46 protein-coding genes and 3 tRNA genes (1 of these 49 running past the window's edge) are annotated in these 57,671 nt (G+C 63.0%); 21 read left to right on the forward strand and 28 right to left on the reverse strand.

Annotated elements, in window-relative coordinates; all coding sequences use genetic code 11:
* Positions 1-166: 166 nt before the first annotated feature.
* Complete coding sequence (locus tag IGS60_RS20190; RefSeq protein ID WP_230505969.1) at positions 167-1,213, reverse strand: NAD(P)-dependent alcohol dehydrogenase; 1,047 nt, start codon at positions 1,211-1,213, stop codon at positions 167-169.
* Positions 1,214-1,391: 178 nt separating this feature from the next.
* On the opposite strand from IGS60_RS20190, the gene IGS60_RS20195 reads away from it, so the two are divergent.
* Positions 1,392-2,351 (forward strand): AraC family transcriptional regulator, encoded by a 960-nt coding sequence (locus IGS60_RS20195; protein WP_230505970.1) that lies wholly within the window; start codon positions 1,392-1,394, stop codon positions 2,349-2,351.
* Here IGS60_RS20195 and IGS60_RS20200 read toward each other — a convergent pair.
* Entirely contained in the window at positions 2,333-5,905 is a 3,573-nt protein-coding gene (locus IGS60_RS20200; protein ID WP_230505971.1) for a hydantoinase B/oxoprolinase family protein, read from the reverse strand. The two genes, IGS60_RS20195 and IGS60_RS20200, sit on opposite strands and share 19 nt — an antisense overlap.
* Before the next feature lie 132 nt (positions 5,906-6,037).
* Between IGS60_RS20200 and IGS60_RS20205 the strand changes: the two genes are divergently transcribed.
* Entirely contained in the window at positions 6,038-7,579 is a 1,542-nt protein-coding gene (locus IGS60_RS20205) for an NAD(P)H-hydrate dehydratase (protein WP_230505972.1), read from the forward strand.
* A gap of 110 nt (positions 7,580-7,689) precedes the next feature.
* Here the strand turns inward: IGS60_RS20205 and IGS60_RS20210 are convergent, their stop codons facing one another.
* Positions 7,690-8,337 carry an ABC transporter ATP-binding protein gene (locus IGS60_RS20210; RefSeq protein WP_070218863.1) on the reverse strand — a complete coding sequence of 216 codons (648 nt, stop codon included), beginning with the start codon at positions 8,335-8,337 and terminating at the stop codon, positions 7,690-7,692.
* A 112-nt stretch (positions 8,338-8,449) separates the two neighbouring features.
* Here IGS60_RS20210 and IGS60_RS20215 point away from each other — a divergent pair, with 112 nt between their 5' ends.
* Positions 8,450-9,139 carry an arylesterase gene (locus tag IGS60_RS20215; RefSeq protein WP_306798505.1) on the forward strand — a complete coding sequence of 230 codons (690 nt, stop codon included), beginning with the start codon at positions 8,450-8,452 and terminating at the stop codon, positions 9,137-9,139.
* A gap of 167 nt (positions 9,140-9,306) precedes the next feature.
* Here IGS60_RS20215 and IGS60_RS20220 read toward each other — a convergent pair whose 3' ends face one another.
* From IGS60_RS20220 to tig, 8 genes are all read right to left on the reverse strand, one after another.
* Positions 9,307-11,229 carry a SurA N-terminal domain-containing protein gene (locus tag IGS60_RS20220; RefSeq protein ID WP_268994145.1) on the reverse strand — a complete coding sequence of 641 codons (1,923 nt, stop codon included), beginning with the start codon at positions 11,227-11,229 and terminating at the stop codon, positions 9,307-9,309.
* A 410-nt stretch (positions 11,230-11,639) separates the two neighbouring features.
* A tRNA-Asp gene (locus IGS60_RS20225) sits at positions 11,640-11,716 on the reverse strand.
* A 17-nt stretch (positions 11,717-11,733) separates the two neighbouring features.
* A tRNA-Asp gene (locus IGS60_RS20230) sits at positions 11,734-11,810 on the reverse strand.
* Positions 11,811-11,935: 125 nt separating this feature from the next.
* Positions 11,936-12,208, reverse strand: coding sequence for an HU family DNA-binding protein (locus IGS60_RS20235; RefSeq protein WP_010398442.1), 273 nt, complete (start codon positions 12,206-12,208; stop codon positions 11,936-11,938).
* A 204-nt stretch (positions 12,209-12,412) separates the two neighbouring features.
* Positions 12,413-14,824 (reverse strand): endopeptidase La, encoded by a 2,412-nt coding sequence (gene lon, locus IGS60_RS20240; protein WP_034751007.1) that lies wholly within the window; start codon positions 14,822-14,824, stop codon positions 12,413-12,415.
* Between the two features lie 276 nt (positions 14,825-15,100).
* Positions 15,101-16,369 carry an ATP-dependent Clp protease ATP-binding subunit ClpX gene (gene clpX, locus IGS60_RS20245; RefSeq protein ID WP_010398446.1) on the reverse strand — a complete coding sequence of 423 codons (1,269 nt, stop codon included), beginning with the start codon at positions 16,367-16,369 and terminating at the stop codon, positions 15,101-15,103.
* A 199-nt stretch (positions 16,370-16,568) separates the two neighbouring features.
* Positions 16,569-17,195 carry an ATP-dependent Clp endopeptidase proteolytic subunit ClpP gene (gene clpP / locus IGS60_RS20250; protein ID WP_034787300.1) on the reverse strand — a complete coding sequence of 209 codons (627 nt, stop codon included), beginning with the start codon at positions 17,193-17,195 and terminating at the stop codon, positions 16,569-16,571.
* 76 nt (positions 17,196-17,271) lie between these two features.
* On the reverse strand, positions 17,272-18,612 hold the full coding sequence (tig, locus tag IGS60_RS20255; protein WP_046685568.1) for a trigger factor: 1,341 nt from the start codon (positions 18,610-18,612) through the stop codon (positions 17,272-17,274).
* 599 nt (positions 18,613-19,211) lie between these two features.
* Here tig and IGS60_RS20260 point away from each other — a divergent pair.
* Positions 19,212-19,394, forward strand: coding sequence for a hypothetical protein (locus tag IGS60_RS20260; RefSeq protein WP_070218671.1), 183 nt, complete (start codon positions 19,212-19,214; stop codon positions 19,392-19,394).
* Entirely contained in the window at positions 19,357-20,928 is a 1,572-nt protein-coding gene (locus IGS60_RS20265; RefSeq protein WP_230505974.1) for a hypothetical protein, read from the forward strand. Before IGS60_RS20260 ends, IGS60_RS20265 begins: the two co-directional genes overlap by 38 nt.
* A gap of 60 nt (positions 20,929-20,988) precedes the next feature.
* Here IGS60_RS20265 and IGS60_RS20270 read toward each other — a convergent pair.
* From IGS60_RS20270 to IGS60_RS20280, 3 genes are all read right to left on the reverse strand, one after another.
* Positions 20,989-21,071: transfer RNA gene (locus IGS60_RS20270), tRNA-Leu, on the reverse strand.
* 175 nt (positions 21,072-21,246) lie between these two features.
* Positions 21,247-24,345 carry an efflux RND transporter permease subunit gene (locus tag IGS60_RS20275; protein ID WP_230505975.1) on the reverse strand — a complete coding sequence of 1,033 codons (3,099 nt, stop codon included), beginning with the start codon at positions 24,343-24,345 and terminating at the stop codon, positions 21,247-21,249.
* On the reverse strand, positions 24,342-25,505 hold the full coding sequence (locus IGS60_RS20280; protein ID WP_230505976.1) for an efflux RND transporter periplasmic adaptor subunit: 1,164 nt from the start codon (positions 25,503-25,505) through the stop codon (positions 24,342-24,344). Before IGS60_RS20280 ends, IGS60_RS20275 begins: the two co-directional genes overlap by 4 nt.
* Before the next feature lie 291 nt (positions 25,506-25,796).
* Here IGS60_RS20280 and hpnC point away from each other — a divergent pair, with 291 nt between their 5' ends.
* The 6 genes from hpnC (at position 25,797) to IGS60_RS20310 (ending at position 30,847) form a co-directional block, all read left to right on the forward strand.
* On the forward strand, positions 25,797-26,678 hold the full coding sequence (hpnC, locus tag IGS60_RS20285; protein ID WP_070218668.1) for a squalene synthase HpnC: 882 nt from the start codon (positions 25,797-25,799) through the stop codon (positions 26,676-26,678).
* 46 nt (positions 26,679-26,724) lie between these two features.
* Positions 26,725-27,558 (forward strand): presqualene diphosphate synthase HpnD, encoded by an 834-nt coding sequence (gene hpnD / locus IGS60_RS20290; RefSeq protein ID WP_070218667.1) that lies wholly within the window; start codon positions 26,725-26,727, stop codon positions 27,556-27,558.
* Positions 27,551-28,936 (forward strand): hydroxysqualene dehydroxylase HpnE, encoded by a 1,386-nt coding sequence (gene hpnE, locus IGS60_RS20295; RefSeq protein WP_230505977.1) that lies wholly within the window; start codon positions 27,551-27,553, stop codon positions 28,934-28,936. The genes hpnD and hpnE overlap by 8 nt, the downstream gene beginning before the upstream one ends.
* Before the next feature lie 124 nt (positions 28,937-29,060).
* A complete protein-coding gene (locus IGS60_RS20300) occupies positions 29,061-29,216 on the forward strand; it encodes a hypothetical protein (RefSeq protein WP_230505978.1) in 156 nt (51 codons plus the stop codon).
* Positions 29,217-29,244: 28 nt separating this feature from the next.
* Positions 29,245-30,030, forward strand: a complete 786-nt coding sequence (locus IGS60_RS20305) for a DUF1700 domain-containing protein (RefSeq protein ID WP_230505979.1) — start codon at positions 29,245-29,247, stop codon at positions 30,028-30,030.
* Positions 30,031-30,040: 10 nt separating this feature from the next.
* Complete coding sequence (locus IGS60_RS20310; protein ID WP_070218664.1) at positions 30,041-30,847, forward strand: head GIN domain-containing protein; 807 nt, start codon at positions 30,041-30,043, stop codon at positions 30,845-30,847.
* Positions 30,848-31,007: 160 nt separating this feature from the next.
* Here IGS60_RS20310 and IGS60_RS20315 read toward each other — a convergent pair whose 3' ends face one another.
* Entirely contained in the window at positions 31,008-32,249 is a 1,242-nt protein-coding gene (locus tag IGS60_RS20315) for a TIGR03862 family flavoprotein (protein ID WP_230505980.1), read from the reverse strand.
* Positions 32,250-32,403: 154 nt separating this feature from the next.
* On the opposite strand from IGS60_RS20315, the gene IGS60_RS20320 reads away from it, so the two are divergent.
* Positions 32,404-32,637 (forward strand): hypothetical protein, encoded by a 234-nt coding sequence (locus tag IGS60_RS20320; RefSeq protein WP_070218662.1) that lies wholly within the window; start codon positions 32,404-32,406, stop codon positions 32,635-32,637.
* A 47-nt stretch (positions 32,638-32,684) separates the two neighbouring features.
* Here the strand turns inward: IGS60_RS20320 and IGS60_RS20325 are convergent, their stop codons facing one another.
* From IGS60_RS20325 to thrC, 3 genes are read right to left on the reverse strand one after another with little or no spacing between them, the layout of a single operon-like run.
* On the reverse strand, positions 32,685-32,939 hold the full coding sequence (locus IGS60_RS20325; RefSeq protein WP_230505981.1) for a MoaD/ThiS family protein: 255 nt from the start codon (positions 32,937-32,939) through the stop codon (positions 32,685-32,687).
* A 10-nt stretch (positions 32,940-32,949) separates the two neighbouring features.
* The gene (glp, locus tag IGS60_RS20330; protein WP_230505982.1) at positions 32,950-34,176 is read right to left on the reverse strand and encodes a gephyrin-like molybdotransferase Glp; all 1,227 of its coding nucleotides are present in this window, start codon (positions 34,174-34,176) and stop codon (positions 32,950-32,952) included.
* A complete protein-coding gene (gene thrC / locus IGS60_RS20335; protein ID WP_070218659.1) occupies positions 34,176-35,657 on the reverse strand; it encodes a threonine synthase in 1,482 nt (493 codons plus the stop codon). Before thrC ends, glp begins: the two co-directional genes overlap by 1 nt.
* A gap of 269 nt (positions 35,658-35,926) precedes the next feature.
* Between thrC and IGS60_RS20340 the strand changes: the two genes are divergently transcribed.
* Positions 35,927-36,667, forward strand: a complete 741-nt coding sequence (locus IGS60_RS20340) for an AAA family ATPase (RefSeq protein WP_070311981.1) — start codon at positions 35,927-35,929, stop codon at positions 36,665-36,667.
* 235 nt (positions 36,668-36,902) lie between these two features.
* Here IGS60_RS20340 and IGS60_RS20345 read toward each other — a convergent pair whose 3' ends face one another.
* The 3 genes from IGS60_RS20345 to kbl are packed head-to-tail and all read right to left on the reverse strand — an operon-like array spanning position 36,903 to position 40,564.
* Positions 36,903-38,303, reverse strand: coding sequence for an L-serine ammonia-lyase (locus tag IGS60_RS20345; protein ID WP_230505983.1), 1,401 nt, complete (start codon positions 38,301-38,303; stop codon positions 36,903-36,905).
* Between the two features lie 48 nt (positions 38,304-38,351).
* Positions 38,352-39,317: an NAD-dependent epimerase/dehydratase family protein gene (locus IGS60_RS20350; protein WP_230505984.1), complete on the reverse strand. Its 966-nt coding sequence runs from the start codon at positions 39,315-39,317 to the stop codon at positions 38,352-38,354.
* 20 nt (positions 39,318-39,337) lie between these two features.
* Complete coding sequence (gene kbl / locus IGS60_RS20355) at positions 39,338-40,564, reverse strand: glycine C-acetyltransferase (RefSeq protein WP_230505985.1); 1,227 nt, start codon at positions 40,562-40,564, stop codon at positions 39,338-39,340.
* A 213-nt stretch (positions 40,565-40,777) separates the two neighbouring features.
* Here kbl and IGS60_RS20360 point away from each other — a divergent pair, with 213 nt between their 5' ends.
* From IGS60_RS20360 to IGS60_RS20385, 6 genes are all read left to right on the forward strand, one after another.
* On the forward strand, positions 40,778-41,353 hold the full coding sequence (locus tag IGS60_RS20360) for a helix-turn-helix domain-containing protein (protein WP_034751403.1): 576 nt from the start codon (positions 40,778-40,780) through the stop codon (positions 41,351-41,353).
* A 169-nt stretch (positions 41,354-41,522) separates the two neighbouring features.
* A complete protein-coding gene (locus IGS60_RS20365; protein ID WP_230505986.1) occupies positions 41,523-42,449 on the forward strand; it encodes an STM4015 family protein in 927 nt (308 codons plus the stop codon).
* Between the two features lie 21 nt (positions 42,450-42,470).
* A complete protein-coding gene (locus IGS60_RS20370; protein ID WP_230506140.1) occupies positions 42,471-43,553 on the forward strand; it encodes an STM4014 family protein in 1,083 nt (360 codons plus the stop codon).
* Entirely contained in the window at positions 43,546-44,394 is an 849-nt protein-coding gene (locus tag IGS60_RS20375) for an STM4013/SEN3800 family hydrolase (protein ID WP_230505987.1), read from the forward strand. Before IGS60_RS20370 ends, IGS60_RS20375 begins: the two co-directional genes overlap by 8 nt.
* Positions 44,391-45,770 (forward strand): STM4012 family radical SAM protein, encoded by a 1,380-nt coding sequence (locus tag IGS60_RS20380; protein ID WP_230505988.1) that lies wholly within the window; start codon positions 44,391-44,393, stop codon positions 45,768-45,770. The genes IGS60_RS20375 and IGS60_RS20380 overlap by 4 nt, the downstream gene beginning before the upstream one ends.
* Positions 45,764-46,666, forward strand: a complete 903-nt coding sequence (locus IGS60_RS20385; RefSeq protein WP_230505989.1) for an STM4011 family radical SAM protein — start codon at positions 45,764-45,766, stop codon at positions 46,664-46,666. The genes IGS60_RS20380 and IGS60_RS20385 overlap by 7 nt, the downstream gene beginning before the upstream one ends.
* An 85-nt stretch (positions 46,667-46,751) precedes the next feature.
* On the opposite strand, the gene IGS60_RS20390 is transcribed toward IGS60_RS20385, so the two are convergent.
* Positions 46,752-48,947, reverse strand: a complete 2,196-nt coding sequence (locus IGS60_RS20390) for a prolyl oligopeptidase family protein (RefSeq protein WP_230505990.1) — start codon at positions 48,945-48,947, stop codon at positions 46,752-46,754.
* 410 nt (positions 48,948-49,357) lie between these two features.
* On the opposite strand from IGS60_RS20390, the gene IGS60_RS20395 reads away from it, so the two are divergent.
* A complete protein-coding gene (locus IGS60_RS20395) occupies positions 49,358-51,145 on the forward strand; it encodes a GGDEF domain-containing protein (RefSeq protein WP_230506141.1) in 1,788 nt (595 codons plus the stop codon).
* Between the two features lie 18 nt (positions 51,146-51,163).
* Here IGS60_RS20395 and IGS60_RS20400 read toward each other — a convergent pair whose 3' ends face one another.
* The 5 genes from IGS60_RS20400 to IGS60_RS20425 all read right to left on the reverse strand — a co-directional run bounded on the left by IGS60_RS20400 (position 51,164) and on the right by IGS60_RS20425 (position 55,746).
* Positions 51,164-51,607, reverse strand: coding sequence for a DUF6386 family protein (locus IGS60_RS20400; RefSeq protein ID WP_230505991.1), 444 nt, complete (start codon positions 51,605-51,607; stop codon positions 51,164-51,166).
* Complete coding sequence (locus IGS60_RS20405; protein WP_230505992.1) at positions 51,604-52,080, reverse strand: DUF4262 domain-containing protein; 477 nt, start codon at positions 52,078-52,080, stop codon at positions 51,604-51,606. The genes IGS60_RS20400 and IGS60_RS20405 overlap by 4 nt, the downstream gene beginning before the upstream one ends.
* A 101-nt stretch (positions 52,081-52,181) precedes the next feature.
* Positions 52,182-53,570 carry an SEL1-like repeat protein gene (locus tag IGS60_RS20415; protein ID WP_306798507.1) on the reverse strand — a complete coding sequence of 463 codons (1,389 nt, stop codon included), beginning with the start codon at positions 53,568-53,570 and terminating at the stop codon, positions 52,182-52,184.
* Positions 53,571-53,746: 176 nt separating this feature from the next.
* Positions 53,747-54,376, reverse strand: coding sequence for a PolC-type DNA polymerase III (locus IGS60_RS20420; protein WP_230505993.1), 630 nt, complete (start codon positions 54,374-54,376; stop codon positions 53,747-53,749).
* Positions 54,377-54,495: 119 nt separating this feature from the next.
* Entirely contained in the window at positions 54,496-55,746 is a 1,251-nt protein-coding gene (locus IGS60_RS20425; RefSeq protein ID WP_070218648.1) for an Hsp70 family protein, read from the reverse strand.
* 445 nt (positions 55,747-56,191) lie between these two features.
* Here IGS60_RS20425 and IGS60_RS20430 point away from each other — a divergent pair, with 445 nt between their 5' ends.
* Positions 56,192-57,217: a LacI family DNA-binding transcriptional regulator gene (locus tag IGS60_RS20430; RefSeq protein ID WP_230505994.1), complete on the forward strand. Its 1,026-nt coding sequence runs from the start codon at positions 56,192-56,194 to the stop codon at positions 57,215-57,217.
* 53 nt (positions 57,218-57,270) lie between these two features.
* On the opposite strand, the gene IGS60_RS20435 is transcribed toward IGS60_RS20430, so the two are convergent.
* A protein-coding gene (locus IGS60_RS20435; protein WP_306798511.1) for a YidB family protein crosses the window boundary here: on the reverse strand, positions 57,271-57,671 show its 3' portion. The gene runs 64 nt beyond the window's last position; the window shows 401 of its 465 coding nt (coding positions 65-465); its start codon lies beyond the right edge, outside the window; its stop codon occupies positions 57,271-57,273.

Raw genomic sequence — 57,671 nt, forward strand, 5'->3', positions numbered from 1 at the left:
GGCATTCGGCGTGCTCAGGTCGGGAAAAATATTTGATCCGGCCTTGCACGCCGCTTGACGGGGATAACAGTATCTACCGCACTAATCAGACGAACCGGACCGCTGGACAGGCGTAGGTTGGATTAGCGCAAAGCGCGTAATCCAACAAACACGGGCGCGCCGGGTGTTAGAGGGATGCCATGTCGATGACGAAGCGGTACCGCACATCGCTCTTGACGACGCGCTCGAACGCTTCATTGATATCCTGGATGCGGATGATCTCGATGTCGGACACGATATTATGCTTGCCGCAGAAGTCCAGCATTTCCTGGGTTTCCTTGATCGAGCCGATCATGGAGCCGGACAGGCTGCGGCGCGCGCCCACCAGGCCGAAGGCGTTCACGGGCGGCACGGCGCCGTCCGGGATGCCGACGATGACCATGTTGCCATCGACTTTCAGCAGGTTGATGTACTGGTTCCAGTCAATGGCCGCGCCCACCGTGCAGATGATCAGATCAAACGTGCCGGCCAATTTGCTGAACGTTTCCGCGTCGTTGGTGGCGTAGTAGTGGTCGGCGCCCAGGCGCAGGCCGTCTTCGCGCTTCGACAGGGTCTGGCTCAGCACCGTCACTTCGGCGCCCATGGCGTGGGCGATCTTGACGCCCATGTGGCCCAGGCCGCCCATGCCCAGGATGGCGACCTGCTTGCCGGGGCCGGCCTTCCAGTGGTTCAGCGGCGAATACAGCGTGATGCCGGCGCACAGCAGCGGCGCGGCCGCGTCCAGCGGCAGGTTGTCGGGAATCGACAGCACATAGCCTTCCTTGACGACGATGCTGTCCGAGTAACCGCCCTGCGTAGCCGTCTTGCCGTCCGCTTCCAGGCCGTTGTAGGTCTGGATCAGGCCTGGCATGTACTGTTCCAGGTCCACGTTGCGCGTCTTGCAGGTGGTGCAGGAATCGACGAAGCAGCCCACGCCCACGTGGTCGCCCACCTTGAACTTGGTCACATTGGCGCCGACGGCCGTGACGACGCCGGCGATTTCATGGCCGGGCACCATGGGGAAGGCAGCGCCGCCCCATTCGTCGCGCGCCTGGTGGATGTCGGAATGGCACACGCCGCAGTATTTGATCGAGATGGCCACGTCGTCTTCGCGCGGGGCGCGGCGCTCGAACGTGAACGGTTGCAGTGCGGAAGTCGGGCCCAGTGCGGCGTAGCCTTTGGCGATGGTGGTCATGAAAACTCCTGTATCTGTAATGTGTGGCGAGGGGTGACGCGTGCCGTGCATGCGATTGCACAAGTGTGCCCGAGATGCCCGTCCGCCGTTACCGCGATCCTGCAAGACCTTTGCACGATCCTCCAAATCTGCGTAAGATCAGCCCCTGCCCTCCCTCGCCTCACGCATACTGACCTCCATGCCCACGCCACTTACTCCGCAAGATGAAATCGCCGCCCTGATCATCCGCCACGCGCCGCGCACGGGCGACTTCACGACGGCCATCGGCAACCTGACGTTCCACCGCCAGTCGTCCGTCACCGAATCGCTGTTCCATGCAGCGCGCCCCAGCGTGGCCATCATCGCGCAGGGCGCGAAGGACGTCACCCTGGGCAGCGAAACCTTCCACTACAGCCGCATGCAGTATCTGCTGACGTCCGTCGACCTGCCCGTGCAGGTGCGCGTGGTGGAGGCGAGCGTGGAGCAGCCACACCTGTGCGTGGTGCTGGGCATCGACATCGCCGACGTGGCCGCGCTGCTCGACAGCGAAAGCGCCAGCGGCGCAGCCGGCGCGGCGCAGCAGAAAATCCTGCCCGCCACGCGCGGCATTTCCGTCAGCGACGTGTCGGCCGAACTGCTCGACGCCATGCTGCGCCTCGTGCGCCTGCTCGACAAGCCGGAGGAAATCGCCACCTTGGCGCCCTTGATCCGCCGCGAACTAACCTACCGCCTGCTGAACGGTCCCGTCGGCGCGCGCCTGCGCCACATGGCGCTGGCCAGCAGCCAGTCGCACCAGGTGGCGCAAGCCATCGACTGGATCAAGCACCACTACGCGCAGCCGCTGCGCATCGAGCACCTGGCCGGCATGGCGAACATGAGCATGTCGTCGCTGCACCACCACTTCAAGGCGATTACGGCCATGACGCCGATGCAGTACCAGAAGCTGCTGCGCCTGCAGGAGGCGCGGCGCCTCATGCTGGTCGAGCAGATCGACGCGGGCACGGCCGGCTACCGCGTCGGCTACGCCAGCGAGTCGCAGTTCAGCCGCGAATACAGCCGCCAGTTCGGCCGCGCGCCCATGCGCGACGTGGGTCAGGTGCGCGCGCAGCTGAGCGGAGCCAGTGCCAGCGCTGACCTGGCCTATTCCGTCTTGCCGTAGCCGCCGCCGCCCGGCGTCTCGATGACGAACACGTCGCCAGGCTGCATGGCGGTCTTGCCGATATGCGCCAGCTGCTCCACCGTGCCATCCGCGCGCTCGACGTAGTTGCGTCCCAGCGCGCCCGCCTCGCCGCCGTCCATGCCGAACGGCGGAATAATGCGGTTGTTCGACAGGATGGCCGCCGTCATCGGCTCAAGGAAACGCACCCGGCGCACGCCGCCATTGCCGCCGTGCCAGCGCCCCGCGCCGCCGGAACCGGGACGGATGCTGTAGCTGTCGAGCCGCACGGGGAAGCGCCATTCGAGGATTTCCGGGTCCGTCAGGCGCGAATTGGTCATGTTCGTCTGCACCACGTCCGTGCCGTCGAAGCCGGGACCGGCGCCCGAGCCGCCCGATATCGTCTCGTAATACTGATATTGCTCGCTGCCGAACGTGAAATTGTTCATCGTGCCTTGCGAGGCGGCCATCGCCCCCAGCGCGCCGTACAGGGCGTTGGTGATGCAGGTCGAGGTTTCCACGTTGCCCGAGACGACGGAGGCCGGGTACTGCGGATTGAGCATGGAGCCGGGCGGGATGACCACGGTCAAGGGCTTCAGGCAGCCCGCATTGAGCGGTATCTCGTCGTCGACGAGGGTACGGAACACGTACAGCACGGCCGCCATGCAGACGGCGGACGGCGCATTGAAATTGTTCGGCAGCTGGACGGACGTCCCCGTGAAGTCGATGACGGCGCTGCGCTGCGCCACGTCCACCTTGATCGCCACCTGGACGCGCGCGCCGTTATCCAGGTCCAGCGCGTAGCTGCCATCCTTCAAAGTGGTGATGACCCGGCGCACGGCTTCCTCGGCATTGTCCTGCACGTGGCCCATGTAGGCTTGCACGACAGGCAAGCCGAAATGCGCGACCATGTTATGCAGTTCGTCGGCCCCCTTCTGGTTGGCCGCCACCTGGGCGCGCAGGTCGGCCAAATTCTGCTGCGGGTTGCGCGCCGGCCAGCTGGCGCCCGCCAGCAGGGCCAGGGTTTCCGCTTCGCGCAGCAAACCGGTGGCGCCGTCGACCAGCTTGAAATTGTCGATCAACACGCCCTCTTCCTCGATGCGCGTGGAATCGGGCGGCATGGAGCCGGGCGTGGTGCCGCCGATATCGGCATGGTGGCCGCGCGAACCGACATAGAACAGGATGGCGTCGCCCGCTTCGTCAAACACGGGGGAAATGACCGTCACGTCGGGCAAATGCGTGCCGCCGTGATACGGGTCGTTCAGCATGAAGACGTCGCCGGGCCGCATGGCGCCCGCATTGCGCGTCATGACGGTGCGGATGCTCTCGCCCATGGAACCGAGGTGCACGGGCATGTGCGGCGCATTGGCGATCAGGTGGCCCTGGGCGTCGAAGATGGCGCAGCTGAAATCGAGCCGCTCCTTGATGTTGACGGAATGGGCCGTGTTCTGCAGGCGCAGGCCCATCTGCTCGGCGATCGACATGAACAGGTTGTTGAAAATTTCCAGCATCACGGGGTCGGCATTGGTCCCGATGGCGACACGCTCCGGCACCGCGACGACTCTGCGCAAGATCAAATGGCCGTGCGCCGTCACTTCGGCGCGCCAGCCCGGCTCGATCACGGTGGTGGCATTGGCGTCGCTGACGATGGCCGGGCCGTCGATAGTATCGCCGGGCCGCAGGCTGTCCGCCCCATACAGGCTGCTGTCGCGCCACGCGCCGGCGCAGTACATGGCCACCGTCTGCACGGGCGCCAGCGCGCCTTCACGGGGCGCATACGCGGGCGCGGCCGGTTCCGGCGCATCGGACGCGCCGATGGCTTCCACGGAAATGGCTTCGACGATCAGGGCGCGCGCCGGCATCAAAAAGGAAAAGCGTTTTTTGTAGGCCGCTTCGAATTGCGCCTGCATGCCGGCGGCCGTATCGAACAGCACGACGAGGGCCGTATCCGTGCCTTCGTAGCGCAGGTGCACGCGATGCACGAGCACGATGCGCTCCCCTTCCACGCCCTGGCGCAGCAAGTCGTCGCGCGCCTGCGCGCCCAAGGTCTCGAAATGGCGCGCCAGGTCCACGCCCAGGGCCGCCTCGATGGCCCGTTCGCGCATGGCGCTCTGGTCGGCCAGGCCCATGCCGTAGGCCGACATCACGCCCGCCAGGCTGTGGATGAAGACCGTGCGCATGCCCAGCGCGTCGGCCACGAGGCAGGCATGCTGGCCGCCCGCGCCGCCAAAGCTGGTGAGCGTATAGTCGGTGACGTCGTGGCCCCGCTGCACGGAAATCTGCTTGATGGCGTTGGCCATATTGCCTACGGCGATGGCAATATAACCTTCGGCCACCTGTTCCGGCGTCGAGTCCACCGTGCGCGCCAGCGCTTCAAACTGGGCGCGCACCGTGGCCGCATCCAGCGCTTCATCGGCGTCGGGGCCGAAGACGCGGGGGAAGAAGGCGGGCTGCAGCTTGCCCAGCATGACGTTGCAGTCGGTGACGGCCAGCGGGCCGCCGCGCCGGTAGCTGGCGGGGCCGGGATTGGCGCCCGCGCTGTCCGGCCCCACCTTGTAGCGGGCGCCGTCGAAATGCAGGATGGAGCCGCCGCCGGCGGCCACCGTGTGGATGCTCATCATCGGAGCGCGCATGCGCACGCCGGCGATCTGCGTCTCGAACACGCGCTCGAACTCGCCCGCGTAATGGGACACGTCGGTGGACGTGCCGCCCATGTCGAAGCCGATGACCTTGTCGAAACCGGCCAGCGCGCTGGCGCGCACCATGCCGACGATGCCGCCGGCGGGGCCGGACAAAATGCTGTCCTTGCCCTGGAAGGCGCGCGCATCCGTCAAGCCGCCGTTCGACTGCATGAATTGCAGGTGCACGCCGGGGAGCTCCATCGCCAGCTGGTCGACGTAGCGGCGCAGGATCGGCGACAGATAGGCGTCAACGACGGTGGTGTCGCCGCGCGCCACCAGTTTCATCATGGGGCTGACCTCGTGCGACACGGACACCTGCGTAAAGCCCGTTTCGCGCGCCAGCTGCGCCAGCCGCGCCTCGTGCGCGTGGTAGCGGTAGCCGTGCATCAGCACGATGGCGATGGCGCGCACGCCGCGCGCATGCGCGTGTGCCAGCGCGGTGCGGGCAGCCGCCTCGTCGAGCGGCGTCACCACCTCGCCATGGGCGCCCAGGCGTTCATCGATCTCGATCACGTCGCCGTACAGCAGTTCCGGCAGGAGGATCTGGCGCGCAAACAGCTGCGGGCGGTTCTGGTAGGCGATGCGCAAGGCGTCGCGAAAACCGCGCGTGATGGCCAGCACGGTGGGCTCGCCCTTGCGTTCGAGCAGCGCATTGGTCGCCACCGTCGTGCCCATCTTGATGGCGCCCACCTGCTCGACGGGCAGCGGCGCGCCGGGCGCAACGCCCATCAGCTGGCGCATGCCGGCCAGCGCCGCGTCGCGGTACTGGCCCGGATTCTCCGACAGCAGCTTGTGCGTGGCCAGGCTGCCGTCAGAACGGCGCGCCACGATGTCGGTAAAAGTGCCGCCCCGGTCGATCCAGAATTGCCAGTCCATCGTCCTGCCCCCGTGCTTATGTGAGATGGCTATTGTAGCCGCCAAACAGGGACGCGTTTCAGGCGTGCGCGCCTTGCCTTTCACCCGCTTCGGCCTTATGTTGAAGACATGCTGACTAACGGAATACGCTCCATGACCCTGATCGACTCTGCAACACCGCTGTACGCCATCGCCGAACTGCGCGCCATCGAACAAGCGGCCATGCGCGACCTGCCGCAAGGGCTGCTGATGCAGCGCGCGGGCCAGGCCGCCGCCAGCGCCGCCCTGAAGCTGCTGCACGCGCAGGAAGACGGCGACGCGGGCCACCGGCGCGTACTGGTGCTGGCCGGCCCCGGCGACAATGGCGGCGATGCGCTGGAAGCGGCCGCGCACCTGGCCGGCAGCGGCCTCGAAGTGCTCGTCTGGCTGGCGCCCGAAGCACCGGCCACGTCGCCCGAACGCGAACAGGCCCTGAGCCGCGCGCGCAACAGCGCGGCGCGCTGCATGGAAGCGACGACCAGCATGGCCTCGGCCGCCGTGGGCGCCGCGCCGTGGGACCTCGTGATCGATGGACTGTTCGGCATCGGCGCGTCGCGCCCGCTGGAAGGCGAATGCCGCGACATGGCGCAGCTGGTCAACAAGCTCGACTGTCCCGTGCTGGCGCTCGACGTGCCCAGCGGACTGCACGCGGACACGGGCGCCATCGACGGCGTCGCCATCCGCGCCACGCACACGCTCACCTTCATCGGCGACAAGCCGGGCCTGCACACGGCGAATGGCCGCGACTACGCGGGCGAAGTGGAAGTGGCGGCGCTGGCCATCGATCCGTCCCTGCTGCCCGAAGCCAGGGCCCAGCTGGGCGGCCTGCACCTGTTCGCGCGCCAGTTGCAGCCGCGCCGGCAAAATACGCACAAGGGCAGCTACGGCAGCGTGGCCGTCATCGGCGGCGCGCAAGGCATGGCCGGCGCGCCCATCCTGGCGGCCCGCACGGCCCTGCATGCGGGCGCGGGAAGAGTCTACATCGCGTTTCCCGATGCACCGCCCGCCTTCGACAGCGGCCAGCCTGAACTGATGTGCCGCCGCGCCGAAGACGTGGATTTCTCGGGCCTGCACTTTGCCGCGCTGGTGGCGGGGCCGGGCCTGGGCGACGACGCCGATACGGTGGAACTGCTGCAGCGTGCCATTGACAGCGACAGCCCGCTGCTGCTCGATGCCGATGCGCTGAACCTGATGGCGGCCGAACCGGAGCTGCAATCGGCGCTGGCCGTGCGCACGGGCGCGGGCGCGACGATATTGACGCCGCATCCGCTGGAAGCGGCCCGGCTGCTCGACATGACAGTCGCCGAGGTGCAGGCCGACCGCCTGGGCGCGGCGCGCCAGCTGGCCACGCAGCTGGGCGTGATCGTCGTATTGAAAGGGTCGGGCACGGTGATCGCCGCGCCCGATGGCCAGGTGGTCGTCAACAACACGGGCGGCCCCGCCCTGGCGACGGCCGGCACGGGCGACGTGCTGTCCGGCCTGTGCGGCAGCCTGCTGGCCCAGGGCTGGCCGGAATGGGAAGCGGCGCTCGGCGCCGTCTGGCTGCACGGCGCGGCGGCCGATGCGCTGGTGGCGGCAGGCAGCGGCCCGATCGGCTTGACGGCGGGGGAATTGATCCCGGCGATACGCAGCTTGATCAATGCTTTGTCGGCATAGGCATGCGGTGTGGTGGCGTTGGATTACGCTGCGCTAATCCAACCTACGGCCCGGAAGTCGGGTAGGTCGGATTAGCGCGCAGCGCGTAATCCGACAATCACCACCAGCAATCACACCAGCCTGCCCGCCGCAATCGTGATGGTGCGGCCGCAACGGGCCGCAATTGAACTGTCGTGCGTGACGAGCACCAGGGTCGAACCCCGTTCACGGTTCAGCTCGAACATCAGCTGGATCACGGCCTCGCCCGTGGCGGCGTCCAGGCTGCCCGTCGGTTCATCGGCAAACAGCAGCGGCGGCTCCGTCACGAACGCGCGGGCCAGGGCCACGCGCTGCTGCTCGCCGCCGGACAGGTATTTCGGATAGTGTTTCAGGCGGCTGCCCAGGTTGACTCTGCCCAGCATGGCTTGCGCCTTTTCCTTCGCATCGGGGTCGCCCCGCAATTCCAGCGGCAGCATGACGTTTTCCAGCGCCGTCAGGTGGGCCAGCAGCTGGAAGGACTGAAACACGAAACCGAGCTTTTCCTTGCGGAAACCGGCGCGGCCGTCTTCGTCGAGGGCGAAGATATCGGTACCGTCGAGTACCACCTTGCCGTCGCTGGGCGTGTCCAGTCCCGCCAGCAAACCCAGCAAGGTGGACTTGCCGGACCCGGAGGCGCCGACGATGGCCAGCGTCTCCGCCGTTTGCACGGTAAAATCGACTTGATGCAGGATGGTCAGCTCACCATCGGCATCGGGTACGCGCTTGGCCAGCTGGACCACTTCGATGGCCGGCCGGGCATTTTGGCTGTTTTGACTGTTGAGTGTGGCGGGCCGCTGGGCCGCCGCGTCGGACGGGAGAAAACTGGTGGAAGTCGCTTTAGGGAATTCGGGCATGCTGATCTATCTTAAAAAATTTCGTGAACAAATAAGTATCAAGGGCGGCAACCGCCTGCGGCGGCGCACGCTGTCCCTGCTTCCTGCGGCAGCCCTGCTGCTGGTATCGAGCATGACGAACGCCTATTCTGCACCAAAAACGCTGCTGGTGCTCGGCGATAGTCTCTCGGCCGAGTATGGGCTGGCACGCGGTACTGGCTGGGTGGCGCTGCTGGAACAGCGGCTGCAAGCGCAAAAGAACGACACGCGCATCGTCAACGCCAGCATCAGCGGCGAGACCACCAGCGGCGGCCGCGCCCGCCTGCCCGCGCTGCTGGCCAAGCACCAGCCCGATGTCGTGCTGATCGAACTGGGCGCCAACGACGGCTTGCGCGGCTTGCCTGTGGCGGCCGCCGAAGCGAATCTGCGCGCCATGGGCGAAGCGGCAAAAAAATCGGGCGCGCAGGTGGTACTGGTGGGCATGCGCATGCCGCCCAACTATGGCCGCGCCTATGGCGAGCAGTTTTATGGCGTGTACGGCAAGCTAGCCAAGGAATGGAAGGCGCCGCTGGTGCCCTTCATGTTCGAAGGCATCGCCGACCAGCCGCAGCTGTTCCAGGCCGACCGCATGCACCCGAATGCGAAGGCGCACCCGACCATCCTGAAAAACATCTGGCCGCGGCTGGCGCCGTTGCTGGGGGCGAAGTAAGCCGGTTCATAAGCTCACTCAATTTTCACCCCTAAGGCCGAACTGCCGGGGTCGGACCCTGAGGGTCCGACCCCAGTCTTACGCCGGTGGGTTAAATAAAGTTCCCGACTCACAGACAAAAAAATAGCCGCTCAAGAGCGGCTATTTTTATGCGTGGAAACTAAATCTTACGGTGCCGGCGCTGGGGCCGCTGGTGCGGTGACCGGTTTGACGATCTTCACCTTGGCCTTGGCTTTCAGGTATTCGACGTAGTCGAACATTTCCTGTTGCGCCAGGATGCCGCTGATCTGGTCTTTCTCTTGCTGGCGGCGCGCCGCGTCCACTTGCGCCGGCTGCTGCACCTTGGCGATGCGGTAGATGCCGTAGCCCAGGGCTGGCAAGTCCACGCCCACGTACGCTGGCAGCTTGCTCGTGTCCGCCTTCATGACTTGCGCGATGGCGGCGCGGTTGATGCCGTCGAGCTTGCTGCGCGACACCCATTGCGCTGCGCCGAAACCGCTCGCATCACCCGAGGCTTTCAAGGCGGCCAGCTTGGTCTCGCCCGCTTTCTTGGCCAGCTTTTCCGCTTCTTCCATGGTCACGCGCTGACGGATCATCGCTTCGACTTCGGCCAGCGGACGCTTCGAGGCGGGCTTGAATTCCACCACGCGGCCGGCGATCAGCACGTTCGGCGCGACGGTGACGGCTTCCGTGTTGCGCTTGTCTTTCAGCGAGTCGTTCGAGAAGATGGCGGTGAGGAACTTGGCGTTGTTGAACGGCGCCTTGCCCAGTGCCGGCGACGGCGTGCGCGACAGGTTGGCGGCGGTTTCCACTTTCAGCTTCAGCTTGTCGGCCACCGGTTTCAGGCTGTCCGATTGCTCGTAGACCGTGTTGGTGAACGTTTCCGCCATTTCCGAGTATTTCTTGGCAGCAAATTGCTTGCGCAGGTCGGCCGTGATTTCGCCGCGTACTTCGTCCAGCGCACGCACGTGCTGCGGCTTGAGCGAGGTGACGGTCAGGATGTGGTAGCCGAAATCGGAAGCGACGACGTCGCTGATTTCGCCTTGCTTGAGCTTGCTTACAGCGCTCAGCAACGGTGCCGGCAAGCCATCCTTGCCGATCATGCCCAGATCGCCGCCCTGTTCGGCGGATGCCGGATCTTCCGACTTGGCTTTCGCCACGGCGGCGAAGCTGGCAGGCGCCTTGCGTACTTCCGCCAGGATCGCTTCGGCCTTGGCCTTGGCGGCGGCCTTGTCGGCGGCCGATGCATCTTTCTTGACGGCGACCAGGATGTGGCTGGCCTGGCGCGCTTCTGGCGTCGTGTAGGCTTTCTGGTTCTTCGCGTAGTAGGCAGTCACGTCAGCGTCGCTGACGTCGACTTGCTCGCCCGCAGCGCTGTCGTCGAGCACGACGTATTCGATCTTGGCTTGTTCCGGGATTTCGAAGAACTTGCTGTTCTTATCATAGAAGGCCTTGATCATGGCGTCCGTCACTTTGACTTCCGGCACGTACTGGGCGATCGGCAGCAGCAGTTCCTGCACTTCACGCTCTTCCGAGGTGATGTCGGACAGGCGCTTGGAGACGGTGTTCGGCGCGAAGGCCGTGCCTTGCACGGCGCCGGCCAGTTGCTGCAGGGCCAGGTCGCTGCGGCGGCGCGCATCGTATTGCTGTGGGGACATGCCTTGGGCGGCCAGCATGGCCTTGTAGCGTTCCAGGTCGAATTTACCGTCCGGCAAGGTCAAGCCTGGGATTTCCAGCACTTCCTTTTGCAGCACGGCATCGCTGATGACCAGGCGGCTACGGCCCACTTCGGCGGCCACGGCGCGCTCGGCGATCAGGTTGTCGAGGATGCTCTTGCGGGCTTCCGGCGTGTCAAACATTTTCTGGTCGAACTGCTCGCCCATCATCTGGCGGTAGCGGTCGATCTGCTGGCGTTGCGCTTCTTCATATTGCTGCTGCGTAACGACCTGGTCGCCGACCTTGGCGATGGTGTTCGCGCCATCGCCGAAGCTTTGGTAGCCGCTGATACCGACCAGTGCAAAAGACGGGACGATGACCAGCATCAGAAGAAACTGCATCAAGCGTCGATGGGTACGAATAAATTCAAACATGGTCAGCCAATTCGGGATGAGTGGATCACTATAAAAAAAGGCGAACATGCGTTCGCCTTGATTTCTTCGGCGGAATGGACGGGACAGATGTCCACTTCCCCTTTAGATTCAACAACTTGGCGCTGGAACTAAAGCAGGATTCTGACGCCCAAGCCATTATCTCCTGATTCTACAATGCCCATAGCGCTATAGCAAGGGTAAATCAGGGCGCGCGCCCTGCCCTGGCGCCGCCTGAACGGCAAGGCGCCGACCCAGGCATTAAACCGGGCGCAGCTTAAAGCGGATTTAAATCGAGGTGCGTTTTATTCAAAACGGCAGGACGGGATTCTAAAAGACGGCGCACCGAGATAATCTGGTGCTGAAAAAGAAAAACCCGCGCTACTTATTCAGCAGCGCGGGCTTCTATATTCTGGCGGAGCGGACGGGACTCGAACCCGCGACCCCCGACGTGACAGGCCGGTATTCTAACCAACTGAACTACCACTCCTTAAGAGCGTATTTTTTTGGCGGAGCGGACGGGACTCGAACCCGCGACCTCCGACGTGACAGGCCGGCATTCTAACCAACTGAACTACCACTCCGAAAAATACACAGTACTGCTTGCATTTGCATTCAAGGCTGCAATTCGCAGAACGTCAACCTTGAAATCGCGGCACCCGAAGGCGCCGCCAAATGTTTCCGGTGATTGTCACCTCACCGAAGTCCGTTAGTTTACAGCATCCTTCAAAGCTTTACCAGCTTTAAATTTTGGAACTTTTGCTGCTTCGATCGTGATCGCTTCTTTGGTACGCGGATTGCGGCCGGTACGTTCAGCGCGTTCGCTGACCGAGAAAGTGCCAAAACCAACCAGCGTTACGCTGTCGTTGTTTTTCAAAGTTTCCGTCACGCCGCCGATAACAGCGTCGAGTGCGCGCGCAGCGGCGGCTTTGGAAATGTCAGCTTTTTCAGCAATGTGGTCGATCAATTCAGTCTTGTTCACTAGCATCCCCAATTACAAAGGTATAAAACGTTTACCGTATCGTTGCGGCACTTTTGGCACCACAGCTGTCCGGCGAAAAAAATGTGCAGGCGTATTAAACAAGCCACACTGTATATGTGTCAAGCGCTTTGGGGGCGCAATTCACGTTTCAATATAAAACAAGCGCTCTAAAAGCGCTTGTTTGGGGAAAACAGGGGTAAAACGTTAGTGTTTTACTACCTCGCCGGCCGCGTCAGGCTTGGCCGCGGCGGCCGTGACAGCCTCCACCGCAGCGACGTCCGCCAACGCTTCAGGCATGCGTTCGAGGGCGATTTCCAGCACTTTGTCGATCCAGCGCACGGGCACGATCTCCAGTTTGTTCTTGACGTTGTCCGGAATATCGGCCAGGTCTTTCACATTCTGCTCTGGAATCAGGACCGTCTTGATGCCGCCGCGATGCGCTGCCAGCAGCTTTTCCTTCAGGCCGCCGATCGGCAACACTTCGCCGCGCAAGGTGATCTCGCCCGTCATCGCCACGTCGGCGCGCACGGGAATGCCCGTGAAGACCGACACCATCGCCACCGTCATGGCCGCGCCAGCCGAAGGACCGTCCTTCGGTGTCGCGCCTTCCGGCACGTGGATGTGGATGTCGCTCTTCTCGAACACGTCCGCCTTGATGCCCAGGCGCTGTGCCCGGCTGCGCACCACCGTGCGGGCTGCCTCGATCGACTCTTTCATGACGTCGCCTAGCGTACCCGTGCGGATGATGCCGCCCTTGCCCGGCATCGACACGGCTTCGATGGTCAGCAGATCGCCGCCCACTTCCGTCCATGCCAGACCGACCACCTGGCCCACCTGGTTTTCTTTCTCTGCGACACCGAAATCATAGCGGCGCACGCCAAGGAACTTGTCCAGGTTCTTCGAGTTGACGATGACTTTCTTGTCGGATTTCTTCAGCAGCAGCATCTTGACCACCTTGCGGCAGATCTTCGACACTTCACGCTCGAGCGAACGCACACCGGCTTCCCGCGTGTAGTAGCGGATGATGTCGCGCAAGGCCGACTCGGCCACCGAGATTTCCTCTTCCTTCAAGCCATTGTTCTTGATCTGCTTCGGCAGCAGGTAACGCTGCGCGATGCTGGTCTTTTCATCTTCCGTGTAACCGGACAGACGGATCACTTCCATGCGGTCAAGCAAGGCTGGCGGAATGTTGTACGAGTTCGACGTGGCCACGAACATCACGTCGGAGAGGTCGAAATCGACTTCGATGTAATGGTCGGAGAACGTGTGGTTCTGTTCCGGGTCCAACACTTCCAGCAGGGCCGACGAAGGATCGCCACGGAAATCGGCGCCCATCTTGTCGACTTCATCGAGCAGGAACAAAGGATTGCGCACGCCGACTTTCGACAGCGATTGCAAGATCTTGCCCGGCATCGAGCCGATATAGGTGCGGCGGTGGCCGCGGATCTCGGCTTCGTCGCGCACGCCGCCCAGGGCCATGCGCACGAACTTGCGGTTCGTCGCGCGGGCGATGGACTGGCCCAGCGAGGTCTTGCCGACGCCCGGAGGACCGACGAAGCACAGGATAGGCGCTTTGAGCTTGTCGACGCGCTGTTGCACCGCGAGGTATTCCAGGATGCGTTCCTTGACCTTGTCGAGGCCGTAATGGTCGCCTTCGAGCACTTTTTCCGCATTCGACAGGTCGTTATTGACCTTGGATTTCTTTTTCCAAGGCAAGTTGACGAGGGTGTCGATGTAGTTGCGCACAACGGTGGCTTCGGCCGACATCGGCGACATCAGCTTGAGTTTTTTCAACTCGTTGGTGGCCTTGTCGAGCGCTTCCTTCGGCATCTTGGCCGAAGCGACTTTTTTCTCCAGCTCGTCGAGGTCGGCACCATCTTCGCCCTCGCCCAGTTCTTTCTGGATCGCCTTGACTTGCTCGTTCAGGTAGTACTCGCGCTGCGACTTTTCCATCTGGCGCTTGACTCTGCCGCGGATGCGTTTTTCCACCTGCAGGATGTCGAGCTCGCCTTCCAGCTGGCCCAGCAGGTGCTCGAGGCGCTTGGCCACGCTGAAAATTTCCAGGATGACTTGTTTTTGCTCCAGTTTCAGGGGCAGATGCGCAGCCACCGTGTCGGCCAGGCGGCCGGCATCGTCGATGCCCGACAAGGATGCCAGGATTTCCGGCGGGATCTTTTTGTTCAGTTTGACGTACTGGTCGAACTGCTGCACGATCGCGCGGCGCATGGCTTCGACTTCCGACTCGTCGCCCGGCTCGGACTCGAGCGGCGTCAGGTCGGCGATAAAGTGCGTCGGCGCATCGCTGATGTGGTTGATACGGGCACGCTGCGCGCCTTCGACCAGCACCTTGACGGTGCCATCGGGCAGCTTCAGCATTTGCAGAATATTGGCAACACAGCCAATTTCATAGATATCCGAAGGAGACGGCTCGTCCTTCGCGGCTGCTTTTTGAGCGGCAAGCATGATGCTCTTGCCCTGCTCCATCGCAGCTTCCAGCGCCTTGATCGACTTTGGACGGCCAACGAACAGCGGTATCACCATATGCGGGAAAACGACGACATCCCGCAACGGCAATAACGGCAGTTGAGTTTGCTCAGTTAATTTGGAAGTTGTCATGGCGTACCTTATAGAAAGCGTGTTTACGATGTTGGCGCTCGCTGCCAAAACACAAGACCGGCGAGAATAAATAATTCTGTGAAACAAACATTTTTCTGTCTATTTCGCAAAACACACCCGCATGACGGTAATAAATGCAGTTTTCACAGTAAAAAAGCCACGCGCAGCTAAGCGCCGCGAGTGGCTTTCCGATTGAAGCCTGCACTCATTGATTTAAATTGTACTGCCATGCATTAAGGAATCAAAATCCTTTTTATGCATTTGTCTCGGCAGTAATCAATTTTCTCCGGAGGCCTTGGCAGTCTCTTGATAAATCAACAAAGGTTTGGCGCCACTGGTGATGGTATTTTCGTCGATGACGACCTTCACCACATTTTGTTCGCTCGGCAGTTCGTACATGACGTCCAGCAAAGCATGTTCCAGGATGGAACGCAGGCCACGGGCACCGGTCTTGCGCGCCAGCGCCTTCTTGGCGATCGCATGCAGGGCGGCCGGACGAATCTCCAGTTCCGCGCCTTCCATCTCGAGCAGCTTCGAATACTGCTTGATCAGCGCATTCTTCGGCTCGACGAGGATCTGGATCAGCGCCTCTTCCGTCAATTCCGCCAGGGTGGCGATGACGGGCAGACGGCCGACCAGTTCCGGGATCAGGCCGAACTTGACCAGATCTTCCGGCTCCGCTTGCAACATCAGTTCGCTGGCCGAGCTTTGCGACTTGCTGCGCACCGTGGCCGAGAAGCCGATGCCGCTCTTTTCGGAACGGTTGGCGATCACTTTCGACAGGCCGTCAAAGGCGCCGCCGCAGATGAACATGATGTTGGTCGTGTCGATCTGCACGAAATCCTGGTTCGGATGCTTGCGGCCGCCTTGTGGCGGCACGGACGCCATCGTGCCTTCGATGAGTTTCAACAAGGCTTGCTGCACGCCCTCGCCCGACACGTCGCGCGTGATGGACGGATTGTCGGACTTGCGCGAAATCTTGTCGATTTCATCGATGTAGACGATGCCGCGCTGGGCTTTCTCGACGTCATAGTTGCAGCTTTGCAGCAGCTTCTGGATGATGTTTTCCACGTCCTCGCCCACGTAACCGGCTTCGGTCAGGGTGGTGGCGTCGGCGATCACGAACGGCACGTTGAGCATGCGCGCCAGGGTCTGTGCCAGCAGGGTCTTGCCCGAGCCGGTAGGACCGACCAGCAAGATGTTGCTCTTGGCCAGTTCGATGTCGTCTTTCTTGCCCAGGTGCTTGAGGCGCTTGTAATGGTTGTACACCGCCACCGACAGGATGCGCTTGGCAGTCTGCTGGCCGATCACGTACTGATCGAGCAAGGCGGCAATTTCTTGCGGCGTCGGCAGGTCGGATTTGGTACCGGTCACCGTCTCGATGCTCGACGTTTCATCACGGATGATGTCGTTGCACAGGTCGATACACTCGTCGCAAATGAACACGGACGGGCCGGCGATGAGTTTCTTCACCTCGTGCTGGCTTTTGCCGCAGAACGAGCAATACAGTAATTTTTCGCCGCTAGAGGATTTTTTGTCTGACATAAGGCATTTTGGTTGGAACTGCATTAACAATATTGCAAAATCGCAAGCCGGAGTGCGGTAGTTGCCGGAAAGGCAGCTACCCATGGCGCAAGTCAACAACGTGCACAAGCTCCATGCTACCCGAAATAAAAGCGAAACGCCCGAACGTTTGATCGCCCGGGCGTTTACTTACTTGCTTAGCAATACCGGTAGGGGCTCATCAAGCGCGGCTGGTCAACACTTTGTCGATCAAACCATACTCAACGGCCTCGTCGGCGGACATGAAACGGTCGCGGTCGGTGTCCTTGGCGATCTGTTCGATCGTCTGGCCCGTGCGCTCGGCCATGATGCCGTTCAAGCGGGTGCGCAGGTAAAGGATTTCCTTCGCCTGGATCTCGATGTCGGACGCCATGCCTTGCGAACCACCGGACGGCTGGTGAATCATGATGCGCGAGTTCGGCAGCGAGAAACGCTTGCCCTTGGCGCCAGCGGCCAGCAGGAAAGCGCCCATCGAAGCAGCCATGCCCGTGCACAGGGTCGAGACGTCCGGCTTGATGAACTGCATGGTGTCGTAGATGGCCATGCCGGCCGAGACCGAACCACCTGGCGAGTTGATGTAGAGCGAGATTTCCTTTTCCGGATTTTCGCTTTCCAGGAACAGCAGCTGGGCGACAACCAGGTTGGCCATCTGGTCATTGACCGGGCCGACCATGAAAATCAAGCGTTCCTTCAGCAGGCGCGAGTAAATATCATACGAGCGCTCGCCGCGACCGCTTTGTTCCACCACCATCGGCACCAGGCCGAGCATCTCTGTGTCCAGCGCCGGATTACGGTTCATACCTGTCATTTCATTTCCTTGTGAAGCAGTTAGAGGGCGCCGCCCCGGCCTGACGGCCGGGAGCGGCATCCGGATACCAACTGGTTTACGCTTGTGCGTTGCTTCCCATCAGTTCGTCGAAAGCAACTGCTTTCGTCGTGACTTTCGACAGGCCCAACACGTAAGTGACGACGTTTTCTTCCAATACAAGGGCTTCGATCTCACCCAGACGACGACGGTCGCTGTAGTAGTACTTCAGCACTTCGCGCGGATCTTCGTAGCTTTGGGCGAAGTCTTCGATCTGCGCCTTGACTTGCTCAGGCGTAGCCTGCAGGTTGTTGTCGCCCACCAGTTGCGACAGGATCAGGCCCAGGCGTACGCGACGCTCGGCTTTTTCCGCGAACAGTTCTGCTGGGAAAGGCACGTCCTTGACGTTCATGCCGCGCTGCGCCATGTCCTGGCGGGTCATTTCGGCCAGGCGCTCGGAATCCTGAGCGATCAGGGTTTTTGGCACTTCCAGCTCAGCAACTTTGATCAGCGCGTCCATGACGGCTTCCTTGTTGCGTGCTTTTACGCGGCCAGCGACTTCGCGCTGCAGGTTGACTTTGATGTCTTCGCGCATTTTGGCCAGGTCGCCATCGGCAACGCCCAGCGATTTGGCGAATTCGGCATCGACTTCCGGCAGGTGCGCCCATTCCAGCTTTTGCAGCGTGATGGTGAACGAAGCGGTTTTGCCGGCCACGTCTTTACCATGGTAGTCCTCTGGGAACGACAACGGGAAAGTCTTCGACTCGCCCACTTTCAGGCCCAGGGTCGCTGCTTCGAATTCCGGCAGCATGCGGCCTTCGCCCAGCACGAAAGCGTAGCCTTCAGCTTTGCCGCCTGGGAATTCAACACCGTCGATCGAGCCGACGAAGTCGACGGTCACGCGGTCGCCGTTGGCAGCGATAGCCTCACCGCCGTCGCCGTGTTCGCCAGCTTCGCCCTTGGTGTGGAAGTGCACGCGCTGCTTGCGCAGGATGTCGATGGTCTTGTCGATTTCGGCTTCCGACACGTCGGCTTGCACGGTTTCGATTTCAACGGCCGTCAGGTCGCCGATGGCGACTTCCGGATACACTTCGAACGTGGCGTCGAAAGCCAGCTGGCCTTCGGCGGCTTCTTCTTTCGGCACGATGTTCGGGAAACCGGCCACGCGCAGATTGTTTTCGTTGGCGGCGTCGTTGAACGCGCGGCCGACTTTGTCATTCAGCACTTCGGATTCAATTTGGTAGCCGTATTGTGCTGCGACCATTTTCAACGGCACTTTGCCCGGACGGAAGCCCGGTGCCTTAGCCGTACGGGCTTGCACTTTCAGGCGCTTCTCAACTTCCGTGCGGACGTCCGTCAGCGGGAAGGAGATCGTGATACGACGTTCGAGTTTGCCCAAGGTTTCGACTGCAGTTGCCATGTAAAAAATCGTCCAAAAAATAAACACTGTTGGTGCGAGAAAAGAAGACCCGACCCCTTGCGCCATCACTGGCGCAAGACATGGGTCCAGCTTCACTCGCTCGCATATTCATCTGTAAAAGCACTGAAAACAGGACGATGGACCTGGTCTACCCGGCGGAGGGAAAACCCCGCACCAGGCACCAAACAATCCGCCGCTTCCAGTACTGCGACAGGGCTCCGAGCGTCCAACCCTGCTTCTCAGTAAATGCAGGGCCGGCCATCATTCGGTAAAGCGTGGCATTATAACAAAGGACTTCGGGAAAGTGGCTGGCTTTGCAGCCACGCCACAGAGGATACCGGCGGCGGCGAACGAATCGCTACAGCCTGGATGGCCCTGTCTTTACTCTTGCCCCGGCATTCTTTATTTCGCCAGAGACAGGCTTTCCAGCCTGCTTCGTTCATTAGTATATGCGAACTGGCGCCCCGTCCGAAACAAAGAAATGCGCTCCTGGCGAAGATTTCGGCCAAAAAACCTTTGATTTACCTCAATTTGGCCATTTTTCAGGCAAACCTAAGCCGCGCATCCCCTCTCCAAGTGAATTTAAAGGAGAAAACATCATGAGCGATAGCACATCCAGCAACTCCAGCAATGCCAAAGCCAAGCTGCAAATGGTCCTCAGCCGCCTGCTCGACGGCGTCACGGACGACGATCTGCAAAAAATCCAGACGGAAGTCGATGAAATGGAATTGCGCATGAAGGGCGATGGCCACCACGACCACGACCACCCTACCGTCGCCTGACCCGGCAGTGGCTGCGCCTACCCTGCGAGCCGCTCCACCGTATGCGGACGTGCTGGCCGCCGTGGAAACGGCGCTGGTGACCCACCGCGCCTTTGGCGACAGCGGCTACATCCGCGACCAGCTGGCCGTCGCCTACCGGCGGCGCTTGCATAAGCTGGGCGGCACCCTGCCCGAGGCCGAACGGCTGGCCGGCGCGCTCGATACGGCGCCGCCCGCGCGCCAACGCCAGTTGCTGGGCGACACGGTGCTGCGCTGCGCCGTCCAGCACGCCATGCGCCAGCTGCACTTGGGTGACGAGTATGGACTGCCCCTGCCGCAATGCGCGGCACTGTTCCAGGCGGCCAGCGAGCATCTGGACGCGGGCCTGCCCGGCGGCCCGCTGGTGGCCCATCTGCCGCCCGTGGCACGCTTGCACGAGGGGCGCACCATGGAAGAAGCGGACACCGAATGTGACACCTACATATGGCATGCCTGGCAGGAAGGCACGCCGTATGCGCGCGCTTTCCTTGCCGTGATGGACGATAACTATGGCGCGCCGCTGGCCACCCCTACGCCGCAGGAACGGGCGCTGCTGCGCCGCGGGCTAGGCTTGCTGGAAACCCTGCTGCCCCGCCTGACGGCCAGCGCGCTTTCTCATGTCCAGTTGATCGCCCTGTTTCCCAAGCTGGGCACGTGGCGCGGCAAGGCGTCCAGCTCGCAATTTCGCGTCAATGGCAGCGTGTTCCTGAACCAGGAGCTGATCGGCAACCCGTGGTGGCTGGCCGAACACTTGCTACACGAGTCGCTGCACCAGAAACTGTACGACTTCCGCCACGGCCACAGCCTGCTGGCGCCCGACTATGCGCGCGACGACGGCGCCAAGGTCTGCTCGCTGTGGAACGCGCCCGATGATGACGGCAATCACTACTGGGATGCCCACCGCACCTTGGCCGCCTTCCACGTGTACGTCCACCTGGCCTTGCTGTGCCTGCTGGCCGAGCGCCAGGAAGCGGCGCTGGCGCCACAGTACGGCCCCATCGGCCAGCACATGAGCGGCAGCCGGCGCGCCATCGACCGCGCCCGCTACCTGGGCGAACAATTGCACAGCACCACCTGGCCGGAACTGGGATTGGCCGGGCGCCAGATGACGCATTGGCTGCTGCACGTGCTCGATGCACTCGACACGCAACGGCGGCCCAGCGGCGCCACCTTGCACCTGCTGCTCGACCTGTACGAACGCCAGAGCCGCAAGCTCGACACTTTCCTCGCGCGGCAGCCGCCGCCCCGCAGCGACATGCTGGCCGCCCAGGCGCAGCAAGAGGTGGCGATGACGCGCGAGGCGCTGTACCTGCTGGATCAGGAAGCACCGCAGTCAACCCATGCGCAGGAGTACAACTGGCCGCAGGCACGGCAGCGCGTCTTGCAGGCACTTTGGCCGCTGACTGAAGATGATAAATTAATGGAAAGAAGCGGCTACCCGCAGGCGCAGGCACTGATTGCGCAGATGGTGCAGCAGTCGAGCAGGCAACTGGGTGCACTCGGCGCACTGGGCTGATGAAATTAGTTCAGGGAAAATTTTGATGGTGCTGCACTTCCGGGCTGGAACAACCCGGATTGGTGCGGATGGGGAGACTCGAACTCCCAAGCCGAAGCACTGGCTTCTAAGACCAGCGTGTCTACCAATTCCACCACATCCGCATTTGTACTACTTTGTGCTACTTGCCACAGGCTGCTGCCCCTGATTTTAACAACTCGTGGGCGATCTGGCTACCGTGGACTGATAGAGCAAGCCCTCGGTAAAGCAAAGGCGGCATTCTACTGGATTTCCCAGAGGAATGCCGCCTTTTTTATGACTGCACCTTGGCGTTGCCTACTAGCCCTCTTTTGCGGTCGCCGGCTCCGGCTTCTTGACACGGAACCAGGCTGCATACAGGGCCGGCAGGAACAGCAAGGTCAGGGCCGTTGCCAGGATCAATCCCCCCATGATGGCGACCGCCATCGGCCCCCAGAAGACCGAACGCGACAGCGGGATCATGGCCAGCGCCGCGGCGGCGGCCGTCAGCACGATGGGACGGCAGCGGCGCACGGCCGAGTCGATGATGGCATCCCATGGCGTCGAACCGTCATTGATGTCTTGCTCGATCTGGTCGACAAGGATCACCGAGTTGCGGATGATCATGCCGAACAGCGCGATGATGCCCAGGTTGGCCACGAAACCAAGTGGCCGCCCCAGCGCCAGCAAGGCAAACGCGGCACCCGCCACGCCCAGCGGTCCCGTCAGGAAGACCAGCAAGGAACGCGAGAAACTGTGCAGTTGCAGCATCAGCAAGGTGAAGATGATGAAAATGGCCAGCGGCAAGTTCGCCGAGATCGACGCTTCCGCCTCGCCGCTGTCGGCCGCCACGCCTTTCACGACGATGCGGTAACCGGCCGGCATTTTGGCGCGCAAGGCATCGAGCTGCGGCGCCAGTTGCGTCGACACGGTGGCGCCCTGGATGCCGTCGATCACGTCCGACTGCACGGTAATGGCCCATTCGCGCTTGTCACGCCAGACCACACCCGGTTCCCATACAAAATGCGCGCGGGCCAGCTGCGAGATGGGCACGGACTTGCCCGTCGCCGTCGGGATATTCGTGTCATTCAGCACGGAAATCGTCGCCCGTTCGGCCAAAGGCTGGCGTACCTGGATATCGATCAGCTTGTTGTCTTCGCGGAACTGGCCGATGACCGTGCCCGACAGAATTGTATTGGCCGCCTGCATCACCGTTTTCGAGGTAACGCCCAGCGCGCGCATCTTGTCCTGGTCCAGGTCCAGGCGCAGCACTTTCACCGATTCGTTCCAGTTATCGTTCACGCCCAGGGTGTTCGGATTGGCGCGCATGATGTCCTTGACCTGGTCGGCAATGGCCCGCACACCGGCCACCTCCGGCCCCATGACGCGAAATTGCACGGGATATGGCACGGGCGGCCCGTTCGGCAATAGTTTTACCCTGCCCCGTACTTCCGGGAAATCCTTCTTGAAGACGTCGACGATTTGCTGGCGCAATCGTTCGCGGTCGGCCAGGCTCTTCGGCAAGACCACCACTTGCGACACGTTGGTCTGCGGGAAGATCTGATCGAGCGGCAAGTAGAAACGGGGACTGCCCGTGCCCACGTAGCTGGTGACGCTTTCCACGCCGTCGAGCTTGCCCACGAAGGCCTCGAATTTCTTCACCTGTTTCTCGTTAGCAGCAAACGTCGTGCCTTCGGGCGACCACAGTTCCACCATTAGCTCCGGACGGCTGGAATCGGGGAAGAATTGCTTTTCGATAAAGTTAAAGCCGTAAATACCCAGTGCAAAGATGGCCAGGGTGGCGGCAATCGTCGTCTTGCGCCACTCCACGCACCAGGTGACGGCGCGGCGGAAACGGCGGAAGTTCGGCGTATCGAACAATTCATGGTCGTCATGCGCGTGCGGTTTCACCTTCAGCAAGACGTAGCCGATATAGGGCGTGAAGACGACCGCCACCACCCACGAGATAATCAGGGCCAGCGCATTGACGGAGAACAAGGAGAACGTGTATTCGCCGGCGGCCGACTTGGCCAGGCCGATGGGCAAGAAGCCCGCCACCGTGATCAGGGTGCCCGTCAGCATGGGCATGGCCGTCGACGTGTAGGCGAACGTGGCCGCATCGAAGCGGGACATGCCCTCTTCCATCTTGCGCACCATCATCTCGACGGCAATGATGGCGTCATCGACCAGCAAACCCAGCGCGATGATCAGGGCGCCCAGCGAGATCTTGTGCAAGTCGATGTCGAGCAGGCGCATGAACAGGAAGGTGACGGCCAGCACCAGCGGAATGGTCAGCGCCACCACCAGGCCCGGGCGCACGTCGATGCGCAGCGGCTTCGTGTGCAAGCCCAGCGCGACAAAGCTGACGGCCAGCACGATCAGAATGGCTTCGATCAGGGTATGCACGAACTCGCCCACGGAAGCGGACACGGCTTCCGGCTGGTTCGACACGCGCTGCAATTCTATGCCAACCGGCAATTCGCTCTTCATGCGCGTGACCGTCGCCTGCAGGGCCTTGCCCATGTCGATGATGTTGCCGCCCTTTTCCATCGATACGCCCAGGCCGATCACTTCCTTGCCATTGAAACGCATCTTGTCTTTGGGCGGATCGACGAATTCACGTTTCACCGTGGCAAAGTCGCCGAGGCGGAAGGTGGTGCCGTTGGCGCGCAGCTCCAGATTTTCCAGGTCCTTGACGGTAAGCATGGCGCCCGTCACGCGCACTTGCAGGTTATCCGTCGGCGTCACCAGCACGCCCGTGGCGTTGATGCTGTTTTGCTCGGACAATTGCTGCACGATGGCATCGAAAGGAATGCCCAGCTGGGCAAATTTCTTGTGCGAAAAGATAATATTAATCTTTTCATCCTGCACGCCAAACAGTTCCACTTTCGACACCTGCCCCACGGCCAGCAGTTCCTGGCGCACCTTGTCCGCGTAATCCTTCATTTCCGCGTACGTAAAACCGTCGCCGGACAGGGCGAAGATGGAGCCGTAGGTGTCGCCGAACTCGTCGTTGAAGAACGGGCCCACGACGCCGGCCGGCAAGGTGCCCTTGATGTCGCCGATCTTTTTGCGCACCTGGTACCAGGCGGCCGCCGTTTCCTTGGGCGGCGCCGATTCGCGCAGCTCCAGCAGGATCAAGGTTTCGCCCGGCTTCGAATAGCTGGTAATCTCGTCGATGTATGGCGTTTCCTGCAGTTTCTTTTCCAGCTTGTCCGTCACCTGCTCGGCCATCTGCAGCGCCGTGGCGCCGGGCCAGTACGCTTGCAAGACCATGGCGCGGAAAGTAAACGGGGGATCTTCATCCTGGCCCAGGTTGGCGTAGCTGAGCATGCCGCCGATCAGCAGCACGGCCATCAGGTAGCGCGTCAGCGGGATGTGTTCGAGGGCCCAGCGCGACAGATTGAAGCCGCCCTTCATTTGGCCGCACCCACGCTGACGGCGGCAGCGGCGACATCCGGCTTGCTGGCAAGTTCGGCGCCGAGGATGGTCACTTTCTGGCCAGGCTTGAGCAGGTTGACGCCGGCCGTGACCACCGTCTGCCCCGCTTTCACGCCCGAGGCCAGCAGCAACTCATTGCCCGCCACGCCGCCCACCGTCACCGGCACGAGCTTCACGGCGCCGTTTTCCACCACCCAGACGGAGCTTTGCGACTTTTCATTGAACAGGGCCGTCAGCGGCACCTTGATCTGCGGCGTGGCCGTCTGGGAAGCGAACTGCACCACGGCCGTCATGCCCAGGCGCACTTGCGGCGCGTCCGGGATGCTGACCTTGGCAGTATAGGTGCGCGTGGCCGCATCGGCCACGGGCGACACTTCGCGGATCTTGCCCGGCAGCGCCTGCTTCGGGTCGGCCCACAGACGCACGACCACATCCTTGACACTGCGCAAGGTTTCTACCTTGTCTTCAGGAATGCCGATCACCACTTCCTTCTCGCCGCTCTTGGCCACCACCACGACGGGCGCACCGGGCGCCACCACCTGCCCTACTTCCGCATCGATGCGCGTGACGACGCCGTCCGCATCGGCCAGCAGGCTGGCATAGCCGGACTGGTTCGCCTGGCCCCGGTACAGGGCTTGCGCCGCTTCCACGTTTGCCTGCGCCGCCTTGTAGGTGGCGTCCTTGCCATCGAGCACGGCCTGGCTGACGAAATTTTTCTCGCGCAAGTCCTTGTAGCGCTTCAATTCCGCGCGCGCCAGGTCGCGGTTCGTTTCCGCGCTCACCAGCGAAGCCTTCGCCTGCGCCTGCGACAGCTGCAAGTCGGCGGGGTCGAGCTGCATCAGCACTTGCCCCTTCTTCACGCTGGCGCCCACGTCGACCTTGCGCGCGACGATCTTGCCGCCCACGCGGAAACCCAGCTGCGACACGACGCGGGGCACGACCTCGCCCGACAGCTCGGCACTCACGTCAACATTACTACTAGACAACACGATGGCACGGACGGGACGCACGTCTTCCACTTTGACGGCAGGCTTGGAACAGGCCGCCAAGGTAGTCGCAAGGGCCGCGGCGGCAATCAGCCGCAAGGCAGGAAGTGCGGATGCGCCGGTCTCGCGGCGCAGGGTTTTCAGGGCAAACAAGGTATTTTCCTTTACTATGCGGGCTGCAATATTTTTATGCGGAGAAACTTTTTGCCTGTCCTTTGGGCCAAGCCAAACTTTTTCGCACGCGATATCCTTAAATTTGTGACAATATCAGTTTGGTCGTAGCGGAGGACGATTTTCCGCTAATGACTTTCTGGTTATTAATTATAATCGTGCGTAAAAGTTTTTAGTGACTTTTGCGTCATTAATCTTGAGACGTACAACGTCCGGCCACATTCCAGCGTTTGCGGGAGTGCCGGACAAACGCAAGACTAGAGAAGTGTGTTCATGCCTGTAGACCATTACGAAAATTTTCCTGTTGCATCATTTTTACTGCCGCGCCGCCTGGTGCCCGCCGTCGAAGCCATCTATGCCTTCGCCCGCAGCGCCGACGACCTGGCCGACGAAGGCGACGCCACACCGGCCGAACGCCTGGCCTTTCTACACGCCTACGAAGAGGCGCTGGGCCGCATCGCCCGCCAGGAAGGCCATGCCGGCGAGAACGCCGCCATGTTCGAACGTCTGGCCGCCGTCATCGCCAAGTTCCAGCTGCCGCTCAAGCCGTTCCACGATTTATTGTCCGCCTTCAAGCAGGATGTGGAAACGACGCGCTACGCCAGCTACGATGACGTGCTCGATTACTGCGCCCGCTCCGCCAACCCCGTGGGGTTGCTGATGCTGCACCTGTACGGTGCGGCCGATGAACAGAATGTACGCGATTCCGATGCCATATGTTCAGCTTTGCAACTAATTAATTTCTTGCAAGACGTTGCCATCGACCAGCAAAAAGAGCGCATCTATCTGCCGATGGAAGACTTGAGCCGCTTTGCCGTCTCCGCCGCCGCCTTCGAGCGGCCCGAGGCGCACGGCAAGTGGAGTGCCCTGATGCGCTTCGAAGTGGCCCGCGCGCGCGCGCTGATGCTGTCCGGCGCGCCGCTGGCCCTGCGCTTGCGCGGACGCATCGGCTGGGAACTGCGCCTGGTGGTGCAAGGGGGCTTGCGCATTCTCGAATGCATCGAAGCCGTCAATTACGACGTGTTCCGACGCCGTCCCAAGCTGGAGAAACGCGACTGGCTGATCATTTTCTGGCGCGCCCTGCGCATGTCGCGCAAAAGCCTGCATCAAGAGACACAAGTAAAAACGGCTTTTCCCCCGTCGCCCACTCTGTAAGACGATAGAATAGCGGCTTCGATCTGCAACCCTTGCTCTTTTGACTATGTCTCCCGACGAATACTGCCAACAAAAGGCCGCCCAGAGCGGCTCCAGCTTCTACTACAGCTTCCTGTTCCTGCCGGCCGAGCGCCGCAAGGCCATCACGGCCCTGTACGCCTTCTGCCGCGAAGTCGACGATACGGTCGATGAATGCACGGACGAAGCCGTGGCACGCACCAAGCTGGTGTGGTGGCGCAAGGAAGTCAAGGCCATGTACGAGGGCAACCCCACACATCCCGTGATGCGCGCGCTGCAGCCGCACCTGGCCGTGTATCAGCTGGAAGAAAAGCATTTGCAGGCCATCATCGACGGCATGGAAATGGACTTGAACCAGACCCGCTACCTCGATTACCAGGCCATGAGCCGCTATTGCTGGCACGTGGCCAGCGTGGTCGGTATCTTGTCGGCCAGCATCTTCGGCGCGACCCGCCCGGAAACCCTGCTGTACGCGGAAAAGCTGGGCCATGCCTTCCAGCTGACCAACATCATCCGCGACGTGGGCGAGGATGCGCGCAAGGGGCGCATCTACCTGCCGATCAGCGAATTGCAGCAATTCAATGTGACGGCGGCCGATTTGCTGAACGCGCGCCACAGCGAAAACTTTGAAAACCTCATGCGCTTCCAGGTGGCGCGCGCGCAAAAAGCCTACGACGAAGCGTTCGCCCTGCTGCCGGCGGAGGACCGCCGCGCCCAGCGCCCGGGCCTGATCATGGCCGCCATCTACCGCACCCTGCTCAACGAAGTCGAGCGCGACGGCTATCACGTGCTGAACCAGCGCATCTCGCTCACGCCGATCCGCAAACTGTGGCTGGCCTGGAAGACCTGGGTTCGTGGCTGACAGTAGCGTGAAGCAACGCTACGCCGTCATCGGCGCCGGCTGGGCCGGCTGCGCGGCGGCCATGGAACTGGCGCGCGCCGGCCATGCCGTGACCGTCTACGAGGCGGCGCGCACCTTGGGCGGGCGTGCGCGCCGGGTCGAACGGGAAAAGACGGTGCTCGACAACGGCCAGCACATCCTGCTGGGCGCGTACACGGAAACCTTGCGCCTGATCAAGCTCGCAGGGCAAGACCCTGCCGAGCTGATCCTCACCCTGCCCCTGCAGATGCGCTATCCACCCGGCACCAAAGGCATGGATTTTCTCGCGCCGCGCCTGCCTGCGCCGCTGCACCTGGCATGGGCCTTGCTGCGCGCCAAGGGGCTGCAGCGCGCCGACAAGCTGTCCCTGATGCGTTTTTCCACGGCCATGCGGTGGATGGGCTGGCAGTTGTACAACGATTGCACGGTAACCGAATTGCTGCAGCGCTTCGACCAGACGGACACCTTGAACCGCCTGATGTGGCATCCGCTGTGCCTGGCGGCCTTGAATACGCCGCCCGAGCGCGCGTCGGCCCGCGTCTTCATCAACGTGCTGCGCGACAGCCTGGGCGCATCGCGCCGCCGCGCCTCCGACATGCTGATCCCGAAGGCGGACCTGAGCAGCCTGTTACCGGACGCGGCCGCCCGCTATCTGGAACAGCATGGCGGCGCAGTGCGCACGGGCGCCAAGGTGGCAGCCTTGCACGCCTTGCCCGATGGCCGCTGGCGACTCGATGATGGCGTCGATGATGGCGAACACTATGACGGCGTCATCGTCGCCACCTCATCCGTGCAAGCGGCCGGCCTGCTGCAAAGCGTGCACGACCCGCGCCTCAATGACGTTATTACCAAAATGCAGGCCTTCACGCCGGAAGCCATCAGCACCTGCTACCTGCAATACGACCCGTCGGTGCGCCTGGACTTGCCGTTTTACGCGCTTGTAGATGCGCCAGAGCAACAGCACTGGGGGCAGTTCGTCTTCGACCGGGGCCAGCTCGACGCGAATCAGGCCGGCTTGCTGGCCGTCGTCATCAGCGCGTCCGGCCCTGCCGCCGAGCAAGGCCATGGCCCGCTGGCGCAGGCGATCACTGCGCAGCTGGCGCAGGTGCTGCAGCGCCCGGAACTGGCGCAACCGGCCTGGAGCCAGCTGATCACGGAAAAGCGCGCCACCTTTGCCTGCACGCCGGACCTGGCGCGCCCCGGCAATGCCAGCGGCATGCCGGGCCTGCTGCTGGCCGGCGACTACACGGCCAATGATGACCGGACGCAGGACTATCCGGCCACCATCGAAGCGGCCGTGCGCAGCGGCGTGGCGGCGGCCAGGGTGGCGGACACGGGCAAGGCGGCAAAACAGACTTGACGGTGCATCCCGCCCTGGCGTCGCTCGTCCCCGCGAAATTGCATTCTGTCGCACCGTGCTGGTGCGCTCGCGTGCGCTTGGGTACAGTCCGATCATCGACAACGGCCATGCCACGGAAAATACCATGCACACCACCGTGCACTTGAAAAACAGCTTGAAAGCCGTGGCGCTGCTCGCTTGTGTGCTGCTCGCCACCGTCATCGTCATTCACGGACAGCAAGTGCCACAAACGCCATTGCTGCTGAGCCAGGCAAGCATGCTGCTGCCGGCGGTGGGCTGAGGCGGCGAAGCGGAGTAACAGGAAGAATATGATGAACAAGCAAGACTATCTCGAGGCACTGCGGCGCGCGCTGGCAGGCTTGCCGCCGGACCTGGTGGCCAAGACCCTCGATTATTACGAACAGACCTTCATCGAAGGCGCGGCGGCCGGCCGCAGCGAGCACGAAATCGCCGACGACCTGGGCGACCCGAAAAAGATCGCCCTCACCTTGCGCAGCAGCACCCACCGCCAGGCGTTCGAGCAAAAGAAAACCCCCGTCAACCTGCTGCGCCTGCTCGTCTCGCTGGTGGGCCTGGCCATCTTCAACCTGTTCATGGTCGTGCCCGCCGCAGTCTACGCGGCGCTGCTGGCGGCCCTGTATGCGGTCGGCCTGAGTTTTTACCTGGCCGGCATCGCCATCACGGCCAGCGGCTTGTCCGGCGCCAACGAACTGGTGCTCGAGGGGCCGCTGCGCCACGTCTTCATTCATGACGGCGGCGAAGGCGACGAACGGCGCGAAACGCGCATCACCATCGGCGACAAGGGCATCGAAATCGACCATGTGCCCGGCCCCTTGCAGCGTGAACCGGCTGAAGCGGAGGCGCCCGGCGCTTCGTCGCGCATGATGGAGCGGGCCGAAGCGCTGGCCGGCGGCGGCATCCGCATCTCCACCGACATGGACCGCGATGCGCGCACCACACAAACCGTCTTCGGCGTGGGCATGCTGCTCGGCGGCATCGCCATCTTCCTGCTCAGTCTGGTGGTCACGCGCTATACCTTGATCGGTATCAAGCGCTATATCGCCATGAATGTCTCCCTGCTCAAAGGTCACTAGAAAGGCTGCCATGAAACGCTTGCTCAAAGTCGGCCTGTCCATGCTCTTGCTGGCCATGGTCCTGATCGCCATGTCGTATGCGGCGCTGCGCGCCAAGGGGATCAGCAATCCCAGCAGCGCTGCCGGCCGCGCCGTGCGCAGCGACACGCGCCCGATTTCCGCCAATATCAACAGCATCGATCTGGCCGGTCCCATCGACCTGGTGCTGCGCCGCGGCGCCACGCCATCGCTGAAAGTGAGCGGCGAACAGCGCCTGCTGTCGAACGTCGACACGACGGCCGACGGCACGACCCTGCATATCGGCCCGAAAGGCATGCTGTTCCACCATCGCCAGCCGCTGCAGGTGGAACTGGTGCTGCCAACCCTCGTGCGACTGGAAGTGCACGGCAATGGCGACAGCAGGATCACGGGATTTTCCGGCGACAGTTTCATCCTGGAACTTATGGGTTCAGGCGACGTCAGCTTCACGGGCCGCTACAAGCAGGTGCAAGCGACCGTCAACGGCAGTGGCGATCTCGATATCAATGCCGGCAACAGCGACAGCGTCGTGCTGGAAATGGTCGGTTCCGGGCGCATCGCCGCCAGCGGCAACACGAAATTCCTGCGTGCCGACCTGAGCGGCTCAGGCGACATCGATGCCGAACACCTGGCGGCCGACAAGGCCAGCGTCAGTCTGCAAGGCTCGGGCCAGAGCACCGTCTTCGTGCGCGACGCCGCCAACCTGACCCTGCGCGGCAGCGGCGACATCCACGTGCACGGCAACCCGCGCCAGCGCGAGACCCAGAAAAGCGGGTCGGGCGACATCATCTGGCATTGATGATGACGCAGCTGACAATCTACTGCGCGGCGCGATTTGCGGCCGGCGATGCTCGCTGCCTCGGCGGCCCCGTACCAGAGTACAGCTGCGCTTCTCAGCCACAACTCGGGGCCGCTCGCTACGATTGTGAGCTGCGTCGTGGCGTTGAAGCATTTCTCTTTCAGCAATTCTTTTCCAGCCAGGACACGGCTTGCTCACCGGCCGCCTTGCCTTGCGCCAGGCAGGCCGTCAGCAGGTAGCCGCCCGTCGGCGCTTCCCAGTCCAGCATTTCCCCCGCCACGAACACGCCAGGCATGGCGCGCAGCATGCTGCCGTCGATGCCCTCGAAGTCCACGCCGCCGGCGCTGCTGATCGCTTCATCGATGGGGCGCGCACGCTTGAGCGTGACGGGCAGCAGCTTGATGGCGGCCGCCAGCCTGGCTTCGTCGGCAAAGTCGGCCGCGCTCAGGCATTCGCGCAGCAAGCCCGATTTCACGCCCTTGATGCCCAGCCGGCTATTCAGGTGGCTGGACATGGAACGGGCGCCGCGCGGGCGCGTCACTTCCTCGAACACGCGTTCATGCGTGTGGTCGGGCGCCAGGTCGAGCCAGATGGTGGCGTGGCCGTCGCGTGCGATCTGCTCGCGCAGCGCGGCCGACAGCGCATAAATCAGGCTGCCTTCGACGCCGCCCGCCGTGATGACGAACTGCCCCTGGCGCTTGATGAGCAAGCCGTCGATGTCATGCGCCGTGATGGCCACGGTCGCCAGCGGTTCGCCCGCATGGCGGCTGCTGAAATGTTCGCTCCAGTCCACGTCGAAGCCGCAATTGGCCGGCGCCAGCGCTTCCACGGCCACGCCCTGCCCTTGCAGCAGCGGCACCCAGGCGCCGTCCGAACCAAGCCGCGCCCAGCTGCCGCCGCCCAGGGCCAGGATCACGGCGTCGAAGGCGCACAGGCGTTCGCCGTCCGGCGTGGCAAAGGCCAGCTGGCCGTCGCGCCAGCCCGTCCAGCGGTGGCGCATGTGAAATTGCACGCCCGCTTCGCGCAGGCGGTGCAGCCAGGCGCGCAGCAGGGGCGCCGCCTTCATGTCCGTGGGGAAGACGCGATTCGACGAGCCGACAAAGGTGTCGACGCCCAGGCCGTGCACCCAGTCGCGCACCTTTTGCGGGCCGAACTGGTCCAGCGCCGGTTTCACGCGGTGCGCCTGCCGGGCGTAGCGCGAGACGAAGGCCTGGTAGCCTTCCGCGTGCGTGATGTTCATGCCGCCGCGCCCCGCCAGCAGGAATTTGCGGCCGACGGACGGCATGGCGTCGAACAACTCCACCCTGGCCCCCTGGTCGCTGGCCGCCTGGGCGGCCATCAGGCCGGCGGGGCCGCCGCCGATGACGGCGATGTGAAAGGGAGGAAGGCTGGAATCGGTCATGGCAGGCTGAAAGACGGTGAAAACCCCGGCATTTTAGTCGAGATAAGGCCCGGAGATGGCAAGAATGCCGAAAAATGATGCATACTGCGCGCAGAGGCCGCAGCGACCGGCGGCTTGACTTCACGCGACAACGCGACGACAAGAGGAGAAACACATGGGTGCAGGATTCTGGATTTCCCGTTATTTGCTGGCCAGCTCGATCTTATTCATCATCCTGACGGTGGTCGAGTACAGCAAGGGCACGACCAGCCAGACCGACATCCTCAGCGCGCTGGCCTGGTCGCTGGTGGCGTCGGCCATCTTCATCGGCTCGAAATACTGGCGCTACAGGAAGGCCGTCGCCTGCGCCACGTGCAGCGGGGACAAACCGAAAACCAGATCGTCATGAAAAAACGGCCACTTCGATGAAGTGGCCGGTTTGTTTGAGAAACGGGATCAGCCGCCCGTTACGGGCGGGAAGAACGCCACCTCGTCGCCTTCGCCGATCACGGTATCGGCATCGCACATCACCTGCTTGTGCGCCGTGCGCAGCGCGCGGCCCTGGGCCAGCGCGTACTCCCAGTTGCCGCTGCGGGCGATCAGCAGGTTTCTCACCTCGCCCACCGTCAGCGGCCCGGCCACTTCCAGCACTTCGTGACCCGTGCCCACCAGTTCGCGCACGCTGGCAAAAAATCGCAGATTGATCTTCATCGATACTTCCTTAGTACAGCAATTCGTTAAACGGGATAAAACGCAGCATGTCGCCGCGCGCAATCGACAGCCCCGGCGGGCAATCGATCAAGCCGTCGCCCCACACGGTGGAGGTCAGCACGCCCGAACTCTGGTTGGCGAACAATTCCAGCTCGCCCTCATCATTCACTTTGGCGCGCAGGAACTCGTTGCGCTTGTCCGCCTTCAGGCGCTCGAACGCGGCCGGCAGCTTGTAGCTGCGCGGCGCCAGGCTGCCCGCCACGCCCTGCAGGCGCAGGATGAACGGGCGCACGAACAGCAAAAACGTGACGAAACTGGAGACGGGATTGCCGGGCAAGCCGATAAAGAACGCCTCCCGCACTTCGCCAAACGCCAGCGGCTTGCCCGGCTTGACGGCGATCTGCCACATGTTCAGCCGCCCTTCCGCTTCCACGGCCGGCTTGATATGGTCTTCCTCGCCCACGGACACGCCGCCCGAGGTGATGATCAAATCATTGCCCTGCGCCGCCTGGCGCAGCACGGCGCGCGTCGCTTCCAGGCTGTCGGGCACGATGCCCAGGTCCGTGATCTCGCAGCCGAGGTTTTCCAGCAGGCCGCGCAAGGTAAAACGGTTCGAGTTGTAGACGGCGCCCGGCGCCAAAGGTTCGCCCGGCATGGCCAGCTCGTCGCCCGTGAAGAACACGGCCACGCGCAGCTTGCGCAGCACCGGCAACTGCGCCAGGCCCACGGAAGCGGCCAGGCCCATTTCCTGGCTGCGCAGGCGCCGGCCCGCGCCAAGGATGATGCCGCCGGCGCGGATATCCTCGCCCTGACGGCGCACCCATTCCCCGGCTTTCGGCACGTGGTTGACCGTCACCATGCCGTCCGCCGCCGTGCACTGCTCCTGCATCACGACGCAGTCGGCGCCTTCGGGGATCAGCGCGCCCGTGAAGATGCGCGCCGCCGTCCCCGGCTGCAGGGGCTGGCCCACGTGGCCGGCCGCGATGCGCTGCGACACGGGCAGGCTGGCCGCGCCGCTGGCGCAATCCTGCGCGCGCACGCAATAGCCATCCATCTGCGTGTTGTCGCGCTCGGGCACGTTCAGGGTCGACGTCTGCGCCGTGGCCAGCACGCGGCCGTTGGCGCGCATGGTGTCGACCAGCTCCACCTCGGTCACCGGGCGCGCCGCGCCCAGCATGAAGGCTTGCGCTTCGGCCACCGACAGCATCGGTTTGCGTTCTGCGGTAGGCGCACCCATCACAGACCCGTATTGGCGGCGATGTACGCCTTCATCTTTTCCACGTCCGTGCCCATCACAACGAACTTTTGCGGCAAGTCCTCGATGTTTTCGAAGCCGGCCGGGCGTTCCGCGTCCACGCCCAGCGCTTCGAGGATGGTTTCGTTGAATTTGGCCGCCAGCGCCGTTTCCAGCACGATCATCGGCACGTTCGGCTCCAAGTGCTCGCGCGCCACCTTGATGCCGTCGGCCGTGTGCGTGTCGATGGTGATACCGTAGTCGTCGGCGACGTCGCGGATGGTATCGAGGCGGTCCTGGTGCGTGGACTTGCCCGACTTGAAGCCGTATTTGGCCACCAGCTTGAACTCGTCGCCATCGCTGCCAGGTTTGCCGGAGAGGTCAAAGCCGCCGTGCGTTTCCACTTTCGTGAACAGGGCGCGCACGCGCTCGCTGTCGCGGCCCACGAGGTCGTAGACGAAGCGCTCGAAGTTCGACGCTTTCGAGATATCCATCGACGGGCTGCTCGTGTGGTACGTCTCGGCCGACTTGCGCACGCGGTAGACGCCCGTGCGGAAGAATTCGTCGAGCACGTCGTTTTCATTCGTCGCGGCCACCAGTTTCGAGATCGGCAGCCCCATCATGCGGGCGATATGGCCGGCGCAGATATTGCCGAAGTTGCCAGACGGCACCGTAAACGACACTTTTTGCTCGTTGCTGGTGGTGGCCGCCAGATAGCCGCGGAAGTAATACACGACCTGCGCCACGACACGCGCCCAGTTGATGGAATTGACGGTGCCGATCTTCTGTTTCGCCTTGAACGGCAGGTCGTTCGACACGGCTTTCACCATATCCTGGCAGTCGTCGAACACGCCTTCGACGGCGATATTGTAGATGTTCGGGTCTTGCAGGCTGAACATCTGCGCCGTCTGGAAGGCGCTCATTTTCTTGTGCGGCGACAGCATGAAGACGCGGATGCCCTTCTTGCCGCGCATCGCGTATTCGGCCGCGCTGCCCGTGTCGCCGGACGTGGCGCCGAAGATATTGAGTTCGGCGTCGTGCTTGGCCAAGGTGTATTCGAACAGGTTGCCCAGCAGCTGCATGGCCATGTCCTTGAAGGCCAGGGTCGGGCCGTTCGACAGCGCCTGCAGCATCAGCGTGGTCGATCCGCCCTTGACGACGTTTTCTTCGAGCACGCGCAGCGGCGTGATGTCGGCCGCGTTTTCGCCGGCGCGGGCGTTCTTGTAGACTGCCTTGGTATAGGTTTTCGCCGTCAGTGCCTTCAGGTCCGCGGCCGGGATATCGGTGGCGAACTTCTTCAGGATTTCGCAGGCCAGGTCGGCATACGACAATGTGCGCCAGGCATTGAGCTCGGCACCAGTGACTTGCGGGTAGTGTTCAGGGAGATACAGTCCGCCATCGGGGGCCAGGCCGCCCAGAAGGATGTCGGAGAATTGCTGCGGATTCGATGGCGCTTTGTCAGCGCGGGTAGACACGTAATGCATAGATTTGAAGAGTCCAGTTGAGCTGAGTGCGGTTGATCATGAATGGCAGCGGATATTATAGTGCCAGCGGCCGTCCAAGGCGAATCGCGTGGCGCCAGCCTGATCAAGATGTGACAATTGGAGAGCCTGCTTATTATCAAACAAGCCATAATTGTATGAGATCAAGCCAGGCGAACATGACCCGCGTATGCACTGGCGCGCGCCGACGATTTAGGCCACACTGAGCTTTCTGCCCTGCAAAGTGCCAATAATGGAGTCGAAAACCGGCCATGTCGCTGAGTAAAAAACCATATCTGCAAAGCGCCGCGCTGCGCTCCGACGCTGTCGTCGACCTCGATCACTATCCGTTCACCATCCCCGCCATCCGCGACTTCGTGCACATGGATTTCCACCCCGACGTGACGTTTTTCGTGGGCGAGAACGGCAGCGGCAAGTCGACCATGCTCGAGGCGCTGGCCGTGGGGCTGGGCTTCGGCAAGGATGGCGGCACGCGCAACGTGCGCATCGCCCTGCCGTCGGACGAGGAATCGGGCTTGCATGCACACTTGCGCCTGAGCAAGAGCTATAAAAAACCCGAGGACAGCTATTTCCTGCGCGCCGAAAGCTTTTTCAACGTCGCCACCTACATGGACGCCATGCCGGAATACCTGGGCAGCTACGGCGGCAAGTCGCTGCACGCGCAGTCTCACGGTGAAGCGTTCATGGCGACCCTGATCAACAAGCTGCGCGGCAAAGGCTTGTATTTGCTGGACGAACCGGAGGCGGCCCTGTCGCCCAGCCGCCAGATGGCGGCTTTATCGGTGATCCATCAGCTGGTGCAGGACGACTCGCAGCTGATCATCGCCACCCACTCGCCGATACTGCTCGCCTACCCGAACGCGAAAATCCTGATGTTTACAGGCGGCGGCATCCATGAGGTGGCGTATGAAGACACGGAACACTATGCCGTGACGCGTGATTTTTTAAATAACTACCCGCGGAGGCTGGAGCAGTTGTTTGAGGAGGAGTGAGGTGGTGGCTTGCTGCTTTGGTGATGTCGGCTTACTTATTTGGTGATGTCGGCTTACTTACTTATTTGGTGATGTCGGCTTACTTATTTGGTGATGTCGGCTTACGCCCTGCGGGCTAAGCCGACCTACGCCGACCTGCGCCGACCTGCGCCAACATGCGTCAACCTGCGTTGCTTGCGTCATGGCGTAGGTCGGATTAGCGCTGCGCGCGTAATCCGACGCCACCACCAGCGCATCAGCAAGCGGCGTGGTTGACTGTAATCACGTGGATGGCTAGACCGCCCAAGGACGTTTCCTTGTACTTGTCCTGCATGTCCGCGCCCGTCTGGCGCATGGTTTCGATGACTTCGTCGAGGCTGACAAAGTGCGTGCCGTCGCCCTTCAGCGCCAGCGAGGCGGCCGTGATCGCTTTCACGGCGCCCATGCCGTTGCGTTCGATGCACGGGATCTGCACCAGGCCGCCGATGGGGTCGCACGTCATGCCCAGGTGGTGTTCGATGCCGATTTCGGCCGCGTTTTCGATCTGCTCGTTCGTGCCGCCCAAGGCCGCCACCAGGCCGGCCGCCGCCATGGCGCAGGCCACGCCCACTTCGCCCTGGCAACCCACTTCGGCGCCCGAGATCGAGGCATTGCGTTTGCACAGCATGCCGATGGCCGCTGCCGTCAGCATGAAGCGGCGCACGCCGCCGACGGGATCGCTGGGCCGGCAATCCTGGGCATAGTAGCGCAGCACGGCCGGGATGATGCCGGCGGCGCCATTGGTCGGCGCCGTCACCACACGGCCGCCGGCCGCGTTTTCCTCGTTGACGGCCATCGCATACAGGCTGACCAGGTGCACGGCGTCGTGCGGCAAGTCGTTGGCGCGGTTGTCCGACGCCTTCGCTTCCTGCGCCAATCGCCACAATTTGGCGGCGCGGCGCTTGACGTTCAAGCCGCCCGGCAGGTTGCCCGTCGTTTCCAGGCCGTGCGCGATGCAGTCGCGCATGACGTGCCAGATGCGGTCCAGTCCCGCGTTCAATTCCTCGTCGCTACGCTTGACGCACTCGTTCGCGCGCAGCATTTCAGGGATCGACAGGCCGCTTTCCACGCCATGCGCCAGCAACTGTTCCATGGTATCGAAGGGGAAGACGACGCGGGCGGAAGCGGCCGATTCCACGGCCGCTTCCGCCTGGGCTTCGCCTGCCTCGCGTATAAAGCCGCCGCCGATCGAGTAATACACCTTGTCGACCCGGCTGCCATCAAGCAGTTTCAGCGTAAAACGCATGCCGTTCGGGTGCTCGGGCAGGGATTCGCTCTTGTGCCAGATCAATCCCGTGGCGGCCATGAACGGCACCACGTGCGTGCCCAGCAGCGCGATTTCTCCGGCCGCCTCGATGGCGGCCAGCTTGCTGTCGACTTCGTCGGGCGCCACGTCCTGCGGCGTTTCGCCCATCAAGCCAAGAATGACGGCCTTGTCGGTGGCATGGCCCACGCCAGTCAGCGCCAGCGAGCCATACAGGGCCGCCTCGACACCCACTACCTGGTCCAGCGGACCGTATTCGACCAGAAAACGCCGCGCCGCCACCATCGGTCCCACGGTGTGGGAACTCGACGGCCCGATGCCGATCTTGAACAGGTCAAATACGCTCATATCCATGTAGTGTCTCTTTATATTAGTATGTTTTTATAAATGCCGGTGCTGAATTCAGGCCGCCTTGGCCGCCTGCCCCGCATCGACATTGGCCAGCATGTCGGTCACCATCTGCTCAACGCCGATCTGCGCCTTCCAGCCCCAGTCCGCGCTGGCCTTGCTGTCGTCCAGGCTTTGCGGCCAGCTGTCGGCGATGGCCTGGCGGCTGTCCGGTTTGTAGCTGATCTTGAAGTCCGGCACCATGCGCACGATGGCTTTCGCCAGCTGCTCGGGGTTGAACGACACGCCCGCCACATTGTAGGACGAACGGATCTTGATCGATGCCGCCGGCGCGTCCATCAGTTCGATGGTGGCGCGGATCGCGTCGGGCATGTAGATCATCGGCAAGGTGGTGTTCGCATCGAGGAAGCAGTCATAGCGCTCGCCGCGCAAGGCCGCATGGAAGATGGCGATGGCGTAATCGGTGGTGCCGCCGCCCGGAGGCGATTTGTAGCTGATGATGCCAGGGTAGCGGATACTGCGCACGTCCACGCCATACTTGTTGAAGTAGTATTCGCACAGGCGCTCGCCGGCCAGCTTGCTGATGCCGTACATCGAGGTCGGGTCCATCACCGTCATTTGCGGCGTGTTCACTTGCGGCGTGTTCGGGCCGAAGGCGGCGATCGACGATGGCCAGAAGATGCGCAGCGGCTTGCCCGCCTCGCCCCGCTCGCGCGCCAGTTCCAGGATATTGAGCAAGCCATCCATGTTCAGGCTCCACGCCTTCAACGGGGCCGCTTCGCCCGTGGCCGACAGCATGGCCGCCAGCTGGTACACCTGGGTGATGTTCTCGTCGCCGATGAGCTTCGCCAGGCCGTCCTTGTCCAGCACATTCAGCTGCGCGTAGCGCTTGGCCTGGTACAGATTGTTCGTGCCGATGTCGCTGGCGATGACGTTGTCCGCGCCGTGCTGCTGCGCCAGCGCGCCCACCAGCTCACTACCGATTTGGCCGTTTGCGCCAATGACTAAGATGCGTTCCATGCTATTTTCCTGAATTCTTGTTAATTGGTCGTGGTAGTGGTGGTCAGCAGACCGAGTTCCTTGCCGGCCTGCTCGAAGGCGGCCAGCACCTGCACCAGCTGCTCGCGGGTATGCGCGGCGGACAGCTGCACGCGCACCCTGGCCTGGCCCATCGGCACGACCGGGTAGAAGAAGCCCGTCACCAGCACGCCCAGTTCATACAGGCGGGCGGCGAATTTCTGTGCCACGGGCGCGTCGAACAGCATCACGGGAACCACCGGATGGGTGCCCGGCTTGATGGTAAAGCCGATGCGTTCGATCTCGCTGCGGAAGAACGCCGTGTTGTCATGCAGGCGGTCGCGCAGTTCCGTCGACTTGGCCAGGCGCTCCAGCACCGACAGCGAAGCGCCGGCGATGGATGGCGCCAGGGTGTTCGAGAACAGATAAGGACGCGATTTCTGGCGCAGGGTGTCGATGACTTCCTTGCGCGCCGAGGTAAAGCCGCCCATGGCGCCGCCCAGGGCCTTGCCCAGGGTGCCCGTGATGATGTCGATGCGGCCCATCACATTGTGGTGCTCGTGCGTGCCGCGGCCCGTCGCGCCCATGAAGCCGGAAGCGTGGCATTCGTCGATCATCACCAGCGCGCCATACTTGTCGGCCAGGTCGCAGATCTTGTCGAGTTGCGCAATCGTGCCATCCATCGAGAAGACGCCGTCCGTGACAATGACCTTGTGGCGCTTGCCGGCGGCAACCGCCGCTTGCAGCTGCACTTCCAGGTCGGCCATGTCGTTGTGCGCATAGCGGTAGCGGCCGGCCTTGCACAGGCGGATGCCGTCGATGATGGAAGCGTGGTTCAGCGCGTCCGAGATGATGGCGTCGTTTTCATCGAACAGCGGTTCGAATACGCCGCCGTTGGCGTCGAAGGCGGCCGCGTATAAGATCGTGTCTTCGGTGCCCAGGAAGGCGGAAATCGCCTGTTCCAGCTCTTTATGCACGGTTTGCGTGCCGCAGATAAAACGCACGGATGACAGGCCGTAGCCGTATTTTTGCGTGGCGGCAATAGATGCTTCCTGCGTCTGCAGGTCGCCGGACAGGCCCAGGTAGTTGTTCGCACACATATTGATCAGAGTACGGCCATCGTCGCACACCACTTCAGCGCCCTGGCGCGAGGCGATCACGCGCTCGGGCTTGTACAAGCCCTGCTGGCGCAGTTGATCGAGATTCTGTTGCAGACCGCTGAAAAAGGTGTTCTTCGCTTGCTCGCTCATGATGATCCTTGTGTGTCTCTGTTGTATGCGTGTTGTATTGGCCGCCATAGGGGAAAAGCCGTCGCTTGACCGGTGCGCGCGGTATGCTGTACCGTGAAGCGCTGTTTGAAGTCTACACGTTTCCGTGATTTCCTTCAAAATCCACTATTTCGAACTGAAATTCAATATAGTGGATATTACCCAAGCCTTTTGAACTTTGCAAGCCACCTGCCGATGAAAACCAGCGTTTCGACCAATTCTCCCCCTGAAGTGGGTGCCACCCTGCAACGGCTGCGCCTGGCGCGCGGCCTGACACTCGAGGATTTGTCGCGCATCGCGGGCGTCTCGAAGTCCATGCTGTCGCAGATCGAGCGCGAAAAAGCCAATCCCACCATCGCCATCACGTGGCGCCTGGCCAATGCCCTGGGCGTGCAGATCGGCGAATTGCTGTCGAGCGCGGAAAAAGCCGTGGAAACCATCCGCATCACGGATGCCCATGAAACCCCCACCCTGCCCGGCGACCACGCAGGCTACGTGCTGCGCATCCTGGGGCCGATGGAGCTGGCCGGCAAATACGAATGGTATGAAGTGACCCTGGCGCCCGGTGGCGAACTGGCCTCGCAGCCGCACGACCCGGGCACCACCGAGCATTTGACGGTGATCCACGGCAACCTGGAACTGGAAGTGGGAACGGCGAAGAAAAAGGTCAAGAATGGCGGCACGGCGCGCTATCCGGCGGACCAGCCGCATACGATACGCAACCTGGGCAAGACCGAGGGCAAGGCTTTGCTCGTAGTCATCCACAGGTAGGCGCCGCCAGCAGTGCGCAATATGTCCATATGGCTATGCTAAGATTTTAGTATAGACAAGATTTCCAGGCCTGGATGTCTTCGCAGAGCGTCGCGGCACATCCCGGCTCGTCCCTCCGCCACACTGCGCGCGGCATCCAGGCCTCCACCGCCTACACGGAGCCACAGCGATGACCATTTCCGACAGCACCACCACCTTCCACAACAAGACAGTCGTCCAGTACGACCCCGACCTGCCGTTCGACGCCTCGCCCGGCATCGTCTACCGCCTGTCGCTCGAGTACGACGACGAGCGCAAGATGGATGAGCTGATCGCGGGCTTCCTCGACAAGGCCGACAAAGGCGCGCTCGAAGCGCTGATCATCGGCATGTGGGGCGACCCGTACGAATCGGGCGCCGACGAAGTGATGGCCGCGCTGATCGCCCACGCGCCGCAGCTGCCGAAGCTGCGCGCCCTGTTCATCGGCGACATGACGTACGAGGAATGCGAAATCTCGTGGATCGTGCAAGGCAGCTACAAGCCCCTGCTCGACGCCTTCCCGCTGCTGGAAGAGCTGCGCATCCGCGGCGGCAATGAACTCGTCATCGAGCCGTTCGCGCACCAGCACCTGCGCCGCTTCACCATCGAAGCGGGCGGCCTCGATCAAAAGATCGCCGAAGCGCTGGCGCAATCGAGCATGCCGCAGCTGGAACACCTGGAGCTGTGGCTGGGCACGGACGACTATGGCTTTTCCGGCGACGTGGACCTGTACCGCAAGGTGCTGGCGCAGCTGACCGTGCCGACCCTGCGCTACCTGGGCTTGCGCGACGCGGAAATCGCCGACGACCTGGCCGTCTGGCTGGCCGAGGAACCGCTGGTGGTGCAGCTCGACACGCTGGACCTGTCGCTGGGCACCATCGGCGACCTGGGCGCCGTGGCCGTGCTCAATCACACGCAGCTGGGCAACCTGAAGCGCCTGGACCTGTCGCACCATTACATCTCCGAGGAAAACCAGGCCAAGCTGAAGGCGCTGCCTTTCGAGGTGGTGCTGTACCACCCGCAGGAAGCGGACGAGGACGACGGCGAAAGCTACCGCTACGTGGCTGTCGGCGAATAAGCGGAGTTTTATCCTTTGCTGATGCCTCTCACCCTGCTGGCGACACAGGGCAGCAAGCGCGTGCGCCTGATGCAGGCGGCGCGCGCGCAACTGCGCCTGCCGCCCGCGCAAGTGCTGGAATGGCGCGACTGGCTGGCGCAGCCCGCGCTGCTGGAAGCCGCCCTGCGTCAGCCCGGCCTGTTGAAGATCGAACCGCCCGGCGACGATCCTGCCGCCCACCGGCTCTTGCTGCAGGCGGGCTGCAGGCTGCTGGGGCGTCCGCCGGTCGCCGCGCCCGAACACGGCGAGCTGCTGGCCATGGATGCCTGGTTTGCCGGCTTTACGGCGGCCATGGCGGCCCTGGCGGCGCAATTGCTTGAGCTGCCGCACACGCGCGTCTTCAATGCGCCGTCCGACATCAGCCGCATGACGGACAAGCTGGCATGCCAGCGCCACCTGGCCGCGCACGGCGTGCCGATACCTGACTTGCTGGGACCCGTGCACGGCTACGAGCATCTGCAGGCACTGCTGCAGCAGCATGACCTGGACCGCGTCTACCTGAAACCGCGCTACGGCTCGTCCGCATCGGGCGTCGTCGCCTACCGGCGCAACCGGGCCGGGCGCCAGCAAGCCACCACCTCGGCCGCCTTGCAGCATGGGGCCGGCCAGACGCGCTTGTTCAACGTCAAGCGCATGGCGCGCTACGAGACGACCGCCGACATCGCCGCCCTCGTCGACGCGCTGGCCGCGCAGGAGCTGTACGCGGAAGGGTGGCTGAACAAGCCCCGCTGCGGCGACAGCCATTACGACCTGCGCGTCGTGACCGTGGCGGGCCAGCCAGCGCACCGCGTGGCGCGCATCGGACAGCAGATGATGACGAATCTGCACCTCGACAACCGGCGCGGCGACGCGTCCGGCCTCTTGAACGCAGCCGATCTGGCCGCGCTGGAAGACACCGCAGCCCTGGCCGCGCGCGCCTTCCCGGCCAGCCACGTGACGGGCTACGACCTCGTGGTGCGCCACGGCCAGGCCCACGTGCTGGAAGCGAACGCCTTCGGCGACCTGCTGCCCGGCCTTCTGTGGCAAGGCATCGATACTTACACGGCGCAACTGGCCCATGCTTAAAGAAACACCGACCATCCCCGACATGCACGCCGTCGTCGGCAGCCACGACATCGTCTTCATCACGCTCGACACCCTGCGCTTTGACGTCGCGCAAGCGCTGTACGAGGCGGGCGAACTGCCCGTGCTGGGGCGTTTTTTACCACCCGGCGGATGGGAGCGGCGCCACTCGCCCGCCACGTTCACCTATGCGGCGCACCAGGCCTTCTTCGCGGGCTTTCTGCCCACACCGGCCGCGCCGGGCCGCCATCCGCGCCTGTTCGCCAGTGCTTTTGCGGGCAGCGAAACGACGTCGCCGCACACGTTTGCGTTTGAAGAGGCCGACCTTCCCGCCGCGCTGGCCGCGCGCCGCTACCGCACCATCTGCATCGGCGGTGTGGGCTTCTTTAACAAACAGACGGCGCTGGGCTCCGTGCTGCCCTCGCTGTTCCAGGAAAGCCACTGGAGCGCGGGCATGGGCGTGGCCGGCCGCCATTCGACCGAAAAACAGGTGGCGCTGGCCACCCGCCTGCTGGCCGAAAACGCACAGCGCACCTTCCTGTTCATCAACGTGGCCGCGCTGCATACGCCGAACCGCGCCTACCTGCCAGGCTGCCGCGCCGACAACCTCGACAGCCATGCTGCCGCCCTGCGCTATGTCGATGGCGCGCTGGCGCCCCTGTTCGCCGCCTGCGCCGCGCGCGCACCCACGTTCGCCATCGTCTGCTCGGATCACGGCAGCGCGTATGGCGAAGACGGCTACCGGGGCCACAGGGTCGCCCACGACAGTGTGTGGAACGTGCCGTATGCGCACTTTTTCATCGCCCCCGATACCGATATACCTCCCAAGGAGTCCCCACCGTGAATCCATCCGAACAGCCGGGCACCCTGGCGCAGCGCATGCGCCACACGCCCTACCAGGCGTATTCCTATTCGTATCCGCACAAGGCCGCCTACCGCGCCTTGCCGCAGGCGGCGCCGCTGGCGCCACTGTGGGCGCAGCAGGACCGTTCCGCCCTCTTCGCCTACATCCACATCCCGTTCTGCGAGATGCGCTGCGGCTTTTGCAACCTGTTCGCCATGGCCCGCCCCAGCGCCGACATGGTCGAGCGCTACGTGCAGCAAGTGCTGGTGCAGATGCGCGCACTCAACGGCGCGCTGGGCGAACGGCGCTTCGCCCGCTTCGCGCTGGGCGGCGGCACGCCCACCTATCTGTCGCCCGGGCAGCTCGACACCCTGCTGTGCGGCGCGCGCGACATCCTCGGCATCGACCTGCAGCACACGCCGGCCGGCATCGAAGCGTCGCCCGAAACCATCACGGCGGAACGGCTGGCCGTGTGCCGCGCGCATGGCATCGACCGCGTCAGCCTGGGCATCCAGAGCTTTGCTGCCGGCGAAATGCGCGCACTGGCCCGCCCCCAGCAAAACGCCACCGTCCATCACGCCATCGGCCTGATACGCGCGGCCGGCTTTCCCACCCTGAACCTGGACCTGATCTACGGCATCGCGGGACAGACTGTCGCCAGCCTGCTCGCCTCCATCGACAGCGCGCTGGCCTTCCGGCCCGAGGAAATCTATCTGTACCCGCTGTACGTGCGCGAGCAGACGGGTCTTGGAAAAGTGGCGCGCCGCCAGGGCGCGGAGTCGCTCCACCCCATCATGCTGGCGCGCGATGGCGACAGCCGTCTGGCCCTGTACGCGGCCGCGCGCGACCATTTGCGCGCGCAGGGCTATGAGCAGGTCTCGATGCGCATGTTCCGCGCCCCCCATGCGCCGGAACAGAATGGCCCTTCATACTGCTGCCAGAACGACGGCATGGTGGGCCTGGGCGCGGGCGCCCGCTCCTACACGTCGCGCCTGCATTATTCGAGCGAATATGCGGTGGCGCGGCTCGATACCATCAACATCATCGACAACTACCTGGCGCTCGACGAGGCGCGCTTCGCCCAGGCCGAACATGGTTACCAGCTCGATGACGAAGAACAGCGCCGGCGCTACGTGATCCAGTCGCTGCTGACGGAACCGGGCCTGGACCGCGACGCCTACGCGGCACGCTTCGGCTCCCGCTGCGAGATTGACCTGCCGCAGCTGGCCGAGCTGCACGCGCTGGAGTTGGTGGAAGAAGACGGCCCGCTGCTGCGCCTGAATGACCGGGGCTACAGCTACGCCGACACCATCGGCCCCTGGCTGGCGTCCGAGACGGTGCGCGCGCTGATGGCCGAAGGCGGCCAGGCGTGCTGACAGCGCCGCCGGGTTTCGCGCAACCGGGCACGCTGTCCCTGCTGTACCGGGGCACGCTGGCCAGCTGCAACTACGCCTGCGGCTACTGCCCGTTCGCCAAGAAGCGTGACAGCCGCGCCGCGCTGGCCCGCGACGCGCGCGAAGTGGCGCGCTTTACCAGCTGGGTGGCGGCACAGAAGCGGGACATCAGCGTGCTGTTCACGCCCTGGGGCGAAGCGCTGGTGCGGCGCTACTACCGGAGCGCGATGCAGACACTGGCGGCACTGCCCCACGTGCGCCAGGTGGCGCTGCAAACGAATCTGTCCGGCCCCCTGGACTGGCTGGAGAACATGGACGGGCTGGAGAAAATCGGCCTGTGGTGCACCTACCACCCGGACCAGACGACCCTGGCCCGCTTTCTCGCCCGCTGCGCGCGGCTCGATGCCATGGGCGTGCGCTATTCCGTCGGCGTGGTCGCCATGACCGAGCACCTGGACGCCATCCGCGCCCTGCGCGCAACGCTGCCCGCCCACGCCTACCTGTGGCTGAACGCCTACGACCGCCGCGGCCCCGGCTATTACAGCGAACAAGACCTGACCGAACTGGACGCCATCGACCCGTGGTTCGCGCAAAACCGCCGCCCGTCACCCTCGCGCGGCAAACCGTGCCTGGCGGGCGAGGCGTCGCTATCCGTCGATGGCGACGGCGAACTGGCGCGCTGCCATTTCGTGCCCGAGCGGCTGGGGAATCTGTACGTGGATGCGCTGGAAGACATGCTGCAGGAACGTCGCTGCCCGCGCTTCAAGTGCGATTGCTACATCGGCTACGCGCAGCGCAAGGATTTGCCGTTTCAGGCAGTGTTCGGGGAAGGGGTGCTGGCGAGGATTACGGAAGCAGGCCAGCGTAGGTCGGATTAGCGGCGGCACGCCGCGTAATCCGACACTTTGTTGGCGCTGGCGGTGTCGGATTACGCGCTTGCGCGCTAATCCGACCTACGCGGTTTTACTGCGCCGCCACCTTGGCCGGCTCCGCCACTACCGGTGTCATCTTCAGCGAACGGCTGAGGAAACCCCAGCGATCGGCCACTTCTTCGATCTGCTTGGTCGTCGGCTTGCCGGCGCCGTGGCCCGCCTTGCTGTCGATGCGGATCAGCACGGGTGCCGGGCCGCCTTGCGCTGCCTGGGCGGCGGCGGCGAACTTGAAGCTGTGGGCTGGCACGACGCGGTCGTCGTGGTCGGCCGTCGTGATCATGGTGGCCGGATAGCAGCCGCCCGCCTTCAGGTTGTGCAACGGCGAGTATTTCACCAGCGCCTTGAACTGTTCGGCGTCGTCCGACGAACCGTAGTCAGGCACCCAGCCCCAGCCCACGGTGAACTTGTGGAAACGCAACATGTCGAGCACGCCCACCTGCGGAATCGCCGCGGCGAACAGGTCGGGACGCTGCGTCATGGCCGCGCCGACCAGCAGGCCGCCATTGCTGCCGCCGCCGATCGCCAGCTTCGATGGCGAGGTGACCTTGTTATCCACCAGCCATTGCGCCGCGCCAATAAAGTCGTCGAAGACGTTTTGCTTGTTCAGCTTGGTACCGGCCTGGTGCCATGCTTCGCCGTACTCTCCGCCGCCGCGCAGGTTGGCCATCACGTAGACGCCGCCCATTTCCACCCAGGCAAGATTCGCCACGGAGAAGCTTGGCGTCAGCGAAATATTGAAGCCGCCATAGCCGTACAGATAGGTCGGATTCGTGCCATCGAGCTTCATGCCTTTTTTCGAGACGATGAACATCGGCACCTTGGTGCCGTCGCGGCTGGTGAAGAATTGCTGGCGCGTTTCAAAGGCGTTCGGGTCGAAATCGACCTTCGGCTGGCGGTACACCGTGCTCTTGCCCGATTTCATGTCGTAGCGGTAGATGGTCGCCGGCGTCGTGAAGCTGGTGAACGAGTAGAACGTTTCCGTGTCGCCACGCTTGCCCGCGAAACCGCCGGCCGAACCGATGCCCGGCAAGGCCACTTCGCGCACCAGCTTGCCTTTCAGATCGACGATCTTGATTTGCGTTTGCGCATCTTTCAAGTAATCGAGTACCAGCTGGTTGTTGATCAGGTTGACGGCGACCAGGGTTTCCGCGCTTTGCGGCACGATCTCTTTCCAGTCGGCGGGCGCGGGTTTGCGCGTATCGATGGCGATCACGCGCGATTTCGGCGCCTTGTTGTCCGTCTTGAAGAAGAAGACGGGACCGTCATTGTCGATGAACGAGTACGATGCGTCGAACTCCTCCAGCAAGCCCACGACCTTGGCATTCTTCTGGCGCAAGTCCTTGTAAAAAACGCGATTCTTGCGTTCCGTGCCCTGCGTGGCCGTGATGATCAGATAATTGCCGTCGTCGCTGACGGTGCTGCCGCCGAACGCCCATTCCTTCTGGTCGGGACGGTCGAAGACGAGCACGTCGTCGCTTTGCGGCGTGCCGATCTTGTGGAAATACAATTTCTGGAAGTAATTGATATCGGCCAGCTTGGTTGCCTCGTTCGGCGCGTCATAGCGGCTGTAGAAGAAACCGGTGTTGTCCTTGGTCCACGAAGCGCCCGAGAATTTGGCCCACTTGATGTGGTCCGTCAAATCCTTGCCCGATTCGATGTCGCGCACTTTCCACTCGTTCCAGTCGGAACCGGACGCGGACGTGGCGTAGGCCAGGTACTTGCCGTTCGGGCTGATCGAGGTGCCGGCCAGCGCCACCGTGCCATCGGTGGACAGGGTGTTCGGGTCCAGCAGCAGGCGCGGTTCGTCCGTCAGCTTTTTCACCGTGTACAGCACGGCCTGGTTCTGCAAGCCGTCGTTGCGGCTGTAGAAGTAGCGGCCGCCCTGCTTCGTTGGCGTAGAGAAACGCTCATAATTCCACAGCTTGGTCAGGCGCTGCTTGATCGCGGCGCGCTCGGGGATGGTGCCCAGGTACGACTGCGTCAGCTTGTTTTGCGCCGTGACCCACTCGCCCGTTTCCGCGCTGTTGGCATCTTCCAGCCAGCGGTACGGATCAGCGATGGTGGTGCCGAAATAGCTGTCTTGCTGATCGACTTTTTTGCTGACCGGATACGTCACGGGAGCGCCATCACCGGCCGGGCACGATGGCATCGCGGTGTTTTGCGCCAGGGCATTGCCACCGAAAGCGGCGAGCAAACTGCATATGAGGGTTGCACTACGTAATTGCATGGGTTGTTGTCTCATTGTTGGATGTCGAGGAAAGCAAGCCGCACACACACCGCGGCTGCCCATGTTGACTTTCGCCAAGAGAAATCATAGCGCGGATTGCCACTTTTAAAGCACAGTTATCCGATGGATTTGCCATCTTTTGTTTGGCAAATTCACATGGATTGCCATGATAAATCTCGCTTTCGGCGGAATCGGCAAACTGACGTTCATACAAGAAACATTATCAAAAGCAAAGTCGTTTCATCAAGCTGTCATAAATCTTCTTTACTATCGGCAACATGTTCATGGCCCGTCCAGAGGCCGTGCCGCCACGTCCGCCTATGTACACTCTCGCCCTCCCCTCCGCCACCGCCGCGCCGGCCCCCGCGACGCCATCGAACGTGGCTTACCTGAAGCCCCAATCGGCCAGCATGACCATCGAAGGGACGGATGCCTTGCACGACATCCTGGCGGGCCGCAAGCTCAGCGCGCTGTTCCAGCCCATCATCCACATGCACAGCGGCGACATCATCGGCTACGAAGGCTTGATACGGGGTCCGTCCGACAGCCCGCTGCACGCGCCGATGAATCTGTTCAAGGTGGCGCGCGCGCACGACCTGACCCTCGAAGTGGAACACCTGTGCCGCCAGGTCGTGCTTGAACGCTTCGCCGAACTGCAGTTGCCAGGAAAACTGTTTCTCAATGTCAGCCCCGAGTGTTTGCTGCTGCGCAATGCCCGCCATGGCGAAACCCTCGAATACATCGAGCACATCGGCATCAACCCGGACCGTGTCATCATCGAACTGACGGAAAACCAGCCCACCTATGACTACGAGCTGATGCGCGAGGCGGTGCTGCACTACCGCAACATGGGTTTCCAGATCGCCATCGACGACCTGGGCGAAGGCTTTTCCAGCCTGCGCCTGTGGTCGGAACTGCGGCCCGAATACGTGAAGATCGACATGCATTTCATCCAGGGCATCAACAACGACCCCGTGAAACTGCAGTTCGTGCGCTCGATCCAGGAAATCGCGGAAAAATCGGGCACCCTGGTGATCGCCGAAGGCATCGAGGCGCAGACGGAATTGCTGGTCTTGCGCGACCTGGGCGTGGCGTTCGGGCAAGGCTACCACCTGGGCCGGCCCAACGCGGTGCCGGCGCGCGCGCTGCCCGCCGAAGTGGTGCAGGCGCTGGGGCGCAATGGCGTGGCCGTGTATCCGCAACGCAGCAGCCTGGAAAAGAACGGCGCCAGTATCCGCAAGCTGCTGAACAAGGTGGCGGCCGTCTCGCCGCAGTTCAATAATAACGAGGTCTACGACATCTTTCTGAAAGAACCGAAGCTGATGATCATCCCCGTCGTCGACGACGGCGTGCCGCTGGGCCTGATCAGCCGCTTCGAAATGATCGACCACTTCGCCCGCCCCTACCAGCGCGAACTGTACGGCAAGAAATCATGCAGCCTGTTCATGGATGCCACGCCCCTGATCGCCGACCACGAGACGAGCTTGCAGGAACTCAGCTACACCATGGTGCAGTCTGATGCTCACCACCTGTTCAACGGCTTCATCATTACCGAACACGGCCGCTACCTGGGCATGGGCACGGGGCACGACCTGATGCGCGAAATCACGCAGATGCAGATCAATGCGGCCCGGTACGCCAACCCGCTGACGCAACTGCCCGGCAACGTGCCCATCAACGAACATATCGACCGCTTATTGCACAGCGGCAGCCGCTTCTGGGTCTGCTATTGCGACCTCGACCACTTCAAGCCCTTCAACGATGTGTACGGCTACCGCAAGGGCGACGACGTGATCCAGCTGACGGGAGAAATTCTCAGCAGCCATTGCGACCCGAACCGCGACTTCATCGGCCACATCGGCGGCGACGATTTCATGATTCTGTTCCAGAGCGAAGACTGGGAAACGCGCTGCCAGGCCATGCTGGACGACTTCGCGGCCGCCATCCCCGCCTACTACAGCACAAGCGACTGCGAACGGGGCGGCTACATCAGCGAAGACCGGCAAGGCAAAAAAGTGTTTTATTCCTTGATCAGCCTGTCGCTGGGCGCGATCAAGGTCGAGGCGCACCAGTATTACACGCACCATCAGATCGCCACCCAGGCGGCGGAAGCGAAGAAACAGGCGAAGAAAATCCACGGCAACAGCCTGTTCCTGGACCGGCGGCAAGGCGCGGCCGTGGCCCGCATGGACGCCTAGCCAAGGTGCAACGGCGCATCAAATACGCACGAGGTCGGCAAACGCATTGCTGCTGCGCGCATCGGGCACGAATGCCAGGCTGATGCGCGCGCCATCGCGGCGTGCCTGCACGCGGTAGCTGCCCACGGGCACGTCCACGAACAGGCCGCCGTATGCCGTGTCCGGTTCCAGGCCGCCGCCCGTGACGTCTTCCCCGGCGCCGATGAAGACGCGGCCCGAGACGATGGCCAGGTGCACGCTCGCATGCGGCTCGGCAAGTTCCCTGTGCAAAACCACGTCATACGCGCCGTCGCCGCCCACGTTGAAAAACGCCGCCTGCCCCGCATTCACGGCCGCCAGTTCCGCGCTGGGGAGGCTCCACCAGTCGCAGTCATCGTCGAGCTTGTGGCGCAGGACGGCCGGGTCGAACACGCACAAGGTCGCCGTGCCGGTCAGAATGCGGACGGAGGTGCCTGCCGTCATGCGGCCAGCGGCGCCGGCCCCAGCAGGGGCTGGCTCTCCACGTACTGCGCGCTCGCTTGCGCCTGCCACGGAAAATGGCCATCACGCGACGGCCAGACGATCTGGTACAAGGTAAAATCATCGCCCTGGTAATACCAGCGCGCATAGCCGACGTAGTTGCGGTATTGCTCGACGGGCACGCGCACGAAGGCGCAGGGATGGCCTTCGAGCAAGGCGTCCGTGGTGGCCGTGAAATCCGTGATGACGCCGCTGCGCACGGCATCGAGCGCCACGTCGAGTATCTGGTGAGCCATGGCGCGCGGCAAGCCCATGATCAGCAATTCAGGCTGGCCGAAGCTGTGGCCGGCGCCTATGGTAAATGCATAGCCGGGCCCCTCTTCATCGGCGCCGATATGGACGCCATGCCAGCCATGCGTGGCGATGTCGTCGATAACTTTTTGCTCGGATGCATCCTCACCTGCCTGCCTTACCATGCTCCACCTTTCACTGTGCTGAAAACCGCCCCGCCTTAGCGGCATGCTCTTGGGCAATTATCGCATGCAGCGCGCATCACTGCGCGCACGGCGCCGGCGCGTCATTCGACCGGCGGCAACGGCGGCGAGCGCACCTGATGCCATTGCCGCACGCGCTGCTGCGCCTCCTGGATCTGTGCCGGCGCCAGCCTGGTGGCAGCCGCGTCCCTGGCCCTGACCGCCCCGCTATCGCCCCCCTCGGCCGCCAGCGCCAGCCACATATAGCCGCAGACGCGATCCTTCTCCACGCCGCGCCCGCTGTTATACATGCCGCCCAGGTTGTACTGGGCCAGCGCATGGCCCTGGCCCGCCGCGCGCGCATACCAATGCACGGCCAGGCCATCGTCTTGCGGCACGCCATGACCATTCGCATACATGACGCCCAGGTTATTTTGCGCGCTGGCATCGCCCTGCTCGGCAGCCGTGCGGTACCAGCGCACGGCGCACACCTCGTCGCGCTCCACGCCCTGGCCGTTGGCATACATCACGCCCAGGTTGAATTGCGCATTCGACGCGCCTTGGGCCGCCGCCTTCGCATACCAGTCCAGCGCCTGGCGCAAATCGCGGGCAACGCCGCGCCCGCCGGCAAACATGCCGCCCAGATTGTATTGCGCCATGCAATGGCCTTGCAGGGCGGCACGCCGGTACCAGACGACGGCGCGCGCCTCGTCCTTGTCCACGCCCTGGCCACGCGCCAGCATCAGGCCCAGGTTGAACTGGGCGTCGGCGTCATCCTGCTCGGCCGCCCGCTGCAGCCAGGCGTAGGCGCGCAGCTGGTCGGGCGCCACGCCCAGCCCTTCCGCATATGCCACGCCGAGTTGCCACTGCGCCACGGCCAGGCCCTGGGCGGCGGCCTGGCGGAACCAGGCCAGCGCCTGGGCATCGCTTTGCGCCACGCCTTGCCCGCGTTTGTAGACGAGCCCCAGGTTCAGCTGCGCCTGGGCATCGCCCTGCAAGGCCGCCTTGCGGAACCAGGCCAGGGCCAGCGCATCGTTTTTTTTCGCTCCCAGGCCTTGCGCATACGCTTCGCCCAGCAAGGATTGCGCACTGGCCACGCCCTGCTCGGAAGCGCGGTAGAACCACGCCAGGGCCAGCTCGTCGCTCTGCAGCACGCCGCGCCCCTTGCGGTACATCTGCCCCAGGTTTTGCTGGGCCGAGGCATCGCCCTGGGCAGCCGCGCGGCGAAACCACAGCACGGCGTCTGCATCGCTCTGCGCCACGCCGCGCCCGTGGTAATACAGGGCACCCAGATGGTTCTGCGCGAAAGCCAGCCCTTGCAGCGCGGCCAGGCGCAGCCAGACATAGGCGCGCGCATCGTCCTGCGCCACGCCTTCGCCCTTCTTGTACATCAATCCCAGATTGAACTGGGCGTACGCATTGCCCTGCTCGGCAGCCGTGCGGAACCAGATATATGCTTCGTGGCTATCTCTGGCAGTATGGTGCTTGTCCATGTGCGCCCCCATCCACATTGCGCTTGCCGGCAGCACGCGCAAAACGGCGGCCCAGGGCGGCGAAATCGTGTGTTGCTTAAATTTTAAATTCGATGCGGGGGAAGGACTTGAGCAGGCTCAAAGGAAATAACAAAATTATATCGTTTTGATGAGCCTGCTTAGACAGGCTAAGGCGCTCAGCGGCGCGATGGATGCTTTTGCAGGAATTGCGGCACCTTGGCGGCGGCCAGCTTGTTCAGCGACACCAGCAGGTCGGCATCGACATCGGCGATACCGTAGCTGCTGCGCAAGTGGCGGCCGATATGGATCAGCACTTGCGCCGCCACTTCCGCATCGGACTCGGCCCTGTGGGCGGCGCTCTTGAAGGCGATACCCAGCTGGCTCGACAGCAAGCCCAGCTTGTAGCTGGCCATGCCGGGAAACACGCGGCGCGACAGTTTCAAGGAACACACGAGCGACTGGTGCGCGGGCGTCAGGTTCAGCCTGGCGCTTTCGGCGCGCAGGAATTTTTCATCGAAGCTGGCATTGTGCGCCGACAAGGCGTCGCTGCCAATAAAGTCCAGTAATTGCGGCACCACCTCGGCCACGGGCGGCGCCTGGTCCACCATGGCCTGCGTGATGCCCGTCAAGCCCGTAATGAACGCGGGAATGCGCGCATGGCAATTGATCAAGGTCACATAGCGGTCCGTGATCCGCCCGCCCTCGATGCGCAGCGCCGCCACTTCCGTGATGCGGTCGCCCATGTCGGGCGACAAGCCGGTCGTCTCGAAGTCGATCATGACGATCGGTTTGTCAAACACATGCATGGGGCGCTCTTTCGTGGGTGCAACAGTGGGTGTATCGATAAAATGCGCAGGGCAAGGCGCCGCGTCGCAGACAGTACACTAGTACGGCAAGACGCGGCAACGCCGCCATGCACATTTTATCAACCAAATTTACGCACGGCGTCCAGCGCGAGGCCCGCACCGATGCTGCCGAACAGATCGCCCTCGACCTTGCGCGCGGCCGGCACCAGGGCGGCGATCTTTTCGCGCAACAAGCGCACGCCGCTCGAGCCGCCCGTGAAGAACACGGTGTCGACGGCGTCCGGCGCCACGCCCGCGTCGCGCAGCAGCCGCAGCACGGTTTCTTCCACGGAGCCGCACAGGTGGCCGATGGCGTCGTCGAATTGCGCACGTTTGAGCAACAGGCTTTGCGCGGGCGACAAACGGTCCAGCTCCAGCTGCACTTCGGCCGCGTCGGACAGGGCGATCTTGCCCTCTTCCACTTTCATGGCCAGCCAGTGGCCGGCGCGCTCGTCGATCAGCGTTTGCAGCCGTTTCACTTTGTCTTGCTCGCGTGCATCGCGGCACACGTCGGCCAGCTGCACCCAGATCTTCTTCGTGTAGGCCAGGTTGATCGTGTGCCAGGTCGCCAGGTTGAAATAATAGCTGGACGGCACTTCGCTATTGTTGTGCAGGCGGCTGCCATAGCCGAGCAAGGGCATGACGGAGGACAGGCTCAGGTATTTATCGAAGTCCGTGCCGCCGATGTGCACGCCGCCGGTGGCGAGGATATCGTCGCGCCGTTCCATCTTTTTCGCCCGTTCCGGCGACAGGCGCACGAGCGAAAAGTCGGAAGTGCCGCCGCCGATGTCGGCGATCAGCACCAGCTCTTCCTTGTCGATTTGCGACTCGTAGTCGAAGGCGGCGGCAATCGGCTCGAACTGGAAGGCGACGTCCTTGAAACCGACGGAGCGGGCCACTTCGGCCAGGGTATCCTGCGCCAGCTGGTCGGCCTGCGCATTATCGTCGATAAAGAAGACGGGACGGCCGAACACGGCGGACGTGAATTCGCGGCCGGCGGACTGCTCGGCACGGCGTTTCACTTCGCCGATGAATTGCGCCAGCAACATGCGGAACGGCAAGGCGCGGCCACCCACTTCCGTCTGGCCATCGATGAGGCTCGTGCCCAGCAAGCTTTTCAGCGAGCGCATCAGACGCCCCTCGTAACCGGCCAGATAGCCGGCCAGCGCCGCGCGGCCAAAACTGACTTCCTCGTCTTCCGCATTGAAGAAGACAACGGACGGTAAGGTCGTCTTGCCATCTTCCAGGCCAAGCATGGTGCTCTGCCCGGGACGCGCCCAGCCTACCGTGGAATTTGACGTGCCGAAATCGACGCCGCAAGCATTGGCCATGTCGACCCTTCCCTGAATAAAGGGGCGTTATGTTATCAGAAGGCAGGCCATTGCACCAGAAAAACCCGTTCAGCCCGGTGAACATCCCAAGCTTGCTTTGCATTCGGTACGGGCCCCACGCAAAAGCTCCTGTTGGAAAATTGATGCCGGGACCCGACGGGACGCCTCCGCCCCTATGGCAGCGGCCCCTGCGACCATGACCATGGAAGGGCATGCATACCACTTGCCATTCAATCAAATTATTTGCAACATGGATAAGAAAACAGTCTTGCCACATGGAAATATTTTCGCTATGCTCATTTTTCCCGCCCAGGCCGCCACAAGCGGCCGGGCCTGCAGGAATACTTTGAGACAGGTTGCTTGCCAGACCAATATGCGAAAAAAGAATACTGTAGCCCGGACACCCGGCACCACTGCCCGCGCCATACCCGGTGCCGGACGGCGCGTGACCTCGTATGACGTGGCCCTGCTGGCCGGCGTGTCGCAATCGGCCGTGTCGCGCTGCTTCAAGCCGGGCGCCAGCGTCTCGCCCGCCACCCACGCCAAGGTCATGCAGGCGGCCATCAGCCTCGACTACATCCCCAACGCGGCCGCGCGCAGCCTGATCACGCGGCGCTCGAATCTGGTGGCCGTCATCATTTCCAACCTGGCCAATCTGTACTATCCGCAAGTGTTGTCCGACCTGAGCCAGCAAATCGCCCGCCAGGGCAAGCGTTTATTGCTGTTTACCCTGGAGCGCGAAGCAGACATCGGCAAGGTCTTGAGCGATGTGTGGCAATACCAGGTCGATGGCGCCGTCGTGGCCGCCTGCCTGTCGGACGAGCAGATGGCCGAATTCGGCCGGCGCGACGTGCCGCTGGTGCTGTTCAACCGCAGCCCGCGCGAACACGCCGTGCACGCGGTGCTGTGCGACCAGGGCGAAGCGGCGCGCCTGCTCGTCTCGCGCCTGGCCGAGGCGGGCCACCGCCAGTTCGCCGTCATCGACGGCCCCGGCGACTCGGCCGTCGCGCAGGAGCGCAAGACCGGCGTGCTGGACCGGCTGTTCACACTGGGCTTGCCCGCGCCCATCGTCGTCAGCGGCAACTACGATTACGCCAGCGGCGGCCATGGCTTGCGCAAAGTCATCGACCGCCTGGGACGCGTGCCGGACGCCGTCATTTGCGGCAACGACATCATGGCCATCGGCTGCCTGGACACGGCACGCCACCAGATGGGCATCCAGGTGCCGCTGCAAATGTCCGTGGCCGGCTTCGACGCGCTGGAAGCATCGGGCTGGCTCAGCTACGACATCACCACCCTGCGCCAGCCCGTGCAAAAGATGGCCGCCGACGCCGTCGCCATGCTGGGCGAGCTGATGGAACGGCGCGGCGGCATCGCCGAGCGGCGCCGCTATTGTTCGTATCTGGTGGAAGGGAGTACGGCAAGGCTGACCGGCGCGCCTCCCCACTTCGGCATGATGGCCGCCGCCTGAAAACAAAAAACCTCGCATCGCTGCGAGGTTTTTGAGTTCTGCGGCAATGAATATCAACCGAAGATCTTGCCCTTGAGCATATTCAAGCCCTGGCTGACCAGGTCATTGCCTTCAGGTACTTGACCGTTCGGCGTCAGCTTGTCGATCAGCTGGGGCAGCAAGGCGGCCAGGCCGCCCGAGGCCGCGTCCGGGGCGACGCCCGCTTTTGCAGCGATCTCGGTGATCGTGTCGGCGCCCAGCGCATCCTTGATCTGATCGCCGGAGACGGGCGCATTGGCGCCGGTGCCGATCCAGCTGGCCACTTGGTCGCCCAGGCCGCTTTCCTGGAATTTCTGCAGCAGGCCGGGCAAACCGCCATGCTGGTTGACCAGGTCCATCACGCTGGCCATCAGTCCCGACGAGGCTTCGCCGTCCGCACCCTTGTTGCCCAAAGCGCTCATCGCCTGTCCTGCAA

The sequence above is a fragment of the Janthinobacterium sp. FW305-128 genome, assembly GCF_020858135.1.
Taxonomy (GTDB): domain Bacteria; phylum Pseudomonadota; class Gammaproteobacteria; order Burkholderiales; family Burkholderiaceae_D; genus Janthinobacterium.

Excerpts from the sequence above, each read along its gene's own strand:
- IGS60_RS20350 (WP_230505984.1), bottom strand. The coding sequence starts at position 39,317 with ATGGAACGCATCTTAGTCATTGGCGCAAACGGCCAAATCGGTAGTGAG.
- IGS60_RS20260 (WP_070218671.1), top strand. The coding sequence starts at position 19,212 with ATGAGCGATAGCACATCCAGCAACTCCAGCAATGCCAAAGCCAAGCTG.
- clpP (WP_034787300.1), bottom strand. The coding sequence starts at position 17,195 with ATGACAGGTATGAACCGTAATCCGGCGCTGGACACAGAGATGCTCGGC.
- IGS60_RS20205 (WP_230505972.1), top strand. The coding sequence starts at position 6,038 with ATGACCCTGATCGACTCTGCAACACCGCTGTACGCCATCGCCGAACTG.
- IGS60_RS20395 (WP_230506141.1), top strand. The coding sequence starts at position 49,358 with ATGACCATCGAAGGGACGGATGCCTTGCACGACATCCTGGCGGGCCGC.
- IGS60_RS20370 (WP_230506140.1), top strand. The coding sequence starts at position 42,471 with ATGCCTCTCACCCTGCTGGCGACACAGGGCAGCAAGCGCGTGCGCCTG.
- IGS60_RS20310 (WP_070218664.1), top strand. The coding sequence starts at position 30,041 with ATGAAACGCTTGCTCAAAGTCGGCCTGTCCATGCTCTTGCTGGCCATG.
- lon (WP_034751007.1), bottom strand. The coding sequence starts at position 14,824 with ATGACAACTTCCAAATTAACTGAGCAAACTCAACTGCCGTTATTGCCG.
- IGS60_RS20215 (WP_306798505.1), top strand. The coding sequence starts at position 8,450 with ATGCTGATCTATCTTAAAAAATTTCGTGAACAAATAAGTATCAAGGGC.
- IGS60_RS20375 (WP_230505987.1), top strand. The coding sequence starts at position 43,546 with ATGCTTAAAGAAACACCGACCATCCCCGACATGCACGCCGTCGTCGGC.
- IGS60_RS20195 (WP_230505970.1), top strand. The coding sequence starts at position 1,392 with ATGCCCACGCCACTTACTCCGCAAGATGAAATCGCCGCCCTGATCATC.
- IGS60_RS20425 (WP_070218648.1), bottom strand. The coding sequence starts at position 55,746 with ATGGCCAATGCTTGCGGCGTCGATTTCGGCACGTCAAATTCCACGGTA.
- IGS60_RS20340 (WP_070311981.1), top strand. The coding sequence starts at position 35,927 with ATGTCGCTGAGTAAAAAACCATATCTGCAAAGCGCCGCGCTGCGCTCC.
- IGS60_RS20360 (WP_034751403.1), top strand. The coding sequence starts at position 40,778 with ATGAAAACCAGCGTTTCGACCAATTCTCCCCCTGAAGTGGGTGCCACC.
- tig (WP_046685568.1), bottom strand. The coding sequence starts at position 18,612 with ATGGCAACTGCAGTCGAAACCTTGGGCAAACTCGAACGTCGTATCACG.
- IGS60_RS20345 (WP_230505983.1), bottom strand. The coding sequence starts at position 38,303 with ATGGATATGAGCGTATTTGACCTGTTCAAGATCGGCATCGGGCCGTCG.
- thrC (WP_070218659.1), bottom strand. The coding sequence starts at position 35,657 with ATGCATTACGTGTCTACCCGCGCTGACAAAGCGCCATCGAATCCGCAG.
- glp (WP_230505982.1), bottom strand. The coding sequence starts at position 34,176 with ATGGGTGCGCCTACCGCAGAACGCAAACCGATGCTGTCGGTGGCCGAA.
- kbl (WP_230505985.1), bottom strand. The coding sequence starts at position 40,564 with ATGAGCGAGCAAGCGAAGAACACCTTTTTCAGCGGTCTGCAACAGAAT.
- IGS60_RS20390 (WP_230505990.1), bottom strand. The coding sequence starts at position 48,947 with ATGCAATTACGTAGTGCAACCCTCATATGCAGTTTGCTCGCCGCTTTC.
- IGS60_RS20315 (WP_230505980.1), bottom strand. The coding sequence starts at position 32,249 with ATGACCGATTCCAGCCTTCCTCCCTTTCACATCGCCGTCATCGGCGGC.
- IGS60_RS20400 (WP_230505991.1), bottom strand. The coding sequence starts at position 51,607 with ATGACGGCAGGCACCTCCGTCCGCATTCTGACCGGCACGGCGACCTTG.
- IGS60_RS20275 (WP_230505975.1), bottom strand. The coding sequence starts at position 24,345 with ATGAAGGGCGGCTTCAATCTGTCGCGCTGGGCCCTCGAACACATCCCG.
- IGS60_RS20200 (WP_230505971.1), bottom strand. The coding sequence starts at position 5,905 with ATGGACTGGCAATTCTGGATCGACCGGGGCGGCACTTTTACCGACATC.
- IGS60_RS20415 (WP_306798507.1), bottom strand. The coding sequence starts at position 53,570 with ATGGACAAGCACCATACTGCCAGAGATAGCCACGAAGCATATATCTGG.
- IGS60_RS20420 (WP_230505993.1), bottom strand. The coding sequence starts at position 54,376 with ATGCATGTGTTTGACAAACCGATCGTCATGATCGACTTCGAGACGACC.
- hpnC (WP_070218668.1), top strand. The coding sequence starts at position 25,797 with ATGCCTGTAGACCATTACGAAAATTTTCCTGTTGCATCATTTTTACTG.
- hpnD (WP_070218667.1), top strand. The coding sequence starts at position 26,725 with ATGTCTCCCGACGAATACTGCCAACAAAAGGCCGCCCAGAGCGGCTCC.
- IGS60_RS20265 (WP_230505974.1), top strand. The coding sequence starts at position 19,357 with ATGGCCACCACGACCACGACCACCCTACCGTCGCCTGACCCGGCAGTG.
- IGS60_RS20190 (WP_230505969.1), bottom strand. The coding sequence starts at position 1,213 with ATGACCACCATCGCCAAAGGCTACGCCGCACTGGGCCCGACTTCCGCA.
- IGS60_RS20320 (WP_070218662.1), top strand. The coding sequence starts at position 32,404 with ATGGGTGCAGGATTCTGGATTTCCCGTTATTTGCTGGCCAGCTCGATC.
- IGS60_RS20300 (WP_230505978.1), top strand. The coding sequence starts at position 29,061 with ATGCACACCACCGTGCACTTGAAAAACAGCTTGAAAGCCGTGGCGCTG.
- IGS60_RS20365 (WP_230505986.1), top strand. The coding sequence starts at position 41,523 with ATGACCATTTCCGACAGCACCACCACCTTCCACAACAAGACAGTCGTC.
- IGS60_RS20405 (WP_230505992.1), bottom strand. The coding sequence starts at position 52,080 with ATGGTAAGGCAGGCAGGTGAGGATGCATCCGAGCAAAAAGTTATCGAC.
- IGS60_RS20325 (WP_230505981.1), bottom strand. The coding sequence starts at position 32,939 with ATGAAGATCAATCTGCGATTTTTTGCCAGCGTGCGCGAACTGGTGGGC.
- IGS60_RS20220 (WP_268994145.1), bottom strand. The coding sequence starts at position 11,229 with ATGTTTGAATTTATTCGTACCCATCGACGCTTGATGCAGTTTCTTCTG.
- IGS60_RS20305 (WP_230505979.1), top strand. The coding sequence starts at position 29,245 with ATGATGAACAAGCAAGACTATCTCGAGGCACTGCGGCGCGCGCTGGCA.
- clpX (WP_010398446.1), bottom strand. The coding sequence starts at position 16,369 with ATGTCAGACAAAAAATCCTCTAGCGGCGAAAAATTACTGTATTGCTCG.